The organism is Arcicella aurantiaca (genome assembly GCF_003148625.1).
Classification (GTDB): Bacteria; Bacteroidota; Bacteroidia; order Cytophagales; family Spirosomataceae; genus Arcicella; species Arcicella aurantiaca.
Genome location: NZ_QGGO01000014.1, coordinates 1 through 57671, shown reverse-complemented (window position 1 = coordinate 57671; position 57671 = coordinate 1). Strand labels below are relative to the sequence as shown.

46 protein-coding genes are annotated in these 57671 nt (G+C 34.0%); 25 read left to right on the top strand and 21 right to left on the bottom strand.

Annotated elements, in window-relative coordinates; translation table 11 throughout:
* Window positions 1-272: 272 nt before the first annotated feature.
* The 5 genes from LV89_RS13925 (at window position 273) to LV89_RS13905 (ending at window position 4062) form a co-directional block, all read left to right on the top strand.
* On the top strand, window positions 273-1895 hold the full coding sequence (locus LV89_RS13925) for a S8 family peptidase (protein ID WP_109743518.1): 1623 nt from the start codon (window positions 273-275) through the stop codon (window positions 1893-1895).
* 297 nt (window positions 1896-2192) lie between these two features.
* Window positions 2193-2537, top strand: coding sequence for a response regulator (locus tag LV89_RS13920; protein WP_109743517.1), 345 nt, complete (start codon window positions 2193-2195; stop codon window positions 2535-2537).
* Window positions 2538-2850: 313 nt separating this feature from the next.
* The gene (locus LV89_RS13915; RefSeq protein ID WP_109743516.1) at window positions 2851-3138 is read left to right on the top strand and encodes a YtxH domain-containing protein; all 288 of its coding nucleotides are present in this window, start codon (window positions 2851-2853) and stop codon (window positions 3136-3138) included.
* Between the two features lie 113 nt (window positions 3139-3251).
* On the top strand, window positions 3252-3608 hold the full coding sequence (locus LV89_RS13910; RefSeq protein WP_109743515.1) for a phage holin family protein: 357 nt from the start codon (window positions 3252-3254) through the stop codon (window positions 3606-3608).
* Window positions 3598-4062, top strand: coding sequence for a hypothetical protein (locus LV89_RS13905; RefSeq protein ID WP_109743514.1), 465 nt, complete (start codon window positions 3598-3600; stop codon window positions 4060-4062). Before LV89_RS13910 ends, LV89_RS13905 begins: the two co-directional genes overlap by 11 nt.
* Window positions 4063-4087: 25 nt before the next feature.
* Here LV89_RS13905 and LV89_RS13900 read toward each other — a convergent pair whose 3' ends face one another.
* Together LV89_RS13900 and LV89_RS13895 are read right to left on the bottom strand one after the other, a co-directional pair.
* Window positions 4088-4519 (bottom strand): response regulator, encoded by a 432-nt coding sequence (locus LV89_RS13900; protein ID WP_109743513.1) that lies wholly within the window; start codon window positions 4517-4519, stop codon window positions 4088-4090.
* A 14-nt stretch (window positions 4520-4533) separates the two neighbouring features.
* Window positions 4534-5928, bottom strand: a complete 1395-nt coding sequence (locus LV89_RS13895) for a sensor histidine kinase (RefSeq protein ID WP_109743512.1) — start codon at window positions 5926-5928, stop codon at window positions 4534-4536.
* 314 nt (window positions 5929-6242) lie between these two features.
* On the opposite strand from LV89_RS13895, the gene rpoN reads away from it, so the two are divergent.
* From rpoN to LV89_RS13870, 5 genes are all read left to right on the top strand, one after another.
* Complete coding sequence (gene rpoN / locus LV89_RS13890) at window positions 6243-7712, top strand: RNA polymerase factor sigma-54 (protein WP_109743511.1); 1470 nt, start codon at window positions 6243-6245, stop codon at window positions 7710-7712.
* A gap of 114 nt (window positions 7713-7826) precedes the next feature.
* Window positions 7827-9299: a sigma-54-dependent transcriptional regulator gene (locus tag LV89_RS13885; protein ID WP_109743510.1), complete on the top strand. Its 1473-nt coding sequence runs from the start codon at window positions 7827-7829 to the stop codon at window positions 9297-9299.
* A 79-nt stretch (window positions 9300-9378) separates the two neighbouring features.
* The gene (locus LV89_RS13880; RefSeq protein WP_158279585.1) at window positions 9379-11358 is read left to right on the top strand and encodes a PAS domain-containing sensor histidine kinase; all 1980 of its coding nucleotides are present in this window, start codon (window positions 9379-9381) and stop codon (window positions 11356-11358) included.
* A gap of 6 nt (window positions 11359-11364) precedes the next feature.
* Complete coding sequence (locus LV89_RS13875; protein ID WP_109743508.1) at window positions 11365-11805, top strand: response regulator; 441 nt, start codon at window positions 11365-11367, stop codon at window positions 11803-11805.
* A gap of 7 nt (window positions 11806-11812) precedes the next feature.
* Window positions 11813-13252, top strand: coding sequence for a hybrid sensor histidine kinase/response regulator (locus LV89_RS13870; RefSeq protein WP_109743594.1), 1440 nt, complete (start codon window positions 11813-11815; stop codon window positions 13250-13252).
* A gap of 172 nt (window positions 13253-13424) precedes the next feature.
* On the opposite strand, the gene LV89_RS13865 is transcribed toward LV89_RS13870, so the two are convergent.
* On the bottom strand, window positions 13425-14267 hold the full coding sequence (locus LV89_RS13865; protein ID WP_109743507.1) for a TspO-related membrane protein: 843 nt from the start codon (window positions 14265-14267) through the stop codon (window positions 13425-13427).
* A gap of 441 nt (window positions 14268-14708) precedes the next feature.
* Between LV89_RS13865 and LV89_RS13860 the strand changes: the two genes are divergently transcribed.
* The 7 genes from LV89_RS13860 (at window position 14709) to LV89_RS13835 (ending at window position 19575) form a co-directional block, all read left to right on the top strand.
* Entirely contained in the window at window positions 14709-14858 is a 150-nt protein-coding gene (locus LV89_RS13860) for a lmo0937 family membrane protein (RefSeq protein WP_109743506.1), read from the top strand.
* Between the two features lie 40 nt (window positions 14859-14898).
* Window positions 14899-15075 (top strand): hypothetical protein, encoded by a 177-nt coding sequence (locus tag LV89_RS25190; RefSeq protein WP_158279584.1) that lies wholly within the window; start codon window positions 14899-14901, stop codon window positions 15073-15075.
* Window positions 15076-15245: 170 nt separating this feature from the next.
* Window positions 15246-16430: an AI-2E family transporter gene (locus LV89_RS13855; RefSeq protein ID WP_229201519.1), complete on the top strand. Its 1185-nt coding sequence runs from the start codon at window positions 15246-15248 to the stop codon at window positions 16428-16430.
* Between the two features lie 213 nt (window positions 16431-16643).
* Complete coding sequence (locus LV89_RS13850) at window positions 16644-17300, top strand: porin family protein (protein WP_109743504.1); 657 nt, start codon at window positions 16644-16646, stop codon at window positions 17298-17300.
* 261 nt (window positions 17301-17561) lie between these two features.
* Window positions 17562-18017 carry a hypothetical protein gene (locus LV89_RS13845; protein WP_109743503.1) on the top strand — a complete coding sequence of 152 codons (456 nt, stop codon included), beginning with the start codon at window positions 17562-17564 and terminating at the stop codon, window positions 18015-18017.
* Between the two features lie 632 nt (window positions 18018-18649).
* The gene (locus tag LV89_RS13840) at window positions 18650-18973 is read left to right on the top strand and encodes a YtxH domain-containing protein (RefSeq protein WP_109743502.1); all 324 of its coding nucleotides are present in this window, start codon (window positions 18650-18652) and stop codon (window positions 18971-18973) included.
* A gap of 149 nt (window positions 18974-19122) precedes the next feature.
* The gene (locus LV89_RS13835; RefSeq protein WP_109743501.1) at window positions 19123-19575 is read left to right on the top strand and encodes a hypothetical protein; all 453 of its coding nucleotides are present in this window, start codon (window positions 19123-19125) and stop codon (window positions 19573-19575) included.
* 86 nt (window positions 19576-19661) lie between these two features.
* On the opposite strand, the gene tamL is transcribed toward LV89_RS13835, so the two are convergent.
* The 5 genes from tamL to LV89_RS13810 all read right to left on the bottom strand — a co-directional run bounded on the left by tamL (window position 19662) and on the right by LV89_RS13810 (window position 32258).
* Window positions 19662-22103: a translocation and assembly module lipoprotein TamL gene (tamL, locus tag LV89_RS13830; RefSeq protein WP_445422191.1), complete on the bottom strand. Its 2442-nt coding sequence runs from the start codon at window positions 22101-22103 to the stop codon at window positions 19662-19664.
* Between the two features lie 93 nt (window positions 22104-22196).
* Window positions 22197-27155: a translocation/assembly module TamB domain-containing protein gene (locus LV89_RS13825; RefSeq protein WP_109743499.1), complete on the bottom strand. Its 4959-nt coding sequence runs from the start codon at window positions 27153-27155 to the stop codon at window positions 22197-22199.
* Window positions 27156-27471: 316 nt separating this feature from the next.
* The gene (locus LV89_RS13820; RefSeq protein WP_109743498.1) at window positions 27472-28197 is read right to left on the bottom strand and encodes a hypothetical protein; all 726 of its coding nucleotides are present in this window, start codon (window positions 28195-28197) and stop codon (window positions 27472-27474) included.
* Between the two features lie 347 nt (window positions 28198-28544).
* Window positions 28545-30362, bottom strand: coding sequence for an alpha-amylase family glycosyl hydrolase (locus LV89_RS13815; protein ID WP_109743497.1), 1818 nt, complete (start codon window positions 30360-30362; stop codon window positions 28545-28547).
* Window positions 30363-30836: 474 nt separating this feature from the next.
* Window positions 30837-32258: an aldehyde dehydrogenase family protein gene (locus tag LV89_RS13810; RefSeq protein WP_109743496.1), complete on the bottom strand. Its 1422-nt coding sequence runs from the start codon at window positions 32256-32258 to the stop codon at window positions 30837-30839.
* Window positions 32259-32460: 202 nt separating this feature from the next.
* On the opposite strand from LV89_RS13810, the gene LV89_RS13805 reads away from it, so the two are divergent.
* Window positions 32461-33459 (top strand): helix-turn-helix domain-containing protein, encoded by a 999-nt coding sequence (locus LV89_RS13805; RefSeq protein WP_109743495.1) that lies wholly within the window; start codon window positions 32461-32463, stop codon window positions 33457-33459.
* 59 nt (window positions 33460-33518) lie between these two features.
* Here the strand turns inward: LV89_RS13805 and mog are convergent, their stop codons facing one another.
* Both mog and LV89_RS13795 read right to left on the bottom strand, forming a co-directional pair.
* Entirely contained in the window at window positions 33519-34046 is a 528-nt protein-coding gene (gene mog, locus LV89_RS13800) for a molybdopterin adenylyltransferase (RefSeq protein WP_109743494.1), read from the bottom strand.
* A 333-nt stretch (window positions 34047-34379) separates the two neighbouring features.
* The gene (locus LV89_RS13795) at window positions 34380-34958 is read right to left on the bottom strand and encodes a TetR/AcrR family transcriptional regulator (protein ID WP_146199162.1); all 579 of its coding nucleotides are present in this window, start codon (window positions 34956-34958) and stop codon (window positions 34380-34382) included.
* 673 nt (window positions 34959-35631) lie between these two features.
* On the opposite strand from LV89_RS13795, the gene LV89_RS13790 reads away from it, so the two are divergent.
* Window positions 35632-36987, top strand: coding sequence for an aldehyde dehydrogenase family protein (locus LV89_RS13790; RefSeq protein WP_109743492.1), 1356 nt, complete (start codon window positions 35632-35634; stop codon window positions 36985-36987).
* Between the two features lie 71 nt (window positions 36988-37058).
* On the opposite strand, the gene LV89_RS13785 is transcribed toward LV89_RS13790, so the two are convergent.
* Window positions 37059-37346, bottom strand: coding sequence for a hypothetical protein (locus tag LV89_RS13785; protein ID WP_109743491.1), 288 nt, complete (start codon window positions 37344-37346; stop codon window positions 37059-37061).
* A gap of 357 nt (window positions 37347-37703) precedes the next feature.
* Between LV89_RS13785 and LV89_RS13780 the strand changes: the two genes are divergently transcribed.
* Window positions 37704-38714 carry a fatty acid desaturase gene (locus LV89_RS13780; protein ID WP_109743490.1) on the top strand — a complete coding sequence of 337 codons (1011 nt, stop codon included), beginning with the start codon at window positions 37704-37706 and terminating at the stop codon, window positions 38712-38714.
* Between the two features lie 308 nt (window positions 38715-39022).
* Here LV89_RS13780 and LV89_RS13775 read toward each other — a convergent pair whose 3' ends face one another.
* The 3 genes from LV89_RS13775 to LV89_RS13765 form a co-directional block, all read right to left on the bottom strand.
* Window positions 39023-41350: a glycoside hydrolase family 65 protein gene (locus LV89_RS13775; RefSeq protein ID WP_109743489.1), complete on the bottom strand. Its 2328-nt coding sequence runs from the start codon at window positions 41348-41350 to the stop codon at window positions 39023-39025.
* Between the two features lie 201 nt (window positions 41351-41551).
* On the bottom strand, window positions 41552-42196 hold the full coding sequence (gene pgmB, locus LV89_RS13770) for a beta-phosphoglucomutase (RefSeq protein ID WP_109743593.1): 645 nt from the start codon (window positions 42194-42196) through the stop codon (window positions 41552-41554).
* Window positions 42197-42200: 4 nt separating this feature from the next.
* The gene (locus LV89_RS13765) at window positions 42201-44114 is read right to left on the bottom strand and encodes an alpha-amylase family glycosyl hydrolase (RefSeq protein ID WP_109743488.1); all 1914 of its coding nucleotides are present in this window, start codon (window positions 44112-44114) and stop codon (window positions 42201-42203) included.
* Window positions 44115-44343: 229 nt separating this feature from the next.
* On the opposite strand from LV89_RS13765, the gene LV89_RS13760 reads away from it, so the two are divergent.
* The 3 genes from LV89_RS13760 to LV89_RS13750 are packed head-to-tail and all read left to right on the top strand — an operon-like array spanning window position 44344 to window position 48606.
* Window positions 44344-46350 (top strand): alpha-amylase family glycosyl hydrolase, encoded by a 2007-nt coding sequence (locus tag LV89_RS13760; protein WP_229201518.1) that lies wholly within the window; start codon window positions 44344-44346, stop codon window positions 46348-46350.
* A gap of 32 nt (window positions 46351-46382) precedes the next feature.
* Window positions 46383-47717 (top strand): MFS transporter, encoded by a 1335-nt coding sequence (locus tag LV89_RS13755; protein WP_109743487.1) that lies wholly within the window; start codon window positions 46383-46385, stop codon window positions 47715-47717.
* Complete coding sequence (locus tag LV89_RS13750) at window positions 47710-48606, top strand: N-acetylmuramoyl-L-alanine amidase-like domain-containing protein (RefSeq protein ID WP_109743486.1); 897 nt, start codon at window positions 47710-47712, stop codon at window positions 48604-48606. The genes LV89_RS13755 and LV89_RS13750 overlap by 8 nt, the downstream gene beginning before the upstream one ends.
* Here the strand turns inward: LV89_RS13750 and LV89_RS13745 are convergent, their stop codons facing one another.
* Together LV89_RS13745 and LV89_RS13740 are read right to left on the bottom strand one after the other, a co-directional pair.
* Complete coding sequence (locus LV89_RS13745) at window positions 48607-49305, bottom strand: hypothetical protein (protein ID WP_109743485.1); 699 nt, start codon at window positions 49303-49305, stop codon at window positions 48607-48609.
* Window positions 49306-49599: 294 nt separating this feature from the next.
* Window positions 49600-50121, bottom strand: a complete 522-nt coding sequence (locus tag LV89_RS13740) for a YMGG-like glycine zipper-containing protein (RefSeq protein WP_109743484.1) — start codon at window positions 50119-50121, stop codon at window positions 49600-49602.
* A 375-nt stretch (window positions 50122-50496) separates the two neighbouring features.
* On the opposite strand from LV89_RS13740, the gene LV89_RS13735 reads away from it, so the two are divergent.
* Complete coding sequence (locus tag LV89_RS13735; RefSeq protein ID WP_109743483.1) at window positions 50497-51354, top strand: glycosyltransferase family 2 protein; 858 nt, start codon at window positions 50497-50499, stop codon at window positions 51352-51354.
* 167 nt (window positions 51355-51521) lie between these two features.
* Here the strand turns inward: LV89_RS13735 and LV89_RS13730 are convergent, their stop codons facing one another.
* The 4 genes from LV89_RS13730 to dnaK all read right to left on the bottom strand — a co-directional run bounded on the left by LV89_RS13730 (window position 51522) and on the right by dnaK (window position 55907).
* Window positions 51522-51953 carry a VOC family protein gene (locus tag LV89_RS13730; protein ID WP_109743482.1) on the bottom strand — a complete coding sequence of 144 codons (432 nt, stop codon included), beginning with the start codon at window positions 51951-51953 and terminating at the stop codon, window positions 51522-51524.
* Window positions 51954-52040: 87 nt separating this feature from the next.
* Window positions 52041-52313: a hypothetical protein gene (locus LV89_RS13725; RefSeq protein ID WP_109743481.1), complete on the bottom strand. Its 273-nt coding sequence runs from the start codon at window positions 52311-52313 to the stop codon at window positions 52041-52043.
* A gap of 682 nt (window positions 52314-52995) precedes the next feature.
* Window positions 52996-53922 carry a hypothetical protein gene (locus LV89_RS13720; protein ID WP_109743480.1) on the bottom strand — a complete coding sequence of 309 codons (927 nt, stop codon included), beginning with the start codon at window positions 53920-53922 and terminating at the stop codon, window positions 52996-52998.
* 83 nt (window positions 53923-54005) lie between these two features.
* Entirely contained in the window at window positions 54006-55907 is a 1902-nt protein-coding gene (gene dnaK, locus LV89_RS13715) for a molecular chaperone DnaK (protein WP_109743479.1), read from the bottom strand.
* Between the two features lie 430 nt (window positions 55908-56337).
* On the opposite strand from dnaK, the gene LV89_RS13710 reads away from it, so the two are divergent.
* Complete coding sequence (locus LV89_RS13710; RefSeq protein WP_109743478.1) at window positions 56338-57255, top strand: D-2-hydroxyacid dehydrogenase; 918 nt, start codon at window positions 56338-56340, stop codon at window positions 57253-57255.
* A gap of 91 nt (window positions 57256-57346) precedes the next feature.
* On the opposite strand, the gene LV89_RS13705 is transcribed toward LV89_RS13710, so the two are convergent.
* A partial coding sequence (locus LV89_RS13705) for a transposase (RefSeq protein ID WP_310588786.1) occupies window positions 57347-57671 on the bottom strand: 325 nt, incomplete at its 5' end.

Sequence of the window (57671 nt, the reverse complement as noted above, 5' to 3'; positions counted from 1 at the left end):
CTAAGGGTTATAAAAAGTTTTTTTTGAAAAGTCTTCACACTGAAAGTTTACGTAAGATTTGAAAGAATTTAAGTAGTAATTTTTTTTATGTATTCATCTTGAAGGATTTTTAATAAAAGCGAATCTCAAATCGTAATTTTTTATTAGATTTGTAGAATATCATATTTTTACTCAGAAAAAATAACCATTATATTAGAAATGGATAATTTTGATGTAGAAAACAAGATAATTCCGCCACTAAGTAATCCTTATACTTTATAATAACTCAATCCATGAAATTGAAGAAATTTCTCCTCCTTTTCTTTTTATGTACTTCTTTTAGGGTTTCAAATGCTCAGTATTTGGAATTATCCCCTGAGAAAGCACCATTAAATTGGTTCAATCTTGATTATTTGGAAAATGGTGTTAGGGGAATAAGTACCGAAAGAGCTTATCGTGATTTCTTGAATGGGAAAACTTCAAAATCTGTATTGGTGGCAATTATCGACTCTGGAGTTGACATCAATCATGAGGATTTAAAAGACAATATTTGGGTAAATACCAAAGAAATTCCAAATAATGGAGTAGATGATGACAATAATGGTTACATCGATGATATTAATGGTTGGGATTTTTTAGGTGGAAAAGACGGAACAGACGTTTCAAGAGAAACAATGGAAGTTACTCGTGAATATGCTCGATTGAAGAAAATTTACCAATATATTCAAGATATTTCAAGCCTTTCGCCTGCCATGAAGGTTGAGTATGAACTATATAAAAAGTATAAAGCTCGTTATGAAGCCAAAGTTCAAGAGTTGCAAGAACAAGGTCCATTTGTCATTAAATTGTATGAAAAGTATATTGACTCTAAATTAATTCTTTCTACTTTCTTAAAAGTAAAGGACATTTCCAAAGAAGACCTTGCCAAAATCACTACAAAAGAGCCAGAGGAAATTAGAAAAGCTAAAAGAGTTTTTGAATTATTAGAGCAAATTGGTCAAGATGAAGAAAAGCTGAAAGAAGCCTACGAATACTATGACGCACAATTTAAATTTGGTATAAATCTTTCGTTTAATCCTCGCACAATCGTTGGTGATGATGTTGATAATATTAATGATAGAGATTACGGAAATAATGAAGTAAAAGGTCCAGACGCCCGTCATGGCACACACGTAGCTGGGATTGTTGCGGCAAATAGAAATAATTCTTTGGGAATTGCAGGGGTTGCCAGTAACGTTAAAATTATGGCAATTAGAGCTGTTCCAGAAGGGGACGAACGTGATAAAGATGTATCAAATGCAATAAGATATGCAGTTGATAATGGTGCTAAAATTATCAACATGAGTTTCGGGAAATCTGTTTCTCCACAAAAACAAGCAGTTGATGATGCTGTAAGATATGCACAGTCGAAAGGAGTATTGTTGATTCATGCGGCAGGCAACGAAAACGAAAATATTGACATTAGCGATAACTACCCATCAAAGAAATTTGATGATGGAAAACAAGCAGATAATTGGCTTGAAGTAGGAGCAACGTCTTGGATGCAACCACCAAGTGCAGTTGCTGAATTTTCTAATTATGGACATAAAACTGTGGATGTTTTTGCTCCAGGTGTAGATTTAAAGTCAACAGTTGTGGGGTCGCAGTATGAAGATTTAAGCGGAACGAGTATGGCAGCACCTGTTGTAACAGGCTTAGCAGCATTGTTGATGTCATATTATCCAGATTTTGATTTCAGAAAAATTAAACAAATTATTCTTAATTCATCTATTAAGTTGAATAAACTAAAGGTAAGCCAACCCGGTACAGGTGAATTAGTTGATTTTAGCTTATTATCGTCAAGTGGAGGCATTGTAAATGCTTATGAAGCCGTAAAAATGGCAGAAGAAGAGCTAAAGTTTTGGACTAAAAAATAAAATGTTTATCAATAAAATTGAAAAAATACGATTCTCTAAGATTTAGGGAGTCGTATTTTTTTTAATTTTATGTTGCTTCAATTCCGCAGTTTTTACTGATTAAAAAAGACATTGGGTATCTGAGTCTCAACAGAAGTCGTCGTTATGAACGACGACTTCCGTAAAGTACGCATCAAATCTTAAAAATGGGTATTGTAATTTGCTGGTATGATTTTTTTATCAACAAAAATATATGTAGTAACATTGAAATATTGAAACATACCAATTCAATACTTTTTACTTAAAATATCTTGTATCATGCACGAAGTAGCGTTAATAATTGATGATGAAAGAGACACTTGTTTACTTTTAAAACATTTTCTCAAGAGAAAGGGGATAACTTCTTACTATGCACATACGCTTCAAGACGGTATCGGAAAAGCTTCTGAGGTGAAACCTAATTGGTTATTTTTAGACAATAACTTACCTGATGGCTATGGCATTGATAGAGTGCAAGAATTAAAACTTTTATCTCCTAATTCAAAAATTATTATGATTAGTGCTATGGGGAATTTTTTTGAAATAGCCGTGAGTACTGGTGCGGATACTTTTATAGAAAAACCGCTTGATTTTATGAAAATCGAGCAGTCTTTATTGCTTTAGTTTATCATTCAGATATAGCCAGAATTTACACTTATCTTATTGGTTGATAATATTTTCTTTACTGCACTTGAGAACTCTACGTTTTTATTTTCCCAATTTCCTTTCTTGATTAAATTTCTCTAAAATATTTCGGCACTATACCTACTTAAAGGCTAAATAAGTGTTTGAATTTATGATTCGTAGCCTCCCCAAAGGTCATTTTTTATGCTCAATTTGAGGTATTTTTACCCCAAAAAACACTAAAAAAGTATCGGCACAGTTATTTTTCAACTTTGAGTAATTACATAATGTTTCACAATAAATATTAAAAATTATGTCAAATAACTCAAAAATTGTAATCGGAATTGCTACGGCTGCTGCAGTTGGTGCAGCAATAGGTTTAATGTTTGCTCCAGAAAAAGGCTCAGATTTGAGAAAAAAAGTGAAGCAAAATGCAAACTCTTGGGCTGATGATTTGCTAACAGCTATTCAGAATGGAAAAGATAATGCTAAAAACTTGGCAGATGATGCTCAGTCAAAAGCAAAATCATGGAAGAATAAAGCTAAAGAAGAGATTGAAGATGCGGTGGAAGTTGCTGATAGACAATTAAAAACAGCGTAAATTTTTGACTTGTTTAACCTAAAACCTTCAAATTTCAGGAAGTTTTAATCTTGAAACTGTTTGATTTCAGTATTAAAACTTCCTGTTTTAAAGCATTTGAAAATACCTGAATTATGGAATCAATTGAGCATATAAAAGACAAGGTCGAAAATATCTTTGAAGAAGCTTCGACTTATGCAGAGGCAAGATGGAATTTAGGGGTTTTAAATATGTCTTCTAAATTAGCAGATACGGTTTCAACAATGGCTACTACTTTGTTACTGGCTATGGTAGGGCTTACGGTTTTATTATTTATGAGTTTGGCAGTTGCATGGTTAATTGGCGAAAAACTGAATAGTTTACCTTTAGGACTATTTTTAGTAGGGCTGTTTTACGTCATAATAGGGGGTGTTATTTATTCCATAAAAGATAAATACATTAAACTTCCTGTTATTAATTTATTCATCAAAAAGTTTTACCATGAAGACTAAAATTGAAAATATAGACGATTTACGGGCAGAAAGAGCAAGGCTGAAAAACCAAATTACGATTTCTGGTATGAGATTAAAACAAGAATTTAATCTGGTGAAAGAAGAATTACAACCTGCACGACAAGCCTTAAATTTCACGAAGAGTTTACTTGTAAATAATCGTAAAAGTGATAGTATTGTTGGAATGGGGCTGCGTTTTGGTGTTAATACTTTACTTAGAAATACCGTATTAGCCCGTGCATCATGGTTGACTCGCTTAGTTGTTCCTTATGTTGCCAATAACTTTGTTTCTAAATATGTAGCCAATAATGACGACGCAATTATTGAAAAGACGGTCAGATGGGTGAAAGATAAAACTGAGGAAGAAAAACCTGTTTTGAAACATAAAACGGGCTTCGTGGAGAAAGGGTTGATGTGGATAAAAAAAATCACCAATGATGATGAAAAAAAATAATATTTTCGGGCATCATTGGTGGTTTTTATAGCGGAGGTAGCGTTACTACATCGAGCCAAAACTTCGTTAAAATTTTTAAAGTATTTGCTAATTCGCTAAAACTATTTGGTTTTACAATATAACCATTTGCTCCCAAACCATAGCACAAATTAACGTCTTCTGTCGCCTTAGATGTGGTAAGAATGATGACTGGAATTGACCTTAATTCTGGATTGTTTTTAATTTCTCTGAGTGCTTCTCTTCCGTCTTTTTTGGGCATATTCAAATCTAACAATATTAAAGACGGTTTATGGATTTCAGTACCACCCTCACCATTTTCTAAGTAATTTATCACTTCAACGCCATTTTCAACGTATTTTACGGAACAAGTAATTTGGCAATCTTCAAGGGCTGATTTTACTAAAAATCTGTCATCTTCATCATCATCTGCAATTAGTATAGTACGTCGTCTATTCATTGATTTTTATAATTTTAAGTAGTTGTTGCTGGGAAATATATATCAAATGTAGCCCCTTCGTAGGGCTTCGATTTTGCAAAAATAAAGCCATGATGGTTAGCCATTACTCTTTTGCAAATAGCTAAACCAATACCATTACCTTGAAATTCTCCTCGGTTATGCAAACGTTGAAAAATGATAAAAATTTTCTCTACGTATTGACTTTCAAATCCGATTCCATTGTCGATAATTGAAATTTTGTGGAACAAAATATTGTCTTTGCTCTGAGCAATGTTAGGTATATGTTTGGCATTTACTTCAGAATATTTTATCGAAATTTCAGGTTTTACACCTTGAAGAGCATATTTTAAGGAATTACTAATAAGATTTAAAAATAATTGCCTTATCTGAAAACCATATCCTTTTAAATACGGTAGGTTTTCGACTTCAATATTAGCATTTTTTTGATGAATTTCAACGGATAATTCTTCTAAAACATCATTAACTAACACATTCAGGCTGACTTCTTCAATTTGTTGAGATTTATGATTTACCATTCTTGAAAAATTCAGTAAGTCGTCAATTAATGTTTGCATTCGAGCGGCAGAACTGGCAATTTTTGAAAGTGTTTCTTGACCATCGTTTGTCAGTAATTCTTTTTGCTTTAACTGTAATTTATCGCTAAATGCCCTAATTTTCCTTAATGGTTCTTGTAAATCGTGCGATGCCACATAAGCAAATTGTTCTAATTCTGCATTTGAACGATTCAATTCTTCTACCTTTTTTTCGAGAGTCTTCTCTGTCAAAAATCTACGTTTTAGTTCTGTATTTACAAAATAATAGGAAATTCCTAAAAGTACCAAAGACGCAAATGATAACAATACCTGATAAATTGGCATAAGCGATAGTCCATAATTCTTTGAATTAGTTCGGATACTTAACAAATCTCTTTCGTTTTTTTGAAAAGTGATAACTCTTGTTCTGAGGCTATCCATTGTTTTTTTTCCGTATTCTAAAGTGGACATATCAATGGTCTTTCCTTTCTCAATCAGTGAAATATTATCTGTCAAGGCTTTTATTTTATTAATACTTAACTCTTTAATTTTCACAAGGCATCTTTTCTGAACAGCGTTATCTTTCACCAATACATCAAGCGAATCTAAATTTGCTAAAGCGTCTTTTTGTCCTGTGTTTAGAGGTTCAAGAAAAACTCGATTTTTAGTCAATAAAAATCCTCTTTGCCCTGTTTCAATATCTTTCATATTAGAAATAAACTCTTCGCTTATTAATAATACTTTTTGAGTATGCTCAACTGCATTTGTATTTGTCTGATTTACATACACTTGCTGAAATGACACCCACGATAATCCTAACAAGAGTAGTGCAAAGCCAAGAAAAGACAGTTTTATATATTTTGAAGTTTGTTGCATTATAAATATTATGAAAGAGTAGGTTTAAGTTTTTTGATGAATGATATACAATTTACGATAAATATGTAGAAAACGATTTCTACAAGGTGTGGAATTATCTCTACAATTTGTAGAAACTATTCCAAATTGTGGAATTGTGTATTTCCCAATTTATCTGCTTTATGAAAAAAAAGTAAATATATTTTTATTGTCAAGTGGTTGTAATTCAGAAGGTTATGTTTGTTTTGTTTGGTTTTTTATAAAAAGTAGAAAGAGATAAAATTTGTAGGCTCATTAATTGAATATACCTCTGTACACTCCAAAACTATGCAACCATGATGAATCTATCTCAAAATCAAAGACAAACGTTTAAAATAACGCCTCTGCAAATACAGATGCTTAATTTTCTTCAACTTTCTACACTGGAGTTGGAAGACCGTATAAAAAATGAGTTAGAGGAAAATCCGTTGTTGGAGGAAGGAAGTTTGAGTTCAGATGAAACAGAACGGGAGGATTATGACGATTTTGAGGAAGGTGTGAACAATGACGATTTTTCGGATTCATTAAAACCAGACAATGATTATGCAGATTGGGAAGAATACGCCCATGATGACATTCCTGATTATAAAACCAAAACTAATAATCAAAGTGCTGACGATGAATTGTACTCGATGCCCATTGTTCAAGAAAATGATTGGCGTACAGAATTGAAAGCACAAACTCATTGCTTGCCTTTTGATGAGCGACAAATGCTTTTGATGGATTTTATCATTGATTCTTTGACAGATAATGGTTTTCTTTCGTCTTCTGCTGAAACTATTGCGGATGATGTGTCTTTTACAAACAATATTTTTGTAAATGTAGAAGAGGTAGAACATTTATTGAAGGTTTTGCGAATGATGGACCCGCCAGGCATTGGGGCGGCTGATTTACAGGAGTGCTTGATGATGCAGTTGCAGAGAAAGAAAGAAAAAGGATTCGACGTTGACAATGCCATTGATATTGTAGCCTTTAATATTGACGAATTGGCGGTTCGCAATTTTGAGAAAATCATGCGTTTGCGTAATCTCACTTCAGATGAATTGAAATTGGCAATAGAGCAAATTACATCGCTAAATGCCAAACCTGTTATGGATGGAGGGGCGTCGCCGTTGGCAGTAAAAGATAATATTATTCCTGAGTATGTGATAAACTATGAAACTAACCTTCACGGTGATTCTACCATTGATATTTCCTTGAATAATAGTCGAATTCCATCAATAAAAATTAACAAAGATTTTGCCCAGACTATCAATTTAGCGAAAGACAAAGCTGCCAATCAGTACGTTAATACGAAATTGTCTGCAGCCAATTGGTTAATCGAAGCCATTCAGCAAAGAGAAACAACCATGTTGAAAACCATGAGAGCGATTGTGATTTTTCAAAAAGAATTCTTTAAAACTGGCGATATTCGTAATTTAAAACCGATGATTTTGAAAGATATTGCCGACCAAATTGGTATGGACATTTCTACTATTTCAAGGGTTACCAGTGGAAAATATGCTTTGACACCTTTCGGGACGATAAACTTAAAAGATTTGTTTTCAGAAGGAATAAAGGTAAATTCTGGCGAGGAAGTTTCAAACCGTGAAATTCAGCAAACAATTGCTAATTTAGTAGCAAGCGAAAATAAACAAGCTCCACTAAACGATTTTCAACTGATGGAATTATTATCGGAAAAAGGCTATAACATCGCCCGAAGAACCGTAGCTAAATATCGTGAAAATTTGAATATTGCTTCCGCCCAAATGAGAAGGGTTTTATAAGATAAAGTTGTGTTATTATTTGATTTTTAATCAAAGCCTAAAACAGATTCGTAAGGTAATAGACCAACCAAAAACTCAATCTATTGATAAATGTTAAGATAACTTAACCAAATTATGCAAAGAATATTAGTTATAGATGATGATACAGACATCTGCTTATTGCTACGTAGATTTCTGACAAAAAACAACTACGAAGTAGCCATAGCACATGATGGAAATACAGGTTTGATACTTCTTCAGGAGTTTCGTCCCGACTTAGTGATGACTGATTTTCGATTGGGAGATATGGACGGGGGGACTATTTTGTCAAAAATTAAAGAGAAATTTCCTTTCATTCCTGTTTTGATAATTACGGGTTATTCTGATATAAAAATTGCCGTAAATGTCATGAAATTAGGAGCTTACGATTATATCACAAAGCCTCTTTTTCCTGATGAAATTTTGCTGACCATCAAGAAAGCCCTCGAAAGCACTGAGTCTGAACAAGGCAGTATGCAAGAAAGTTTAAGTGGAAAATCTGGAGGAAATGAAGTATCTACTGAAACAAAAAAGAAATCATCTAAAGCGGTAAAATATATTTTTGGCGACGGCGAAGAGTCTAATTATTTATTAAAGCAAATTCAGTTAGTTGGACCAACCAATTACAGCGTTTTAATTTACGGAGAAAGTGGGTCAGGAAAAGAATCAGTTGCCCAAGAAATCCATTTGCACAGTAAAAGAGCCAATCAACCATTTGTAGCAATGGACTGTGGGGCTATTTCTAAGGATTTAGCTGGTTCTGAACTATTTGGACACGAAAAAGGAGCATTCACAGGGGCATTAACTCAGAAAATTGGACACTTTGAATTGGCAAATGGTGGAACAATTTTTTTGGATGAAGTAGCAAATCTTCCTTATGAAGTACAAGTATTACTTTTGAGAGTGGTACAAGAACGCACCATGAAAAGAATTGGAGGAACAAAAGAAATTCCTTTGGATGTGAGAATTGTAGTGGCTTCCAACGAAAAACTTCATGAAGCCTCAAAAAGAGGGAAATTTAGAGAAGATTTATTCCACCGTTTCAACGAATTTAGTATTGATGTGCCTCCTCTACGTGATAGAAAAGCCGATATTATGGTATTTGCTAAATTCTTTTTAGACCAAACAAATGCAGAATTAGGGAAGCACGTAAAAGGTTTTTCTCCAGATGTTATCGAAAATTTTATGACGTATGCTTGGTACGGAAATCTTCGAGAAATGAGAAATGTCATTAAACGGGCTACACTTTTGACAGACGGAGACTTTATTGAAGCAAAAACGTTACCATTTGAAATTTCTAATTATGCTAAACTATTATTTACCGATACCATTAATACGCCAACTGTTCAACCAAATATTAGTCATTATACCACCACACCGACCGAATCCACGCCAATCGTGGAGGTGGTGACTAAAAAACCTTCATTAAAAAGTGCAGCCGTTGAAGCAGAATATGAAATGATATTGAAGGTACTCAAAGATGTTAATTTTAATAAAAGTAAAGCAGCTCGTTTATTAAATATCGACAGAAAAACCCTCTACAACAAAATGAAAATGTTTGAATTATAATTAACACATACCAAAATTACCACTTATTGCTATTCTGAACAATATGGATTTATCGGATTATATACTTAAATCGCTCAACTTGTCGAACAAGAATGACCTGACTGAAAACCTTTTAAAGGCAATTCCTGACTTTGTTTATGTTATTGATTTCATATCAAATGAAATAGTGTATTTGAATCACAAAACAGAAGTTTTTGCCAATTATAAAGCAGACGAATTTTTAAAATTAGATATAAAAATAGGTACTACTAATAAGACAGTTAGTGGTGTTACTTTAATTGAACAAATTGCAGATTTATACAATGATGCTAATATAGGTGATACTCGTAATTTTCATCTTGAATTTACCAATCAAGACAATAAATTATCAATTGTTCGAAATAGAGGTACATTGTTGAAAAGTGAAACGGCTGAAAATGCCTTTAAAGTGATAGTTTTTGCTGAAGATATTACAGCTTATATCGAAAATTTAAGAAAGGATTTGCTACATCAAAAACAATTGAATGACGCAGAACAGTTATTTAATTATGGTAGTTGGGAGTGGGTTTTAAAGAATGATTATGTCACTTGGTCGAATGGGCTATTTGATATTTTTGGCTATAACTGTAATGATTATCCAGAGTCGAAAATGATTTACGGTGTTTATAATCAGCACATTGTACCCGAAGACAGACGGCATTCAAAAGAGTTGTCGTTGCAAGCAATTGCAGATAAATCTTCATTTTATGAATTTGAACATGAAATAATTGACACCTTCGGAAATAGAAAATTACTTCATGTAAGAGGAAAGTGTTTTTTGGATGAAAATGGAGAAGTAAATCGTGTTTTAGGAACGTCTGAAGATATTACAGAGCTTAAAAAACTAAAAAATACACTCAAATACAAAATTGATGAATTGTCGGTGGCTTATGAAGAGTTAAAAAAAACAAAGGATTTGTTTAAAGAAGCTGAGTCGATGATGAGTTATGGAAGTTTTGATTGGGACGTAGAAAAAGACGAAATACAATGGTCTGACGGTTTGAAGAGAGTTTATGGAGGCATAAATTTTGAAAATTTACCGCAAAAATTAGACTACAATTTTTATAAAAGTTGCCTTCACGAAGACGATTTATCCCGTGTTACAGACATCGTAAATCAGGCAATTATTGACAAATGCTCTTATGCTTTTGAACATAGATTATTTGATTTGGACGGCGTTGAAAAAACCGTCAATACTCGTGGTTGGGTGGTTACCAATGAAGAAGGAAAAGTGATTCGTTTCATCGGAAACACCGTTGACATTACAGAGTTGAAAATCTATGAAAAGGAATTAGAAAATAAAATAGAAGAACTCAACAAGTCGAACGAGCAATTAGAACAGTTTGCTTATATCGCTTCCCATGATTTGCAAGAGCCTTTGCGGAAAATTATGGCTTTTGGAGAACGTTTGAGTAGCAAATTTGCAGGGCAACTTCCCGACGATGGTCAATTTTATGTAAACAGAATGTTAGATGCAGCCAATAGAATGAAAATTCTGATGGAAAATCTTTTATCTTATTCAAGAGCGTCTCGAAAAATTGAACCCGTAGAAAACGTTGCTTTGAATGAAGTAATAGAAATGGTTTTGAGTGATTTTGAGGTTAAAATACAAGAAACTGAAGCACAAATTGAGATTTTACCTCTGCCAACCATCAAAGGGTTACCAACTCAAATGCAACAATTGTTTCTAAACTTAATCAGTAATGCCTTAAAGTTTGTTCAACCCAATCAAAAACCTCACATTAAAATTGAGTCATTTGAAGCCACCAAACAAGAATTAAAAGGGCTGAATTTTCCGCTGAAAGCGAAAAAATATCATAAAATTGTGGTGTCCGACAAAGGAATTGGCTTTGATGCTGAATATGCCGAAAAGATTTTCATTATTTTTCAACGTTTGCACGGTAGAGCTGAATTTGAAGGAACAGGATTAGGTTTGGCAATATGTAAGAAAATTATTGATAATCACGATGGTTATATTAAGGCAGAAAGTGTTTTGAACGAAGGAGCAAAATTTATCGTGTATTTGCCCAATAATAATTAAAAAAATATGGAAAAGAAAAGTGTTACCATTTTAATAGCCGATGACGACCCCGACGACCGTTTGATGACGAAGGAGGCTTTGGAGGAAAGTTTTTTAGTAAATGAATTGAAATTTGTGGTAGATGGTGTTGAGTTATTAGAATATCTCAGAAGACAAGGGAAATTTGTAGAAGTCAAAGATAGCCCACGTCCCGGAATTATTTTATTAGACCTCAATATGCCAAAAATTGATGGGAGAGAGGCTTTAAAATTAATAAAAACTGACCCCGATTTGAAAAGTATTCCCATTGTGGTTCTTACTACTTCAAAAGCAGATGAAGACATTGTGAAAACTTATGATTTAGGTGTTAATTGTTTCATCTCTAAGCCTGTAAGTTTTTCTGATTTTGTGGAAGTAACCAGAGCTTTAGGTAATTATTGGTTTGATATTGTTCAATTACCAAAATAAAAAAACGATGTTTAAAGGCAGAACTATTAAAATTCTTTTGGTGGATGATGATGAGGATGATTTTTTTTTAACGAGTGAGTACATCAAGGAAATTAAAGGTCAAAAATTTGAAATAGATTGGGCATATTCTTTCGATAATGCTCTTCAAAAAATCAAAGAAAAACAGTATGACCTGTGTTTCTTTGATTTTTTGTTAGGAGCAAAAACGGGTTTAGACTTACTGAAAACAGGTACTGAAAACGGACTTCAAGCTCCTGTAATACTTTTAACTGGCAAGGGCGATAAAAATATAGACATGGAGGCTATGATTTTGGGGGCTTTTGATTATTTGGTAAAAAGTGAATTGGATGCTGAGAAGTTAGAACGTTGTATCCGTTATTCTCTCGACCGTGCCAATACGCTGGCGACGCTTCGAGAAAGTGAAAGAAAGTATAGAAATATTTTTGCACAGACCAAAGAGGCAATTTTTGCTACCCAATTAGATGGTACTTTTCGGTATTTTACACCTGCTACTGCCGAGCTTTTAGGTTATACCGAAGAGGAGTTAATTCGTAAAAAAAGCTATACAACCTTTGTTCGTTCAGATGAAAGATTGAGATTTATCATGATGCTTGAAAAACAAGGTGAAATCAGTAATTATGAGGTAGAATTGGTGACCAAATTTGGAGAAAGAAAACAGTGTTCAATCCATTGTAATCGTCAACTTGATAGCGAAGGAGTACCCTATTATTTAGGGATTATTCATGATATAACTTCCAGAAAAAAAGATGAAAGAGATTCTTTACTCTTTGAAAAAATGGCAGCAACAGGTCGTTTAGTCAGAACTTTAGCTCATGAAGTTCGTAATCCTTTGACCAATATCAATCTGTCGTTAGACCAAATGGGAGAAGATTTTGAGGACGAAGATGCCCAATTTTTCATGGATATTATTCGCAGAAACAGTCAACGGATTAATGATTTGATTACAGAGTTATTGAATACTTCTAAACCTTCAGAAGTAATTTTTAGTCGCCATGATTTAACAGAAGTTTTAGAGACTACCATTGAACAAGCCATTGATAGAATTAATCTGAAGGGAATACATTTAAAGAAAAACTTTACGCCTGATATTTGGCTTGATTTAGACAAATCAAAAATTCAAATTGCTTTTCTTAATATTATCATCAATGCCGTGGAGGCTATGAAAGAAGGGGAAGGCGTATTAGAAATTTCAACCTCATTCAATAACAAAAGCGTTATTATAACAATAAAAGATAATGGAATAGGCATTAGTCAAGAACACGTAGGAAGGCTTTTTGAACCATATTTCACTTCTAAAAATAATGGAATTGGTTTAGGATTAGCCGCAACGCTCAACATTATTCAATCGCACAAAGCAAGAGTAGAAGTTGATTCTGAATTGAATAAAGGAACAGTTTTTACGATTACTTTTTCAAGAGTAGTTTAATTTAGACCCATTTTAAAGATTTGATGCGTACTTTACGGAAGTTTGTTAGCATTAGATTAGACAACTTTTTTGAAAGTTGTCTAATCTGTGGTCTATCCATTGCGGGTAAATAACTTTCGAGAAGTTCTTTCGGATAATTAAGCTTCCCCCAAAAACTTATTAAACACTATACTTAATGTACCTCCACTAATTCTTTCCTTTTGGTAAATAATAATAAGGTAGAAGACATCAAAATTGCTATCACCATAACAACTATCCCTAAACCTGCACTATAAACAATGTATTTATAGTAAATCGAATCCTGAGTTCTGGCAATAATAATGCCTGTCAAAGCCCAAATTACTGCCAGTGCCAAATAACTATTTCTTAATTTAATGGTAAGTAAAAGAGCAATAAAAGCACCTGTCAAAATCATGATACTTGCCCACGATTGACCCGAAATTCCATCTAAAAGTATTCCATTCGCAACTAATAGAGCCGTTACATTGGCAATGGTTGCAATGCAAATCCAGCCTAAATATGCCCCAAAAGATGCTTTTACAAAAAATCTGACCCAACCCGTCAAATATGGCTGAACTTCACGGAGATTCAAATTGATTTTAACTAAAGTCACCAAAATACCAAGCATTATTAAGAGCGATAATGGTAAAATTTCATAATGCCAAGCCACAATCCAAAGAGCATTAAAAGTAGCGTTGATGATAAATAGAAAACCAATGGCGTTGAGAATCATAGCTAAATGTGGTTCTGGCTTTTTACTTAAAAAAGATTTAAACTGATAGATGCAAAAGCATAAAAGCAGAAAGTAAATCACTCCCCAAATTGAAAAGGTTATCCCCGCAGGAACAAACAAGTTAGGGTATTGATTGGATAATTCTCCTGTTGTTTTTCCATTAATGGGTAAACCATTTGCCAAACCATTCATGATAACCATGATGATAAAAAATACAAAATTCAGTACCTGAAGTAATTTTATTCGGGCTGATGTGATAAAGGTTTTTTGAATATTTTCCATAGCATTATTATTAATATTTAGTTTTTAGTCTATTCCGAAATAGAAAGTTTAAACAGGTTCAGCCTCAAGAATTTGCTTTCTTTTGACTTCCATTTCCTGTTTTACAATAAACACCGCCTGTCTATTTGGTTTTTCGTATCGTTTCGTGTAAACCTTTTTAAATTTTGCTTCTAAAAATAAAATCGTTGAAGAATAATAAACTGCTTGATTATCAAATTTGTTTCTTCGTTTTTGAAAGATTTTACACGAAAGGACACCACTTTAATGCCACCTTTCCTTTACTCACAAAATCTGAATTGTTGGGGTTAAATTTCCACAGTTTACCCATTTTTCAACCCATTCTATATTGTATTTCTACATAATGGACTGTTTTTCAGAATGGTATAAGAATTTAATGATGATTGTTGAATCAAAAATTATAACATTTAAACACTAAAAATTATGAGAAATCTATTGTATATCGTTGCCGTAATATTAGTTATTGGATGGTTGTTAGGCGTTTTTGCTTACAGTGCGGGAGGTATTATTCATATCTTACTTGTGTTAGCTATTGTATCCATAATCTTGTCGCTTATTCGTAGAGGAGTATAGTTTTGGATTTAATAATCATGAACCTTTAACTTTTACTATCATGGAACAAATCACTTTCGTATTATCATCGTTCGGTATTGTTGTTTTGGCTGTATTATTTGGATTGACCTTCTCGAAAATTGAAAAAGATTATCTTAATTCTGACCCTTTCGCCAGCAAAGATTTTGATTCGTTCCTGAAGAAAGTTAAAGGTAATTCTTCAAGAATTCGTTATTGATTATGAGGCTAATTGCCTAAGTAACTTTAAAATATTTTGTATTGCTTCTTGCTAAATTTAAAACTTATTAAACACGCTTCGTTCTTATTTAGGATGAAATATAATTGAGAATATTGTGTGGAGAGGAGTGATTTCATTCCTCTCTTTTTTTGACCATGATTGAAAAGCCCATGAAATCTAACTATCCGTATATCATCAAACTGGCATTTTCGCTGATTTGTGTGACAATTTTGGTGTATTGGCTCAAAGTATTAGAAGATATTTTAGTGCCGCTATTTGTTGCTATTATTTTGGCAATGGCACTTTATCCAATTGATAAATGGCTTGAGAAAAAAGGAATGGGTAGGGTTTATGCCATTACTATTTCTCTGATTTTATTCATGGTTGTTACTGCTTGCTTAATTTGGTTAGCTTCAAATCAAATTGTGAGTTTTGGTGAAATGTTACCACAGTTACAACAAAAATTCACCACGCTTTTTGCCGATTGTCAGAAATTGGCAGAACGTTATTTACACGTTGGCAGAAATACCCAGATTGCAAAATTAAAGCAGTACGGTCAGGGAATTATTGGTGGAGGCGGAGGTTCTTTTTTCTCTTCGGCACTTTCAACGACTGGCAATATGCTTGGAAATTTATCGCTGATTCCCATTTATATGTTCTTTTTGCTTTATTACAGAGATTTCTTTAAAATGTTTTTCTACAAAGTTTTTCCCAATGTCAGGCGTTATACTATTGATACAGTCCTCACAAAAATCTATGAAGTTGTGCATAGTTATCTTACAGGATTGATAACAGTGACCGTTATTGTTGGAACATTGAACACGATGGGCTTACTAATTTTAGGAATTGACTATGCTGTGTTCTTCGGTTTTTTGGCAGCAGCATTACTGATTATTCCCTTTATTGGAATATTAATCGGGTCAATTTTACCCATAATTGTTGCTTTAATTACCAAAGATTCACCGATGTATGCAGTTGGCGTAGCAGGCGTTTTCATCTTTGTTCAGTTTTTAGAAGGCAATTTTATTACGCCCCAAGTGGTTGGTTCAAAAATTAGTATCAACGGATTAGTTGCTATCATTGCCTTATTATTAGGGTCGGCACTTTGGGGAATTGCAGGTATGGCTTTGTCATTACCCACAACGGCAATCTTAAAAGTCATCTTCGATTCTGTGCATGAATTAAAACCCTATGGTTATCTTTTGGGTGAACCAGACCATAATAGGATATTGCAAGAAAAGAAAAAACGAATGAGTGAATTTATGCCTGATTTAGTAGAAACCATTACCGAAACCACCGAAGATGTGAAGTCATTGGTGAAAAGAAGAAAAAAAGCTACCAAATCATCAGAATAAAAACTTCGTAGATTGTTGTCATGAGAGTACCTTTCGAGGTACTCTTTTTTTGTACATAATTATCCATGAACGAGTAAATTATCCGCATTTTTCCTAAAAATGGGGTACTTTTTACCCATATTTTATCAAATTATTCATATTGTCTCAATGGTATAATCATTTTATATATTCAAGTGTAAATCAATCAACGAATTAGAAATCAAATAGATAATTATGAAAAAGGTAATGTTAGTAGCCATTTTGGCAATATCGACATTAAGTACGTTTGCTCAAGAGAAATCATTTACGGCAGGTCTTCGATTAGGAGCAAATTTGTCTCAGGTAAGCGGTAACGATTTGTCATTTTCGTCGGGTGGAAAAGTTTTCAATTTTAGTCCCAACGATACCCGAGCTTATGGTTTTGTAGGAGGCGTTTTTTTAAGATTTGGGAAAACAATTTTCATTCAGCCCGAAATTTTGCTTTCTCAAAAAGGAGGAAAATTCAATGTTTTTGAAGACGGAAAAGCCAGTGGAAAAACCATTGATTTGAAATTGACCAATTTAGATTTACCCATTTTGGTTGGAGTGAAAATTGGGAATGTCCTCAGAGTGAATGCAGGTCCTGTTGCCACTTTTAAATTATCCGATAGCGGAAATTTAGGAGATAGCATTGAACAATACCAAGGACAAAAGGCAAGTGAAATTTTTAATAATGTAACGCTTGGGTATCAGGCAGGAGTGGGCTTTGATATTGGAATGTTGAATTTGGATTTCAGATATGAAGGAAATGTGAATGATGTGGTGAATGTGAAATTTAGTAATCCGAATACCGCCGCAAAATTTGCTTCAAAAGGAAACTCTTTACAAGCGACTGTCGGAATTCATTTTTAAGTAGGGGTTGGGTGAACTGGTTTATTAAGTTATCCCCAAGATTATTGACTATTGATTCGATTTACGATTGACGAACTGGGGTTTTAATCGTAAATCGAATTATTCGTCAATCGTAATTACTTATATGAAATTCCTAAAAAATGGAATTGAATAGAAAATTCCCCAAAAGTGGACAATGTTGGGGTGTTTTCTCTACAAAATTCTACGAAAAATGTTTTTTTAGTAACTGGAACGAATTTTTAACTTAAATTTTAAATAACAATGAAAAAGAATGTATTGGTTTTTGCAAGTCTCTTGATATTAGGTTCTTTCACCATTTCTTCATGCTCAAGAAGCGAAAAAAAGGAAATTGCTGAAAAAACGCAAGATGCACAAGACAAAGTTTCCAAAGAAGTTGATGATGTTGCTTCGGATGTAAAAGAAAAAGCCGCCGAAACTGCTGATGATTTAAAAGCAGAAAGATTGGAAATGGCTAATAAAATTGAGCAAAAACGAAGCGAATTGAAAACAGAAATTTCTGAAATGGATGCTAAAATGAATAAAGCAACCGATAAAGAAAAAGCACGTTGGAAAACAAGAAAAGCTAAAATTCAATCTAAAATCGACGACTTAGAAAATTCCTTATCTGAAGTAAAATCAGATACCAAACAAGGTTGGAAAGAATTTAAAGCAGATTTGAACAAAAAAATTGACCATATTCAAGAAGATATTAAGTAGTTTTTAAACCTCTTTTTTGAATACACATTTCATCAAAAAGCATTAGTAAGTTTAATTCATAGTGGTTAGATTGTGAGAAATAGGGAGCATTTTTTGCTCCTATATTCTTCTTCTTTCATCACCATAATGAATAAATTATAAGTGGTTAGGTTGTAGTTAAACAGGGAAATTTATTGATTTCCCTGTTTCTTATTAAAATTGCAATCGACTCGATATAAAAAGATTTTAATTGGAAAAAGACTGGTTAGATTGTGGAAGTGGTTCTTCCACATTTCTTTTGCATAAAGAAATTTTCACATAGGTGATAATTTTCAAGTTGTTGAACCGCCATTCACAATTTGAGATGGCAATTCTGACCTCAGATATTTTCAAAGATTTTATAATTTAAGCAGTTAGGGTTTTGGTTAAAGGAATGGCTTGATGGGCTATTCCTTTTTTGTTTTATTTTGCCTAAGATGAAGGTTGATAAGCCTGTTAAGTTACTGAGCGTTTTGTATTACTCAATTTGGTACACTTTCTACAATTTGGGGAGCATCTTTCTCAAAAAAAGAAGATTTTAGGCTTGAAATGTAATGGAATGAGATTTTTAAGATTAATCGTGAAATAATTAATTTTTAACTCAAACTATTATCATGGAAACTACAAAAGAACAACTTGTCAAAGAAGCTGCACAACACAAAGCAGAAACATTGGATAAAAAAGTAGAAGTTTTGAAAGCAGAGGCAACTGAGAAAATCGATGATGTAAAAATCGGAGCGGTGAATTTGGCAGAAAATGCCTCTGAAAAAGCGGAAGATTTAAAAGAACAAGCAACGGATATTTGGGAGGAAATAAAGGACAAAGCATCTGAAACGTATGAAGAGACAAAAGATAAAGCCGAAGAAATAAGTGACAAAATCGCTGATAAATACGAACAATTGAAAGAAAATGTGAAGGCTGTTTCTGCAAAATTTTAAAATTTAGGCTTAAAATAATTCTCTAAAAATTTTCTAAATAAAAATCAAGCACGGTTTTTGCTTGATTTTTATTAGATTTTCTGCAAATATCCGTTTTGTATTAACCTCACAAGTTCAATCATAAGAATGTACTACCGAAAATTAAGACTATGAAAATACAAAGTGAAGAAACCTTGAAATGTTTGATAAATATTTTCAAGATTAATGGTTATCGTATTGAAGTTTATAAGAAACTTGTTAATACGATTTATAGCCCCGAATTAAAACGCTCTTTTCAAAACCAAGCAGATGAATCGGCTTCAATCGTTGAAAAATTAAATCATATTCTTGATGAATCTTTTGAAAATTCTGATAGCCCTGTTTTATTTGAAGATGCTCAAATTGACCAATCTCAATTTTATTTTGGGATGGCTCAAGCATCTAAAAACGTTAGAACGATATTGGTTTCCTGCCAGTTTGGAGATGAATTTTTGATAAAATCATATCAAAAAATTTTAGCAATTTTTGAATTTGAGGCATTTAATCCTTTAAAAGAATGTTTAACCACTCATTTATCAAGTTTAAAAAAAATGTCGTTTGATTATGATAATTATGCTTTCTGAATAAAATCTCAAATAGTCCCTAAATCCTAACCCCTTGTAGCATTTGTGATGTATTGCCAAAACTCGCAAATCACAACTCACAATTATTAGAAGGGATAACCAACGGCAATATTTAATACTAAATTCTCGCTTCTCCATTGAGAATCCTTTAAATCAAAATTTTTCAAAACCCAACGTTCTCCTTCGGGTAAATACGGCTTGTGTACAGGCGTAGCCAAGTCGAATCTAAGTACCAAATAACTAAAATCTAAACGTACCCCAACGCCTGTTCCAATGGCAATTTGTTTATAGAAGTTTGAGCCAAAAACAGCATCTTGTCCATAACTATCTGCATCTTTTTGCATCCAAACATTCCCTGCATCAATAAAAAAAGCACCATTGATATAATTGGTAAATTTTGCTCTCAATTCTGTATTTAATTCTAATTTAATATCCCCTTGTTGACTTCCTAAAAGTTGACTACCAATTGTTCCATTTGAAAAATAGGCACCTGGACCAATAGCACGTGCTGCAAAGGCTCTAATACTGTTATTTCCACCAGCAGAATATTGCTTACTTGGTGGTAAATAGAGCGAATTTCCGTAAGGTAAGCCATAGCTAAAAAGAAATCTGTTTGCTAATTTTAGTGATTGAGTCAGTGAATAACTATATTTAAAGTCAGTATCAAAGCGGGCATATTGAGCGTAACTAACACCAACCAAAGTTTCTGCTGAACCTTGTTGGGGACCGATTCTGGATAATAAACTTGCTAAATTTCCTGCTACTTCAATTCCTCCCGAAAATGAAAATAAATGCCTACTTCCGATTTTGGCAATTGGAGTATAATTAACTGTATAACTTGAACTCATTATTAGTTTATTATCCAATAAAGCAAGGATAGCAATCGGGTTATCGCTACGAAAAATATCATCCAAAAACGCTTCTGACATATTGCTTGATTTAACCAAACTTATAGAAATTGGCGTTAGTGAGTGTTCAACAGTATTGTTCTGTTTCCAAGCATAACTCATCGTAGTATTCAAAGATGTTAAATCATACAATCCACTTCTATTTTGAAGTTCATAGCCAATGCTAATATTTGTTTTTGGTAAGGCTTGATTTCTTACAGGATTTATTTTTACGAATGGAATAATAAATCTTGGAATAGACATACTACTTACAATCGAATAACGACTACTATTCACTGCACCAAGTGTAGAACTTATGCCACCTACTTGAAAGTCTAAACCCGCAGTGGCGGTTATTTTGAATAATTCTGCTCCTTTAAAAGTGTTTTTATTCAACCACGAAAGACTCAAATTTGTACCTGTAAAGTTGTTTGATTTCGTAACACCGTTAATATCCGCTTGAAATGATTTAGCTTTTAGAGGCGTTAAATAATAGAACACATCCAACAGGGCGGAGTCGGAGCGAGGTACTAATTCAAAGGTATTTTTTACAAATTTGAAATTACCATTTAGGTTAATTAACCTCGAAAGTGAAATATCTTGAATATTACTGCTATATCGCCCACCTCTACGAAATGCAATGGCTTGTGAAAATATTTTTGGATTATAAGACTGGGTTTTATCGTTGATTCTGATACCGTTAAAAATAATCTCTTGGTCTTTTTTTGCACTATCGGCAAAGATTTTCTCCCCATAATCTGCCAATACGTGAACGTCTCTAATTCTGTAATTTTTTCGGGCAACTTGCGAAGTCGTAGGCTTGATTTCTACCGATAAATTGACCTTATGATTTCCAACGGATGAATCTGCTTTTACGATGATAAAATCAGGCTGAAAATAATAAAATCCTCTCTTTTTGAGAATGTTGTCAATACGATTTCTTTCTCCCGAAATTAGCTCAAAACGATAAGGAGAGCCTTTTTGTAGCAAAGAGTTTTGTTTTGCGTTTGTAAATGCTTTGCCTAAAAGACTTGTATCTTGTGGTGAAAATGAAACACTGTCTAAGTAATATCTTTGGTGAATGGTGGCAGTATAAACTGCCGTTGATTTACGGTTTTTCTCGATTAAATCCCCTTTGGCAAATGAACGAAAATAACCTTCATTATTCAGTAATAAATTGATTTGTTTGACATTGGCAGCCGTGACACTTTTGCTTGCTAAAATAGGTGGTTCGCCAAAGCGTTTTCTGAAAAAACTCTTAAATCCCTTGTCATTTTTGGGTTCACCAAATAGATAATAAAACCAAACTTTATATGGAAAACCAAACAAATTGGCGTTGGGTTTGGGCTTTACAAATTCAGTAAGTTGTGTCTGAATATTTTTAATTTCCGATTTATTAATGGCAGAATCAGCTACCATTTTTACGCTTGCTCCTGTATATAAACTTTCACCTGCGGGAAGTTTTTTTGTCACCGAACAACTGCTCAATAGCACAACTAAAAGGATGAGCAGAAGACTGTGTTTTACAGAAGTTTTATATATGTTTTCGGATGTATATACTATTTGACGCAAGTCAAATTTGAGACGCAAAAACCTCACCCCCAACCCCTCTCCGATGGAGAGGGGAGCATTCGACCCCATTTTTCTCCCCTCTCCATCGGAGAGGGGTCGGGGGTGAAGTTGTGCGTCAATAAGTATATAAGTCCGTATGTTTTTTATCACTGATGGCATAAATTAGTTCGTTTTCTGTTTTTTCTGGAAAACTTCATTAAACTTTCCGTATTCCATTGTTATCGTAAAACCAATACCCGTTTCTACAATAAATCCTTCTAAAACCGACTGAAATTGATTTTTACGGAAGGCTTTGAATAAATACCTTCCATCGTTGGTTAGTTTATAATTTACGTTGATATTATCGAAAACCTCCGCAGGATTTCTACTGATTTTTGAGGTATTTTCTAATTCAAAATTTCGCCCAACTTTTACCTCAATTTTATCGTTAAAGAATGCTTTTGAAAGTCCTAAACTAAGGTCGGTACGACTGCTGGATACCCCGTTGAAAAAGTCTTGGGTTGATGATAAATTAACATCAAGATTAACTCCTTTTATCAAATCAGAAGCAAATCTGTCTAATTGGTCAGACAATAATTTACTAACACTTTGTCTTGCAAAAGCCTCCGCATTTACTCCGCCACTATTAGTAGAAAAGAAATCTGAAGACTTTTCTGAGAAAAAACGATTGAGAATTAGCAGTGCAAAAACCTGTTTGTTAGTTTCATTCATTTCCAATTTTGCTAATCTGTCTTTAACATTGGTAATCACATCTGTGGAAACCAATCTTTGCGTTTCAGAAGCCTTTATTTGGAAAGAAACATCTGGTTTTGATAATTTTCCTGCCATTGTTAGAAACACATCAAAATTCATCTTCTGACGGTACAAAGCGGTATTTTCAGTAACAGAATTTTCCATTAAATCCAACGGAGCGGTATTGGCGGTATAAATTGCCGTAATATTTACATCGGCATTCATAGGGTCGCCCGTCCATACAATATTGCTACCTTTTTGTATAGAAAATTGCTTTTTAATAACCTCGAAAGTCAAGCCATATTTTCCTTCTGTTAAATCATAAGAACCCAAAATATAAGGTTGTCCGTCGGCAGTGAGTCCTGCATTTAAGCGAGCATTGCCTCTAACTACAAGATTATCACCATTTATTTCATCAACAACAATCGTAAATTCCGATTTTTCATCAGCTTCAATATTCAATGAAATTTCCGATAACAAATCGTTGGTAAACCTTTGAAGTTGTGTTGAATCAATTTTTACATTGCTACTATCTTTATGCTTATTATTTACAAAAACCACAACCCCTTCGCTTTCACTCAATTCGTCAAAGCTATCAGGCACAATTACTGAAATTTTACTATTTTCACGAACTTTAATATCTCCTTCAATTTTTGCTTTTTCCGAAACTCCCTGCAAACTTAAATTAGCATCTACAAATCCTTTTCCGTAGAAAAAACCATTGTCTTTTCGGGTAGAATTTAGCACCATAAAGTTTTTGGTATCAATTGTTAAGTCGTATTTTACCGACGGAATATTGCTCAAAACAACTGTACCATCAACTTTTAAAGGTTGATTGAGCGTATCACTTACCGTAAATTGTTTCAAGCGAATGGTCTGTCCGTCAAAAATCAGATTTTGTTCATCAATCAAATATCGGCTTCCTAATTGCGAAACATCAAAGGCAACTTTGCTAAAGTTTAGATTACCTTTCAACAGTGGATTGTCCGTAGAACCTTTAATACTTGCTTGTCCGTTCAGATTTCCTTTGGCACGTCTCAATTGTCCAAAACTAAACGCCTCCACCGTTTCAGCAGCCAACTTATTGATTATCAAGTTGAGGTCGAGCGAGTTTTTCGTATTCAAATAATAATTTCCTGCTAATTGAATATCATTATATTGATTTAAAATACTTGCTTTGGCGGTTATTTTATTGGCAGTTTCATTAAAAACATTCACCTTCAAATTGCCAATGGGCGTTTTTTGAAAACGGAAATTAGTCACAAGCACATCGCCTGTAAATGACGGAGATTCCATATAATTACTCAATAGAATTTTTCCATCAATTTTGCCACCCGCCAAGGTAGAATCTGGCACAAATAGCGTTACAAAATTTTGAATATCTAAGCTATCCGCAGAAATATCAATTGGACCATTTGGGGTAGAAGTGGTGCTATTCACGCTAAGTTTTTGAATTCCCCTTTCAATATGGAAATGATTGACCAATAATCCCGATTTTCCGTATTGAATATAGCCCGTAGAATCAACGTTCCAAGAAGCATAATTTAGCAATAAACCGCCTTTCTTAAATTTGATTTGATACTGATTATCAATGTTTTGCACCAAACCAATAACTTGATGGCGGTCTTTTTCAAGAGAATCCTTAAACGTTGCTTTGAAGTTTGCTGTATTGTTATTTACGTCACCTGTTAAACTCGTTTTACGTATTTTAAATCCTGTTAAATTGACACCGTCCAATCCTCCATTATAGGTTAAATTATTGGCATCACCTGTCACGGTAAATTTTACTTTTGATACTTGAATGGTATCATATTCAAGATAAGTCAAGGTTAAATTTGCTCTTAAAATAGTATCTGCCTGACTGTTGATATTTGCCGTAAATCTTGAAGTATCCAATCGGGTAAGTGCAGGGACAAATGCTTGTAAAAGTGGATGTTTTACAAATTTGGCATCAATGAGTAAATTATAAGGCGTAGTAATTGGTTTGTAAGCAACGTCAGGAATGACAAAATATCTGTTAATTGTTCCAACAATAATATCCGAAATTTGTAAGTAATTGAAATTTCCTTTCAGGTTTGCTTTTACAAAAGGAGCATCAATCGTGATTTTTTTGCCTTCAAGATTATTACTTGCGGTCAAGGTAGTGTTTTCAATTTTGATGGGCTTCCCATCTTGCAATAAAGTCCCCTGATTAATCGTGATTGTTCCACTCGGGTTATCAGGGTTTGTATTTTGCATATCAACATCTATATCGCCTCTAATACCAATATTGTCAGCATACAATCCGAGGGCTTTTAAATTCAGTTCGGCAACTTTTACATTTCCTTTTATACTTGGAAATGGCTGAGAAATATCAAATTTTGAATCAATAGCTACGCTAATATTTGGGTCTTTGATATTGCCTTTTAATTCAGCAATTTGATTCGCCAAACTTGCCTGTAATATTACATTCTTGTAGTTATAGCCTTGTAATTCAGCTTGTTGTATAGTGCCGTTTACGCTTGCTTTCATCGTTTTGGGGGCAAGTCCTGTACCTTTAACATCGGCTGAAAGCGAGATTTTTCCAATTTTTTCAGTTTGCTTCAAGAATTTACCCATTTCGAAATTCTCAAAAGCTATTTTTCCATCATATTGTTGATTTTTATCTGTCGTGATGTTGATTAATTTCCCATTGAATGACGCATTGCCTAAGTCAGATTTGAGCGTGGTATTCAATGCTAAATTATCCAATTTGCCATTTATTTTTCCGAGAATTACTACTTTTTGAGGTAATTCAAGGCTATCAGGAATTGAACCTTTTGGAGCAATTTTTAATAAATCTTTTTTGGTAATTGATAATTCTTGAACGTTTAGATTTAAAACCGTTTTATTGACATCAGGCAAACCCGTAATTTGCCCTTGTAAATTGAGTTTTGCGTGTTCAAATCCTGTCATGCTAAACTGCGAAACTTTCATGTTATTGATTGTTCCTGTAATGCCGCCATTGAATTTCAACACTTCTTTTTCATTCCCTTTAAATGGTGGCGTTTCTGACAAATTTGGAGCTAACAGTAAAATATCTTTAAATGCCAATTGGCTATTTTTGATGTTAGTTTTTATCTTAACTTTTCCAATATTATTAGTTAACTCATTGAAAGAGTTATAATTCAATACAAATTCATCTCTTAAAATTGACTGAGGAGTTTTGAATAAAAGCTTTTTAAGAAAAGTCTGTTTGTTGGTGTAGGCAAAATCTGTTTGGAGATTTTGTAATTCAAATCCAGATTTTTCTTTAAAAGAACCACTATAAATCCAACCAGAAATTTTATTTTCTGAATAATACAGACGTTCTGAATTGAGTTTTAAATTGTTTATTTTTAGGTTATTATAATCAATCCCTTTTTTCTGTAAAGGCTGGTTTTGGTCTTGATACGCAATATTGTTTTTATCAAAAATGACTTTATCAACTAATACTTTCCAATGGTTAGGTTGAGTTGATGTGGTTGGATTTTGAGGTTTTTGAATGCTTTTTTTTCTTAAAAAAGTAACCGAAGCATCTGTATTGTATAAATCAACGGATTTTAAATGGATTTTTTCACCAGATAAATAAACTTGATTTGCTTTGGTATTTAGCCGACCTAATTTAACGGAATTGACCAATCCTGAAGTTTCTTCGAGTATTTTCCAATTTATATTTTTGGCGTCAAATTCTGTGAATGAAAAATCTAAAGTATCAGTTGAAGCAATTTCAATTTTTTTAACGCTTGGAATAGAAGCATATAACCGAAGATTCATATTGCCACCATCTAAAGCTAATTTGTCTAAATGGTATTTTGAGATGGCAGGGTCAAAACCAGAAAAAGACGTTTTGGCATCGTTCAAGTAAACTTTTGCATCAACTCCTGTTACATCATCTAAATATTTTACACTCACTTTATTGAGCCTGATATTGGCAATTTTATATTGTAAAGCAACGCCTTTTGTGGTATCAACTTTAGTTTTTGAATTGGGAGATTCAAACGATTTTAAGATATAGGCAAAATTAAATGCAGTGTCAGGTAGCGTTCTTTTGATGTTTACGTGGATGTTTTCGAGGTTTACTTCATTAATAGTTACTTGATTTTTTAACAAACCAAGCATATCCATATTTACATAAAGTTTTTGTCCCGCAAGGAGCGTATCTCCTTGATTGTCGCTAAAATATACCCCTTCCAAAGCTATCCAATCTGGGATTTTATAGCTGATTTTTTTAATGCTAAATGGCTTATCAATTTTTGATTTTAAATAAGATGTAACTCTATGAGTCAAGAAATCTTGTCCAGCGGAAGTCTGTAAATAAAAAAATAATCCTACAATGAGTAAGACTAAAGCTAAAAGAATGATACCTGTTATTTTAAAAAATTGCCGCATTTAGGATTGGATAAGTGGGAGGGAGGTTTTTTTGAGTATATGAGTGTTTGAGGATTTGAGGATTTGAATTGTGAGGATTTGAATGTTTGAATTGTGAGTATTTGAGTATTTGAATATTTGAGGATTTGAGTATATGAGGATGTGAGAAGTTGAATATTTGAGGATTTTAAATTTTTGTTTAATGTTTTGGTATTCAATTAGTTAGGTATTGCGAGCTGTAAATGTATGACTCTCAACTCACATCCTCAACTACTCAAATCCTCGCATCCTCAAACATTCAAATCCTCAAATCTTCACATCCTCAAATCAACCCTAATTATCTTTTAAAAGTAGTAGCGTCAAAAGTTGGATTGAAAACGATTGTTGAAGCGATTTTTACGTTTCGTTTATCAATACTACTATAATATGTTCCTGCTGATGGATAAATTATACCAAAATCTGACGTTACGTAAGTGTTATATTCCTTCGTGATTTCTTCGCCAGTTGATAATTTCTCCTTTTGTTTTGTCAATAAATTAGTAATATTATCAAAATACAAATCATACTTAATGTCTTTGCCAGCAAGTTCAATATGATGAACTCGTTGAGCTCCCACCACTTCTAAACCAACATAAGTTGCAATATAACCTTTTGATTGATAGTCATAAAATGGTGCAAACATATCCATCACTTCACGTTTCATATTTGCTTTTTCCTTGTCGCTAAGGTCTTTTACATCATAAACAATTGCTTTGTCACGGCTACCCGTTGGAATTTTATAAAATGCGTCTGTTGGATTGACTGCATAAATAAAACCACGTTTCATGATTGTTTTTGTTTTTATCATCGAAAGGTCAGGAATAGAAGCCTTCACCTCCATTTCATAGTCGCTCGGAGCATTCGATACAAAAGATTGCTTTAAAGAATACGTTTTTACTTTGTCCCAAAGTTCTTGTCCGCCCGCAGCTTTAATGTGATTTTGGAAAACTTCATCAGCAGTTTGAGAATAGGTATTGACCACAAAAATTGTCATCAATAGGGCAATCATGCTTAATTTTTTCATGCTATTTTTAGTTTACTAAATATGATAATGAACCTGTTTAAACTTTCTGTTTTGAAATACAAATTAATGTATTTTTGAAGTCTTTGAACTAAAATTTTTGAAACATAGCAGAGCTACGTTGATAAAATTTTGGTTTGAAGGGTTCTAAAAGACATGGTTTTAGTCGAAACAGAAAGTTTAAACAGGTTCAATTGCTAAAATACAAATTTAAGACGTATGAAGTCCGTTAAGTTTCTGATTCAGCTAAATTTTTAACGTTGTTTACTCAAAATAAGTATTTATCCTTTAAATCTAAAAAAGGGATACCGTAGTATTCCCTTTTTCTGTATATGCCCTCAGTCTCTCACTCAGTCTCTATCCTGCGAAAAAATTAATGCCGTGTAAGGGGCAATTGAAAATTGTGTATTGAAATGAAAACCATCATATTCACCTTGATTTGACGTAACATTAGTTGACATAAAATTGGCAAATTCTTTATCGTACCCTTCCCAATCACTGTTAAAACGTAATTTCCATTCACCTTCTGTGGGCATTCCTATTACGTAATCATCATAAGCGTTGGTCGAAAAATTTAAAACAACAATAGTGCTATCTCCTTTTCCGCCTTTTTGCCAACGATGAAAAGCAATGATTTTTCGGTCATCATCTACTTTTAATAATTCAGTATTTTGTCCAGAAAGTCCTTCTGTATTGTTCTCAAAATTTCTTCTCAACTGAATTAAATCACGATGAAGATTGACAAATCCGTTAAATTTCTTTTGGCGTTTCCAGTCGATAGGGTCTGTGTCAGAAAACCATTTATCCTCTAAAAGTGCCTGCCCTTGAAATAACATCGGAATACCCGCCGCAGTCATGACCAAAGCCACACCAAGTGACGCACGTTTTTTAGAATACCAATTATTTACGTCTCCTGAGGCAATTTCTTCTGTTACTCGTGCTTTGCCATTCGCTACTTCATCGTGCGATTCTGTGTAAATTACTCGTTTGAAAGAATCTCCACTATATTTATTCAAAATGGCAAGACTTACCTTTTCCATACTTCTGTGGGCGTCGTCTTGCGTAATAATTGCTTCTCTCACAGGATGTACGAAATCGGCATCCCATTGGATTCCAAAACCCAAACCACATTCTTTGCCAAGTGCGTCAGTAATTGAACTTAGCCCGTGTAAATCTTCCGCAATCGTTAATTTCCAAGGGAATTTTTCTGCCACTTCTGAGTTTATCCAACGTAATAAACTTAATCCTTCTTGCAAAGTCGTGTTAGGGTCTTCATCAGCATTTACATTGCGGATGTATGGAATCATATCCATACGCAAGCCATCAACTCTAAATTCTTCCAACCACATCATGGCATTATCTCGAATGTATTGTCGTACCTCTGGGCGACCATAATCTGGACGTGTGTCTCCCCAAGGAGTTTTTGCTCGCCAATCATTATAAAAATAAATGCCACCCATTCCGTTTTCGTTCCAACCGTCAAACTGCCACAAATCCATATCTGTTGGACCAAAATGATTATAGACTACATCTAAAATAACGGCAATTCCTTTTTCATGAGCCGCTTTTATCAAAGCTTTGAACGCATCTGCACCACCGTATTCCGACTCAATGGCAAATGGATGTGCAGGATTATAGCCCCAAGAATATCCCCCAGGAAACTCAAAAGGAGGCATAACTTCAATGGCGTTAATTCCTAAATCTTTTAGGTAATCAAGTTTTTCAATAACGCTATAAAAATCTCCAACTTTCCCTTTTTCTTTTACATGAAAAGTCCCGACATGAAGTTCATAAATGACTAAGTTGTTCCAAGATGGCATTTGAAAATTATCATCTTGCCAATCGAATAAAGTTGAATTATAAATGATTGAGTTACCAATTGAGTTTGTCAACGCTTTTGCATAAGGGTCATTTCTTTGCAATTTTTCATCAGCCGTTTCAATGCAAAATTTGTATTCATCTCCTGCTTTGGCACTCTCTACATTGGCACCCCAATATCCATTTTCTTCATGTTCCAACACATCATTTGAGTCATTCCAATCATTGAAATCACCAATTACACTTACCGATTTTGCATTGGGAGCCCATACTCGGAAGAAAACACCATTTTCATGTATAATTGCCCCCATTCCATTAATCTTGATTTTTTCAATTGTAGTATTTTCCATGATGAGTTTAGGTTTGAATAATCTTTAAACGTTGCTACTAACATTCAAATTTGTATTCCAATACCTAAATCAATGTTTTGGGGGGTTAATTCTACATAATTCTGTATTAATTGGGGATTTTTTTCTACAAATAATTGGATATAAGTAGGGTTATTATTTAGTTTTTACATAAAAAAGCGATATTTTCTCATATTTGAAGAAATACCGCTTTTGGATAGAAAAACTAAGTATAGACAACGACCTGACGTATTGGAATTAGATTTGACAAATTTTTGAAAGTTGTCAAATCTAAACAACATTATTCCAAAATATATTCTGATACATTATGTCGTACTCTATAAAAGAACAAATTAATTGATAATATAAATATTGTCATCATGACGTAGGGGCGTATAGCATATGCCCAAAAGGTCGAGATGTGGGCGTATGCTATACGCCCCTACACAATATCAATTTATTTATTCCAAATACTTACTAAATATATTTTACAAAAAACTTTATCAATTTTGAAACAAACGGCGTGTAAGGTGGGTAAATCATTTTGAACGTTCCAAATTTTTGACGCATAACTGCTCTCTGATTTGAAAATTCTATAAATCCCCAAATACCTCCTGACTTTCCAATGCCCGAATTGTTGACTCCTCCAAATGGAATTTCTGTATGTCCGTAATGAATCACACAGTCGTTAATGACTGTGCCACCTGCGGAGGAATTATCCATAAAATATTTGATATTACTTTCTTTGTTAGAATTGATGTACATCGCCAAAGGTTTTTCACGACTTTTGATTTGTCCTATCGCTTCTTCGTTTGTGCTAAAACTTAAAATCGGTAGAATTGGACCAAAAATTTCTTCTTGCATAATTTTCATCGAATCGGTTAGTGAAGAAAGAATCGTTGGTGCAATATAATTATCGGAGTCGTCTGTTTGTCCACCAATTTCAAGAGTAGCTCCATTTTCAACAGCCTCTTTCAATAAGCCATTTAAACGATTAAAATGTCGATTATTTACGATTCTGCAATAATCGGGAGACAGTTTTGGTTCGTTGCCATACATGGTGGTAATGGCAGATTTTAAAGAAGAAATAAGTTCTTGTGCTATACTTTTATGAACTAAAACATAGTCAGGAGCAATGCAGGTTTGACCATTGTTGATGAATTTTCCCCAGGCAATTTTTTCGGCGGCTTTTTTAATATTGGCAGTTTCATCAACAATGCAGGGCGATTTTCCTCCTAATTCTAACGTAACAGAGGTTAGGTTTTTCGCCGCTGCCGACATGACAATTTTCCCAATGGCTGGACTTCCCGTGAAGAAAATATGATTAAAAGGTAAGTTTAGTAACGTTTGTGACACTTCAACATCTCCTTCAAAAACGGCAACTTCATTTTCTTCAAATAATTCTGAAAGCATTTTTTTGAGTAGGGCAGAAGTATTCGGAGTCAATTCAGAAGGCTTTAACATAACGGTATTGCCCGCCGCAATGGCTTGTGCCAAAGGTTTTATGGAAAGATTAAAAGGATAATTCCAAGGCGAAATAATTAAGCAAACACCTTTGGGTTCAAATCTCACGTGTGCCGAAGTCCCAATCATGTTCATTGGCGTGGGAACAGACTGTGGTTTCATCCAAGAATTTAGATGTTTTAGTAGATGTTTAATTTCACCAACTACGCCCAAAATCTCACCTAAATTGGTTTCTGCAGGGTTTTTCTTAAAATCATTGAATAAGGCTTTCCCAATTTGCTCTTCATGGGCAATTGTCCAATCTAAGAGTTTTCGTAATTTATCTTTCCGAATTTTTGCATTGGTATTAGCAAGGCTTTGAGCGTTGTTTTTTTGGGCATTAAAAACGCTTAAAATATCTTGTTCAATGTCAATATTTTGTGTTGCGAGAGTCATAAAAATTTAGCTTGAAGATTGTATTTGAATATTCATAAAAATACGAAAAAAAAGGCTAAAATTGGCTTTTTCAATATTTTATGGTTATTTTACAATATGATTAGTATTTAAACGTATTTTTTTAGTAAAAAGAAATTCTTACTAAGTAGTTTTTGTAAAGTCGCCATACCGCCAAATTCTTCTTAGCTTAAACAAACTACCTATGTCCATCGTCAGCAATAATATCAAATACCTCCGTCGGTTAAATGGTTTGACGCAAGAACAATTCGCCAGAAGAATCGGAATAAAACGCTCATTATTAGGTGCTTATGAGGAAGCAAGAGCCAACCCTAATTTAGAAAATTTAAAGACCATTGCTCAAGTATTTGGTACTTCTGTTGATTCGCTTATCAAAACTGATATACGTAAAATCAGAGAAACACCCGGTATTAGTTTAGCTCAAAGTACAACGGGCATTATGCCACAGGTAGCTTCTCAAAGTCGTATGCAAGCTGAGCCAACGCCCATAGAAAGACCCTTTGCTAATACTCCAGAACCACAACCTGTTGCTAAAATTGTAGAAGATTTTTTTCAAGAAAAGGTAGAAGTTCAAGTTGCTCCACAACGTCCAATTCCACAACGGAGTTATTTAGCAGACAACGAAACTTCTTTTCAGCAATTTGTTGATAATCATCTACATACCTTTAGTAATTCTGCTAAAGTTGAAGTAGAGACACCACAAAAAAATGGTGCAAAAACGATTCCTTACATTAAGAATTCGGTAGTTAAAGAATACTTAGCAAATTGCCAACGCCCTGAATATTTGCGTGGATTACCTACCTTGTCACTGCCATTTATTTCTTCGGATAAAAATAGAGCATTTGAAATGGGGAGTGATTTCCCGATGCAAAATTCAATTGTGGTAGGGAGTGGAATTGCTGATTGGTCGGATATTCATGATGGAAAGTTTTATGTTTTGGTTACTACTCAGCAAGGCGTAATTTATCGAAGAGTTTATAATCAGGTAAAAATAAAAGGGGCTTTGTTATTAAGTTCTGATAATTCGAATATTCCAAGTTTTGAAATTTCAATCAAAGATGTTGTAGAAATTTGGGAAGTAAATTCATTTATTAGTCAACAATTGCCAGAACCACACATTTCATTAGAAAGAGTAAAAAGTTTAGTGGACGATTTGACCATTGAACTCGATAGACTAAGATAAGTTGTGAGGTTTAAGGTATGAGGTAGTAATTGATGGAAAAAATACCTCATACCTCATACCTAACTCTTCGGTCTAAATTCTTTTATAACTTCCTGATTACATACCAAATAAGGGCCTTCAATCAAGTCTATACAGTAAGGAACAGCAGGAAAAACAGCGTCTAAACATTGACGAATAGCTTTTGGTTTTCCAGGTAAATTTATGATTAACGAATTGCCACGGATACCTGCCGTTTGTCTTGATAAAATGGCAGTAGGCACATATTTTAAACTTTCTTGACGCATTAATTCTCCAAATCCGGGCATCATTTTCTCGCAAATAGCTTCCGTTGCTTCTGGCGTTACGTCTCTTTTTGCAGGGCCAGTTCCACCAGTTGTCACAATAAGGCAACATTTATGAATATCCGCCATTTCTTTTAAAGCTTCCGAAATTAAATCTTGCTCGTCAGGAATTACTCTATAAACGGTTTCAAATTCCGAAATCAAATATTCTTTCAACGTTTCTACGACTGCTTTGCCGGGAATGTCCTCATAAATACCCGCACTGGCACGGTCAGAGACATTAATTACACCAATTTTAATGTTCATTTTAATTTTTTATTAACTGATAGATAGCCAACATTTAGGATATAAAGTCAAAAATACATTCTTTTATTTTGTTCTTCTATCCGTGATGCTTTATTTTGTTTAAAAGACACATTAAACAATTTCATTAATGATTATTTTACAGTCACAACTACCAGCAGGAGCAGAGAAATTGTTCTCACTTGGTTTTTTTATATTATTATTGGTAGGCTTATACTTTGCATTCAAGATTTTTAATAAATCTAAGAAGTAGGGTGAAAAGGAAAAAGTCTTTAAGTGATAAGATAGATTTTATGACTTACCACTTAAAGACTTTTAGACACGCTCATTTTGTCATTATGCTTTTTTTATGCCGTCCCAACAGGTAAAAAATGCTAATTCCAAATCTGAAGAAGTCATTTGAAATTCACCAGATAGTTGTAATTTGATGATTGAAGAGGCACTTCCAGTAACAAATGCAACTAATATTTTAGGGGGAATATCTCTTAAAACTTGCGTAAAAACTGCTTTGCGTAAAAAATCATAAATTGGCGAATCAAGCACCGATAACTCAGCTTTCGGAATGGTTGATAAATATGGAGAATTAGCAAATTGTTCCAAAAAATAAAACTCTTTTGGGTTTTTTATTGCCTCATTAATCATTTGAAGATAAAAACTTCTAAATCTGTCTTTGAAAGGCTTTGCAGTATCGTCATTTTTAAAAAGATTTTCGATGTTTTTTTGTTTCAATTTTACGTATAATGCACAAATCAATTCATCTTTACTTTTGAAATAATGATAAATTGTACCTGCCGCCACATCTGCTTGTTTTGCAACCTCCGACATGGGAGAACTATGAAAGCCATGTTTAGAAATGAGTTCTAACATCGCTTTAAAAATAGCATCTTTTTTATCGAAATCTTTATTGTTTTTCATCGGTTTTGTACTCAAAATGATACTTTTGGTATAATATAAAGTGGAATTTCTAAATTTGTGGTCTAATGTACTCAATTCTAATAATTTAACCGCTATTAAAAAGAATATACTTTGCTAATGGCAGATAATTAAATGTATTCGTAGAATTATTGGTATTTGTTAGTAAAATGAATGTTAATTGATGGAGTTACATCAAAATAAAACTGCGTAGAATCTTCTTTAGCACTTTTTAAATCTATAATGGTTGTGCTTAATAATCTTTTGACTTTTGGGTTTTCCTTCATTGACAACCGAATTTACCATTGCGAAGGGTCAAATTTCTGAATCAGCATCATTGATGTTAATTTTTGTCTTTTTATTTTCTTCTCTTTTTGATATTGATTAGACAAATGGAATGCCAAAATGATAATTGACCTTCGTAGGAAGTGTTTTAATGTTGTAAAACAATATCTTTTCGGCTGCAAATAGCGGATTTTTTCAACGGTAACTCTGCTATGTTTTCAAAATACCCATTACTCAGGATATTTTTGATAAATATATGGTTGGAAACAATAATATTGCTTTGTGTAGTAACTTTAATCATAACTTTGTTTATCGGAAGAATGGTTATGAAATAATAAACAATAAAATAAAGATGTTTTGACATCCAGTTTATATCTAAAATTATTAGTAGATGAATGTACGAAATCCACGAACTGGAGAGTTCGATTATGAAATTTTTCCACTTAGTCTTGAAGAATTAGAAAGTAAAATTTATGAGTTGAGACAAGCTCAAGACGAATGGCAAAATCAAACTTTAGACTTTAGAATTGAAACACTTAGAGCTTGGAAGAACACGCTTGAAGAACAAAAGGAGTTGTTAATAGAAGCTCTTACGATTGATACAGGCAGAAATTTAGAAACCCAGATTGAAGTTGATTTTTTGTTAAATTCAATTGACCAATGGTGTGATTTAGCAAAGATTTTTTTTGAAAAACCAGTTTTGGGCGTATCATCTATTACGTCGCTCAACAAAGAGGTTCAATTTGTGCCTTATCGAGTAATAGGAATTGTTTCTCCATCTACGTTTCCTTTATTTTATGCTGTTTTGGATACAATACCTGCATTATTAAGCGGATGTAGTGTGATTGTAAAACCGTCTGAATTAACACCCAGATTTACCGAAGTTTTGATTAATTCATTCGCAGAATTACCTCAAATGATAGAGGTCTTATCTTTTACGCATGGAGATGCAGAAACAGTTATCGGACTGACTAAATTGTGTGATAAAATCTGTTTTACAGGGGCAAAAAATTCGGCTAAGGATATTTTAAATGTTGCCAATGAATCTTTGAATCCTGTGGATTTAGAACTTGGTGGAAAAAATATTGCTATTGTAACTGAGTCTGCTGAGATTGAACGTGCAACCTCTGCCATAGTGTGGGGATGTGCTTTTAATGCAGGACAATCATGCAATTCTATCGAAAGTATTTATGTACATCGAAATATTTATCATCAATTTCTCTCTCGATTGGTTGGTAAAGCTAACTTGTTAGAATATACTTTTCCAAATGTAGAGAATGGACAAATAGGACCAATCATTGCCGAAAAGCAAGTAGAAAAAATCAACGAATTATTAGCTGATGCCATCAATAAAGGAGCGATTATCAAAGCAGGAGGCAGAGAATGTGAAATATTAGGTGGAGGAAATTATTGTCGCCCAACAGTTTTAATTAATGTTACGCCGTCGATGAAACTGCTAAAAGAAGAACATTTAGCACCTTTACTACCTGTTATTACGTTTTTTAATGCCGATGAAATTGCTCAAGTAAATGAATTGAGTTTTGAAGACAGTGTGGCAATTTTTGCTGGAAGCAACGATGAAGCATTGCAGATTTCGGAAAAAATAAACGTCAAAAGATTGACAATTAATGACATCGCAATTAATTCTTTATTGCCCGAAGTAAATGCAGAAAGATTTAATAAATTTTTGAAGCAAAAAACCTTACTCATTAATAATCAACAAGAAAAGAGTAATTGGTGGTATTAAGTATTTGGTTCAACCAATACTGATAAAGAGGTAAGTTGTAGGGAAATTTCTTCAACTTACCTCTTTGGTATTTATTGACATTTAGTGGCTGCAATTTGTGCTTTGTAATCTGCTCTTTGTGCGGTTGTTAATCCGGGGCAACTGTCAAGGTATGTGTTTACTGATGCTAAATAAGCCTCACAGTTGGCTTTTGTAGGTGAATTTGAAAAAGTAGTGGCAGCTTTACTTACTAATTCTGCGTTAGCCGCACAGGCATCAACTGAAGGTGTAACAGAATTGGACTTACAACCATAGTTTAAAATAAAAGCAGTTGTAGCTAAAAGTAGCGTTAATTTGGGAAACTTGAATTGTGTTTTCATGATTACTGGGTTTATTAAGTTTAAGGTAATTTTTGTAATAAATTGAAAAATATTGGAGCAAAACGTATGATTATTATCAATAAAAAAACTAATTAGACCTAAATTGAAAAAAACTGTTTATGTCTTAAATTTGTAAATAATAGTACGTTTTATTCATTACAAAATTCTGAATTTCAAAGCATTAGTTAGTAACCACTTAATAAACAAAACCGACCAGTTACTAAATAGTCAAATCATTTTCAAAAATTGTATTATTTGTTAAACAAATTGATAAAACGCTCTGTTCGATGTATATTTGTGGGATTTTTTTAAGATGACCATTAAATCCTTATTCATAAACATTTAACCAAATTGTCAATGGCATATCAACAAGACTTTACCTACGTTGAAGGTGTAGAACCACACCGTATTCGTACAAGAGAAATTTTAAAAGCTCACCCAGAAGTAAAAAAACTTATCACTAAAAACCCTATGACTATGGTTTGGATTCTTGCCTGTGTAGCAATCCAACTTGTTATGGCATATTTAGTGAAAGACCAAGCTTGGTATATTATCTTAGCTGCAGCATGGTTTATTGGAGCTTTTCCAGTTCATACTTTGTTCATTTGTATTCACGAAGCAGCCCATAACTTAATTTTCAAAAAGCCATCTTGGAATATTTATGCGGGAATTGTAGCAAATTTTCCTTCGTTAGCACCAACGGCAATTTCTTTCAAAAACTTCCACTTGAAACACCATGCTTTTCAAGGAGTTCATGAATTAGACGCTGACCTTCCAGACCAATGGGAAGCAAAATTGATTAATAATTATTTTATTGGTAAGGCTCTTTGGTTATTATTTTTCCCAATTTTTCAAGCAATTCGTACTCTTCGTTGTTTAGAGTTAGCCATTTTTGATAAATGGGTTGTTATGAATATTATTGCTCAAATTGCTTTTGATGCCGTTATTGTTTATTTCTGGGGATGGTCTGCATTGGGTTATATGGGAGCAAGTTTTATGTTCTCAGTAGGTTTGCACCCGCTTGGAGCAAGATGGATTCAGGAGCATTATTTAGTGTTGGATAAAAATCAAGAAACTTATAGCTATTATGGCGGATTGAACGGAATTAACATGAATGTTGGATACCACAACGAACACCACGATATGCCGTCAGTACCTTGGAATAATTTGCCAAAATTGAAAGCAGCAGCACCAGAATTTTATGACAACTTATTGTATCATACTTCTTTTGTGAAATTGCTTTTCACTTTCTTATTTAGCCAAGAAGTTGGTTTATATTCACGAATTGTAAGAAAAGAAAGAGGACGTGTTAGTTTGGACGATACCTCGATTCCAGATATTCAATTAGCTCAAGGTGAGAAAGTATAATTCTTGATTCTGAAAACTAAAAAAGCCCCAATTTGGGGCTTTTTTAGTTTTTGGAAATTGTAGATTTAAGTAGTCGAGCAAAAATTTTCGAGTGTTTCAATGGTAATTAGTGCAATCAATGCCCCAATAAGCGATATTTGATAAACACGATAACTTTTGCTCAATCACTTAAAATTCCAGTTATTTATTGTCTAACTTCCCGAAAGTTTAAAACTTTCGGGAAGTTAATCCAACACAAATATGGTTCGTTATTTTAACAAGTATTCTTAGTAACGGAATTATTTATAAAACCAATTTCTATTAACCACTTACACAGCTACTGCATCTTTTTGTTCAACGGTAAGTGTTGATTTTTCTGCTAAAACTTGTTCTTCGCCGTATAAGAAAATGCTTGTATCACCACCTGCTAAATTTTCAATAATTACTTCGTCAGACGTAGTTTTGATATTCAACAGATTTCCGCCAAAACGTACTTTAAATGAAAATGAAGCCCAATTTTCTGGAACGAAAGGAGAGAAGTATGCTTTTTCGTCTCTAACTCGCATTCCGCCAAATCCTTTTACAAGTGACATCCAAGTTCCTGCCATTGAGGTAATATGACATCCGTCTTCTGTATCGTTGTTATAATCGTCCAAATCCAAACGAGCCGCACGATTATAGAATTCATAAGAACGAGCTTTATCGCCTAATTTTGCTGCCAAAATGGAGTGAACGCAAGGACTTAAAGATGATTCATGAACAGTCATTGGTTCGTAGAAATCATAATTACGCTTGATAGTCGCCAAATCAAAATCATCTTCAAAGAAATACATTCCTTGTAAAACGTCAGCTTGTTTGATAAAACATGAACGCAAAATTCTATCCCACGACCATTTTTGGTTAATTGGTCTTTCAGCAGCTGGCAAATCTTTTACTTGGATAAGTTCTTTGTCTAAGAAGCCATCTTGTTGTAAATAAACGCCTAATTCTTCGCTTGCAGGGAAATACATATTTTCAATAATATGCTGAAACTTCCCAAATTCGTTGGTTTCATCAAAATTAGTGATGGTCGCTAATTCATTAAAACGAGCTTCATCTGTTGATTTGATGTATTCTGTTGCTTCAATAACATATTTCAAACACCAAACGGCAAAATAGTTGGTATAGAAGTTATTGTTTACGTTATTTTCGTATTCGTTTGGACCTGTTACGCCTAACATTACGTACTGTTTCTTCGCTTCCGACCAATTGACACGTTGAGCCCAGAATCTGGCAATGCCTAAAAGTACCTCAAAACCGTATTCTGCTAAATATTTCTTATCGCCTGTATAATTTACATAATCATAAATTGCATAAGCGATTGCTCCATTTCGGTGGATTTCCTCAAAAGTGATTTCCCATTCGTTGTGACATTCCTCACCATTCATGGTAACCATTGGATATAACGCCGCACCGTCTTTGAAACCTAATTTTTGAGCATTTTCAATAGCTTTTCCTAATTGTTTCCATCTGTAAACCAATAAATTACGAGAAACTTGTTGGTCGGCAGTTGCCAAATAGAACGGAATACAATAAGCTTCTGTATCCCAATAAGTTGAGCCTCCGTATTTTTCACCCGTAAATCCTTTTGGACCAATATTCAAACGAGCATCTTCACCTGTGTAGGTTTGGTTCATTTGGAAAATATTGAAACGAATTCCTTGTTGAGCAGCAACGTCGCCCTCAATCATGATGTCGTTCATTTCCCATTTAGAAGCCCATTTTTCAGCTTGTTCGGCTACCATTTTGTCAAAACCTTTCGCAGCGATTCTCTTTAAATACGCTTTAGATTTCAACAATAAATCATCTACATGATGGTTTTCAGAAGATAAATTACAAGCATATTTTACCAAAACTGTTTCTTCGTTGGCAGTAACGTTTAAGGTAACTTGACTCGCCACAAATTTCTCTGCTTTGATTGGAAATCCTTGAAAATCAACTGATTTCCCATTTTGAAAAATCTCAAAACGCTGACCTGTCAATACATGAAATCCAGTTTTTTTAGTTTTTAGCTCAATATAACCTTCTGCAAAAGCCGTTTCTTTTTGAATTTCCTCCCAAAATTTCTCGTCGTAATTGGCATCTTTGTTTTTAATGTCTCCGTCGATAAAAGGAGTTAAAACAATTTTACCATCAAAATTTATGGGAGTTATCGAGTAGCGAATTACACCAGATTCGTCATCAACAATAGAATTGATTCTCTTTGAATTAACTCTAACTTGCTTTCCTGACTTTAATGTAGCTGTAAAAGAACGTTCTAAATAACCGTCCTTCATATTCAAAACACGTGTAAAATCATTGACTTCGCAAGTGTTTAAATCTAAAATTTCGTCTTCAATTTCTACTTTTATTCCAATCCAATTGGCTGCATTTAGCACTTTTGCGAAGTATTCAGGATACCCGTTTTTCCACCAGCCTACACGAGTTTTATCTGGATAATAAACGCCTGCTACATAGTTACCTTGCAAAGTTTTTCCTGTGAAAGTCTCTTCAAAATTACCACGTTGTCCCATTCGTCCATTGCCTAAGGAGCAAACGGACTCCGTAATTTCGTTGTATTCACGATGGAAGCCTTCTTCGATGATGCACCATTCATCGTGTTTTAGATAGTTTTTCATTGTATTATCATAAAATGGTTAATGGCAAAGTAAACAAAACTCTTAGATTAACAATAAGAATAATCCATATTTCGCACGAAAATATTGGAAAAATTCTATTTCTTATTTGTAGTTTTTCATTTCCTGCGAAATTAAATTAAATTACCATAAGATATTTTGCTGTGCTAAGGTGTTTTTTGTATTATTTTCAGATAGCTAATTTTAAAACAATCTGTCAATAGTCATTTCTTCAAATCCTGCAATCACAAAATCTGCTTCGTTAAGAATATCTGCTGAACCAACGCCAATCACTTTCATGCCACCTGCTTTTCCTGCTTGTACACCTGCGACGGCATCTTCAAAAACCACACATTCTTCTGGTTTACAGTCTGTTGCTTCTGCACCCATTAAAAATACCTGTGGGTCGGGTTTTCCTTTGGTGATATTATTACCGTCGATGATGGCATCGAAATAGTCTAACATATTAATTCTTTCAAGAATCAATTTTGAATTTTTACTTGCCGAACCCAAAGCTATTTTGATGTTATCGGCTCTCAAACTGGTCAAAAACTCAGGAACACCTTTTAGCACTTCATCGGGAGTCATTTGCATTACTAAGTCTAAGTACCAAGCATTTTTGCGAGTTGCCCATGCTACTTTTTCCTCTTCCGAAAGTGTAACATTGCCCCAACCGAGGATTAATTCTAAGGATTCCATTCTTGAAATGCCTTTTAATTGTTCATTTTGGTGTTCTGTAAAATCAAAACCTAATTCATTTGCCAATCGTCTCCATGCTTGGAAGTGATAAACTGCGGTATCGACAATAACACCATCCAAGTCGAAAAGACACGCTTTTGTATTTCTCATTATTTTATTTTTGAAGTTCAAGTAAAGTGAATGACATCGCTGGAATTTTCAGAGATTTTAAATCTGAAATAGTAGCATCTGTCATGATATTTTTTGCGGAAGAAAAACCTCCGATATTTTCTGCAAATCGTTTCGTATCAAGTGTTTTTTCTTCTTTACTCTGACTCATAATTACCATGACGGTTTTGTCAGTAGTATGTCTGAAATATACATAAATACCGTCTTGTGGTAAATATTGGGTTAATTTTCCTGTGGTAATTGCTTCACTGTTTTTACGATAATTAGCGATTTTCTTAACAAATTCAAAGGCTTCATTCTCTTTTTCAGTTCTTCCAGAAGCTACAAATTTATTTACTTTATCGTCAGCCCAACCGCCTTCAAAATCTTTACGGACTTCAGCATCTGAAGGATTTTTGAAGTTTTTTGTCAAATTTTCTGTTCCGTAGTATAAATGTGGAACGCCCCGAGTTGTCAATAAAAAGCCAAGTCCTAATTTATACTTATTCAAATCTTCACCAATAACAGAAAAATATCTGTCTTGGTCGTGATTATCAACAAAAGTCATATTCAAATTTGAGTCCTGATAAAGTGCATCAGCCGCTAAAGTTGAATAAAGACGATTGAAACCTTTTCCCCAATTGAAATCTTCCTTCAAAGCATCATTAATAGCATTGGCAAGCACAAAGTCATTTGGCGAAGGCAAATTACTTTTGAAAGGCAGATTAATGTTATTTTTTACATAAAATGCCTGAGAATAAATACTTTGTACGGCATTCTCACCTGTAATAAATATTTTAGGATATTCTGCTTCAAGGGCATCATTCACACGATTCATGAAAGGCAAATCATTGTATTGGTAAGTATCAACTCTCCAACCATCAATACCAAAATTTTCAACCGTCCAAAGTGCGTGTTGAAGTAAATAATTAGCTACAAATTCGTTTTTTTGATTCAAATCTGGCAAAAAAGGCACAAACCAACCGTTTTGCATCACATTAAAATCTGCCTTATTGCCGTGTGTAATATCTACAACAGGTTCATCTCGGTAAGAAGTATTGGTGTATGTATCCCATTGATTTAACCAATTTTTCATCGGTAAATCCTTCAAAATCCAATGATTAATTCCAACGTGATTGTAAACGGCATCTTGAATGACTTTTAAACCTTTGGCATGAGCAGCGTCAATCAATTTTTTGTAGGCTTCATTTCCTCCCAAACGTCGGTCAACATTATATTGGTCAGTAAAACCATAACCATGATACGCCGAACGCATGGCATCGCCTTCTTTGGTTTGTGGTTGGTCATTTTCAATGACAGGGTTTAACCAAAGTGTAGTAACGCCCAATTCTTTGAAATAATCTAAATGATTTTGAATACCCAAAAGGTCGCCTCCATGACGTAAATACGGATTTGAGCGGTCGGCTTGCGTATCTGCCATATCTGCAAATTTATCATTTGAAGGGTCGCCATTTGAAAAACGGTCAGGAAGAATAAGATAAATAAAGTCTTTTGAATCAATTACTTGAGGTTTTTTTGTTCTGTTTTGTAATTGAAAAGGTTGAGTAATTTTAACAATTTGGTCAATAAATTTCTTTTTCCCTTTTTGAATTTTTATCGTTTTTGACAACTCAATATCCATTTGTCCAGCCTTAGTTTCAGGGGAAATGGTAAGGTCTAAGAATAAATAATTGGGATTTTCAACCTTGTTGACCTTGTCTAAAGAAACCCCTTGATAATTGATTTTTACATCACAATCAGCAATATTTTTGCCGTAAACTAACAATTGAAGTTTCGGATTTTTCATGCCAACGTACCAATTTGTTGGATTAACCCTTTGAACAGAAGGCGTTTGCCCAAATTGAGTAAAAGGAAAGGAAATTGCCCAGACAATTATCCAGAAGAGGAGATTTTTTTTCATTGTTTTTAAAAATGGATGGTTAATGGATATTATGTAGGATTTAGAAAACCATTCAATTGAAGGATTAACCACAAAGGTTTTAGTAAGCCCTAAACCCTAAATACTAATTCCTAACTTCAAAATAAAGCATAAGCAGTATTTTATCATAGAAAAATGATGCTTACTTTTGAAGATAAATTTAAAATTAAGGTGGAAGGTAACTCTATTTAACCCTAAAAAACTCTTAATAATGATTCACAAATACCTACCCTCGATGGTGTTTTTTGTGATTTTGAATGCTCCTGCAATGATTTTTGCTCAAACCACAAATCCAAAATCAGTTCAAAAAACTAATCCAACCCAGTCAGTAAAAACAAGCGTAAAGGTTGCATCGACCACTAAAAAAAATGTAAAATCAAGCATTGATTCATCAAAAAAAACAAATCCTAAGGTATCCATGGCTAAAACCACTGTAAAACAAACAACTGTAAAGGACTCTTTAACTGCGAAAAGCACCAAGCCTTCCAGCAAGAAAACGACTGCAATCAAGAACGATAAATTGGTTGTTTATCAGATGCTTTTTCATTTGTGGGGTAATAAAAATACTACCAACAAAATGAATGGTTCTGCTGAGGAAAATGGTGTAACTAAATTTAAAGATGTTAACGATTTAGCCCTCAAAAAGTTGAAAGACTTTGGTTATTCGCACTTGTATATGACAGGTTTGATTGAACACGCAACCATGGAAGATTTAACGGCTTTAGGGATTCCCAAAGACCACCCAGACGTTGTAAAAGGTCGTTGTGGTTCGCCATTTGCCATTAAAGATTATTATGATGTCAATCCATTTTTTGCTACAAATCCAAAGAAAAGAATGGATGAATTTGAGGCGATGTTGGATAGAGTGCATAAAAATGGTTTGAAAATGGTCATGGATTGTGTACCTAACCATTTGGCTCGTGTTTATCATTCAGATATGAAGCCTGAAAGTATTAAAGATTTTGGAGAGGACGATGATAAATCAAAAGCATTTGCACCATACAATAGCTTTTATTATTTACCGAATACACAATTTCAAATTCCAGAAGGTGTGGTTTCGCCTGTGAAAGCAGATGCTCCTTATGTTGAAAAACCTGCAAAAGTTTCTGGAAATGATGTTTTTACTCCAAAACCAACGATTGACGATTGGTTTGAAACAGTAAAATTGAATTATGGCGTTGATATTTTACACGGAAGACAAACTCATTTTTCACCAATTCCAACTACTTGGATTAAAATGGTAGGTGTTCTAAAATATTGGGCTGCGAAAGGCGTTGATGGTTTCCGTTGTGATATGGCTGAAATGGTGCCTGTTGAGTTTTGGAAGTATGCAACAACTGAAGTTAAAAAGGATTTCCCGAATACTATTTTTATCGCTGAAATCTACAATCCGAGAGAATATCACAATTATATTAAAGTGGGTGGCTTTGATTATTTATACGATAAAGTTGGTTTATATGATGCTCTGAGACGTTTAGTTGAGCAAAAACCAGAAGCAACTGTTGAAGATATTACTCGTGTTTGGCAAAATGAATCAGGGGATATTTCTCAAAATATGCTTCGTTTCTTGGAAAATCACGATGAACAACGCATTAATTCTCCTGCCTTTGCGAAAGGCGACCCATTTGCTGTTATTCCTGCCATGGTGGTAACGGCAACTTTACATTCGGGACCTTTGATGATTTATTTTGGTCAGGAAGTAGGAGAGAGTGCCGACGATAGAGAAGGATTTAATCAAGCAGACGATAGAACGACAATGTTTGATTTTTGGGGAGTTAAAGCACATCAAGCATGGATGAATAATGGTAAATTCGATGGAGGACAATTAACGCCAAATCAAAAATATTTGAGAGAGTTTTATGGTGATTTATTAAAATTTGTCAATACTTCAGATGCCGTGAAATCGGGAGAATTTTATGATTTGCAATACGTTCAAGGTGAAGGCTACGACCGTAGAAAAGTATATAGTTATTTGAGATATTCTGGCAAACAGAAATTGTTGTTTGTTTGTAATTTCAATCATACACAGGAGCAAAATATCAATCTTAATATTCCTGAAGGTGCTTGGAATGCGATGGGATTAGACATCAAAACGCCAAAGACACTCAAAGGTAAATTTAATCAAAAAGCTCAGTTAACGATTGACCCCGATAAAGCGGTTTCTTTAAAAATATCGCCAAATTCGGTAGTGGTTTATGAGATTTCGGAGAAAAAATAGTAATTTTCATGCCAATCCATTAACCAAATTTTATGACAACAATTAATAAGCCACAATTAAGTTTAGTTCAAATACTAAATATGAGTATGGGATTTTTGGGAATCCAATTCGGTTTTGCTTTGCAAAACGGAAATGCTTCTCGAATCCTACAAACCTTTGGAGCTGACGTTGAGCATCTTTCCTATTTTTGGTTGGCTGCACCGCTAACGGGTATGATTGTGCAACCTATCATTGGTCATTATTCAGATAATACTTGGGGACGATTTGGCAGAAGAAAACCATTCTTTTTGATTGGAGCATTATTAGCGAGTATCGCCTTGATTTTTATGCCTAATTCTTCAATTTTAGCAGGTGTTTTGCCTGCCGTTTTTGTTGGAGCAGGTATTTTAATGATTATGGATGCTTCTTTTAATGTGGCAATGGAGCCTTTTAGGGCTTTGGTAGCAGACAATCTTTCTGAAAAACAGAATACTTTAGGGTTTTCCGTTCAAACTTTTTTGATTGGTATTGGGGCAGTTGTAGGCTCGGCTTTACCGAAATATTTGGCAGAATGGGGCGTTGATTCAACTGCGGCAGAAGGTCAAGTGCCTGATAATGTGGTGTATAGTTTTTATGTGGGAGCATTGATTTTTGTAGCCGCTATTTTGTGGACGGTTCTAACAACAAAAGAATATTCTCCAGAAGAACGAAAAGCGATGGGTTTTGAAGAAGATACAGCAACTCATTCGCTTTCTGATATTTTCAAGGATTTTTCATCAATGCCTGTGGCGATGAAACAGTTAGGCGTGGTACAATTCTGCTCTTGGATTGCCCTTTTTTCTATGTGGGTATATTCTACGCCAGCCATTGCTCATCATATTTACGGAACTGCTATCGACGACCACTCTTCAAAAGCATATCAAGATGCAGGAAATCAGGTTGGGTACATTTTTAGTATTTATAATGGTGTTTCAGCCATTTATGCCTTGATGTTGCCAACAATTGCTGCTAAAATCGGGAAAAAATTAACGCACGCCGTTTCATTGATTTGTGGAGGTTTAGGCTTGATTTCTATTTACTTTATTCAAAATCCAGACTTATTGCCATACTGTATGATTGGCGTGGGAATGGCTTGGGCGAGTATTTTAGCAATGCCTTATGCACTTTTAGCAGGGGCAATTCCGTTAAAGAAAATGGGGGTGTATATGGGAATTTTCAACTTCTTTATCACTTTCCCTCAAATCATCAATGGCGTATTTGGCGGATTAATCGTAAAGTATGTTTATGGCTCAAATACCATTTATGCACTGGTTTTTGCGGGAATTTTTATGGTTATCGGAGCTTTTTCCGTTATGTTTGTAAAAGAACAAAAATCAATTCATGTCTAAAAAATATTTTATTTCATACTCAAAAAGCCTTGCAAGTCAGATTTCGACTCGCAAGGCTTTTTATTTCACCATGTTAGGTGTTTTTCTATGCTTTGGAATTACTTCAAGAACCTACGATTTTCAAGAATTGAATGATGAAGAAATTTATAACAAGAAGATAAGCAATGCCAACGGGGCTTCATTGGATGATTTTACGCTTAATATCGCTAAAAGTTTTTTAAATCGTCCCTATAAAGCTCATACATTAGATGCTAATTCAAATGAAAAATTGATTGTAAATCTTCGTGAATTTGATTGCTCAACTTTCGTTGAAAGTTGCATTGCTATGGGTTTGACTTATCGGAAAAATGAAATTTCTTTCGATAAATTTAAGTATTATTTAAAACGTCTTCGCTATTACAATAAAGGCTTAATCAAAGGTTATGAATCTCGAATTCATTATTTCTCCGATTGGCTTTATACACATTCGCAAGATGGTTTATTAGAAGATGTTACCCCAAAAATGGGAGGGATACCTTGGTCGAAGAATATTAATTTTATGAGTACGCATTGGAATAAATATCCGTTTGCTACGAATACTGCTCTTCAAGAAAAAATACAAAAAATAGAAGAGAAAATCAGCAGTCAAAGCTTTACTTATATCCCCAAAACGCAAATAAAAAAGATTGAAAATCAGTTTTTGAATGGTGATATTATCGGTATTACCACCAATATTGATGGTTTAGATATTTCTCACGAAGGTTTTGCTATCCGTTTGCAAGACAAAAGGGTTTATCTGCTTCATGCTTCGTCTGATTTTAAACGAGTGATGGTAACAGATAAACCCTTGATTGAATATATGGCAAAAAATAAGACGCAAACAGGTATTATGGTGGCAAGATTGAAGTAATTATTTTCGCTTAATCGTGAAAAGCTCTTTGCCTTTTTTACCAATCATTCCTTCTTCTTCCCAAATAAAGTCAAAGAAAGTAATCCCATTTTCTTTGACTTTATATCCGTAAGTTTTTGAAATTTCTTTCTTCGATTTTAGGTCAATTAAATCAATGTCGGTTTGTGTGGTAACATAATCAATCCAAACATAATAACTTGATAATGAGTCTATTCCTTTCACTGAACCATCTGACAAGAATTCTATAAATCCTTTTTTATTTTTGAATTTGCCAAGCCAATATTTTTTCTCAATAAAACCAATTGTATCTACTTTTGAGAAAGAAGAAGTTCCGATTTTCAACTTTCCGTCTTCAAATTTTGCTTCCATTTCAGAGGTGTTTTTCGTTTCATAAGTATTAAAAAACAAAATTTTCTTATCTCGCTGAATACGATATTGTGAACCTTCGTGGAAATTCCAAGTTACAGAAGCAGTATCAGCTTTTTCATTAAAACCAATGAGTACGGTATCCGCAAAAGCACTTGCTTGCAAGGGGGATTTCGTTTTTTCTAAAGTTTGAAGGTATTTCGTATTGACCCAAACCGAATTTTCCAAAGTGGTGTCTATAATAACAGTTGAAGTTTTCTCTGTTTTTGTTTCTTTCTGACAAGAAATAATCACCAATGAAATTATTGAGCAAAAATAAAATAGTTTCTTCATGTGTGTTGGTTAAAGTTTTTCTTAAAATTGCTTCAAATAACTGATTTTTGCAATAACATGATTTTACTCTTTCTACATACAGACTTATACTAATTTAAAAAAGTTATTGCGTATCTGAGTCTCAACGGAAGTCGTCGTTCAAAACGATGACTTCCGTAAAGTACGCATCAAATTATTAAAATTGGTATTAAAAGCTTGATGATTGAAAATCTGATAAATGTACTATTTAAGTAATCGTGAAAACTTAGATTATACTTCCGAAACCATATTTTAAACTCCAACACCTATTTATCCTTAATTCCCTTTTTGTTTTTTATCAAGAACAGCCCCTGCTCCAGCACCAACACCAGCTCCGATAACACCACCAATGATTGCTCCTTTACCCGGTTGGTTATTTCTTGAAATGACTGCTCCTGATAAGGCTCCAACACCTGCCCCGATGATTGCTCCTTTAGCAACATTACTCATTTTCTTCTTTTTCTTTTTGGCTCTCACAACGGTTGTTGTTTGTTCTTCTGTGCTATTCGGACTTGATGAATAAGCGTTTGGTTTCGATATTTCAGCTTTTGTACTTGCCGAATTTGTTGAACTGTGTTTGAGAGCTTTAATGGAATCAAGGGTATTTTGTTTCGCTTTTTCAATGTTGGCAACTTGTGTCATCGAATCTATCACAACTTGTTTCGCTTCCTTGATTTGAGCTTGTTGTTGCATCGAATCAATGGTCATTTGCTTTGCTTCTTGTATCTCTTTTTTTGAGTTATCGTTACAAGCAAATAAAAAATAAGAAGCGGTCAGAATTATTGTTACTTTTTTCATGGCATTAAATTTTAGATGAATCTACACTTTTCTTTTTGAGAAGGTAGATGAAAAATTACATTATGCAAGTCCTGTATCGTCAGTACTTGGATGTGTTATACTGTTTTGATAAAAATACTGTACCAGTGTTGTGGTATTTTCTTACTAAACTTTCAATCCTAAATCTTATTGTTTAGAAAATTGTGCAATGAGTAAGTGGTCAAAATAAATTTTAGAATTTTTTTTGTCTCAAAATAAGCATTCGGTGGAACAATTTTTTTACATATTTTTTGAATTAAAGCAATACCCATTTTCTCATGTGTGTATATACGTGTATGATACATTAATATTTATTTTTCTAAACCAGTATTCCCGAAGTAAACCCCTTAAAAGCTTATGCAGACCGAAAAATTTTCTATTCTTATTCCGACATGGAATAACTTTCCTTATTTAAAACTCTGCATTGAAAGTATCTGGAAGTATTCCGACTATAAACATCAAATATTGGTATATGTAAATGAAGGAACTGAGGAGGTAGTAGATTGGCTCAATAAAAATCATATTGAATTCAAGCAATCGAGTGTGAATATGGGCATTTGTTCTGCTTTAAATGAATTAGCGACGTTGGTAAAAACGCCCTATATCGTTTATATGAACGATGATATGGTTGCTTTACCCCATTGGGATACGGCTTTCATGACAAAAATCAAAAAGATGCCTGATAATCTGTTTTATTTGTCTTCAACTTTAATAGAACCTCACCAATCTTCAACCCAAAATTCGCCGTTTATTATTGCTGATTATGGCGATGATTTAGAGCATTTTAGAGAAAAAGAATTGATTGCCGATATGGATAAATTCAAACGTAGTAACTGGTCGGGAGCGTCTTGGCCTGTGAGTTTGGTGAGTGCTGATGTTTGGAATCGGATAGGAGGGTATAGTATTGAGTTTTCACCTGGAATGTATTCAGACCCAGATTTTTCTATGAAATTATGGTTTATCGGTGTCAGAAATTTTATCGGAATTGGTGATTGTCTTTTTTATCATTTTGGCTCAAAAACAACCAAAAAAGTAAAGCAAAAACACGGTTCACTTAGATTTTTAAATAAATGGGGAATTTCTGCCAATACTTTTTATACACACTATTTACAAATGAGCCAGCCGTGGAGAGGGAAATTGTCTGAACCACATTTGTCTTTTACCGAAATTTGGCGAAATAATTTCAAAAAATCTTTTTCTGCTTTTAGGAGATAGGTGTTAGGATTTAGTACACTGTTTAATAAGTTTTTTGAGAAAGATTAATTATCCAAAAGAACTTATTAAACAGTGTATTTAGTGTTGAATGGAATAAATTTCAAAACTAAGCCTAACAATGTTGACAATTTTAATATCTTCTTGATTTGTCCTTAAACATTGTCGCTTTACTTCGTTAATCTTGAATCAAAATCAATCATCCATTCAATTCCATATTTGTCTCTGAACATTCCAAAATATGAACCCCACGGACTATCAGTCATGGGCATTTCTATTTGCCCATCTACTGAAAGCCCATTAAATAAATTATCGGCTTCCTCTTTACTTTCTGCACCAATAGCTATTTTAGACCTGTTTTCGTTTTCATTGGTTTTACCCATAAATTCTGGGACATCATTTGCCATTAAGATATTGTTGCCAATTGGTAAAGCAATGTGCATGATTTTATTGGCTTCATTTTCTGATACAGGAAATACAGGACTTGCCAAATCTTTAAAACGCATAATCTTTACGAACTCTCCACCAAATACCGATTTATAAAAATTGAAAGCTTCTTCGGCATTTCCGTTGAAGTTAATGTGAGGATTGATTTGTGCCATTGTTCTAATGTTTAGATTTTAATGATACAAATGTAGTTTTAATGATTTGATAATCAGAATTATAGTTGCCTCAATAAAAGGTGGTGATTACGACAATGAGGTGATTTCCGAAAGAGCCATCAGTTCCACTTGTTCAAGCGTCCTTGCCTCCACTTGTTCAAGCGTCTTCGCCTCTACTGGTTCAAGCGTCTTCGCTTGAACCAGAGAAGGATTGTCTGAACTATGATTATTTCGATTGAAGGATTTTATGATTTTAAAATTTATCCTAAAATCCTTCAATCTTAAAAATCCCAATTCAGAGAATTTGTTTATTCTCCACTGGTTCAAGCGTCTTCGCTTGAACCACTCTTTAGTAAGCATTTGAACTGGGTAATGATTGTAAGCAATAAGAGTTCAAGCGAAGACGCTTGTTGCCGTTGTCTGTGTCTCCACAGACGATACGACTATTTCTTACATTTTTTGTTTTAATTAACTATAATGGTCGTCTGTGAAGACACAGACAACGGCAATAAACCAGAGAAGGATTGTCTGAACTATGATTATTTCGATTGAAGGATTTTATGATTTTAAAATTTATCCTAAAATCCTTCAATCTTAAAAATCCCAATTCAGAGAATTTGTTTATTCTCCACTGGTTCAAGCGTCTTCGCTTGAACCACTCTTTAGTAATCATTAGAACTGGGCAATGATTGTAAACAATAAGAGTTCAAGCGAGGACGCTTGAACCAGTGGGTAGTTCAGACAAAATACCTCAAACGCCTATAAATGCGTATAGACAAAGCATTGCCTTGTCTATACAAAATGTGATTAGGTTTAATTGAACTTTATTTTACTTCGGATTGGAAGTTCTTGTTGCCGTTGTCTGTGTCTCCACAGACGATACGACTATTTCTTACATTTTTTTGTTTTAACTAACTATAATGGTCGTCTGTGAAGACACAGACAACGGCAATAGACACAGACAACGGCAATAGACAACGGCAATAGGATTGTCCTTCGGAACATCTCGAACAGCATGGATGGCTAAACTCGAACAGCGGGGCTACTGAGTAGTTAATCTGGATAGAATATACTGATTATTAGTTCTAATAAGAGTCAAATTAGCATTTTGGTCAAATACATTAGTAAAGTAACCACCTGCAATTTCTTTACTAATTATCAAATCTCCAGATAAAATTGATTCTACATTTATATCTATTTTGATTAAGTTTACAATTATATTTAGACCTTGTGGCAATGCTATTTCTCCTCTAAGTTCAATAGTATTTTCTAAATTTCCATATACGTCATTTGGAATAGTTAAAATTGTTTTGCCAATAATTGCATTTTCATTTTTAAAAGTTCTGTTATGCATAAGAATGAGAATTGTCAATAAAATTAAGTCAGAGTATTTATAAATATTAATCCGATCAATTTTAAATTCATTACTTTCCAAAACTTGAATAAAACTATCCATAATCTCACTACCATTGAACAACTCTTGGATTTTTATAAATCCGAATGCTTGTCGAAAAATTGGCATTATTTTTTTTATCTCAGAAACTTGAACTTCATATTTGCCATTTTTTTTTATTATACATCGTTTAATTAGACTATTGGCTTGTATTTTGTCTAAATTGATTTCAGATTTTAATTTAGTAGAATCACAAATTGCAATCTGATTTATTATAAAATCATATTCCCATTTTTCTAAAGGTTTACTTATGTCTAATTGTGCTTTATTATGTTGATATTTCATATACGCACACATCCTACAATATACATTATACAAAGAATCAAATGTTTTTCCACTATCTCTATTAGGATGTGCAATAAAATGTGCTATTTCTCTAAAAATACTGTCTTTAGGCGAGTGTTCTCTTAGTCTTATTAAAATTAACTCTATATCATCTTCCTCAATTTTACCATTTTGAATTTTATCGATTATTTTGAGTAATTTAATTCTTATACCATCGTGTAAATTTTCCATATTTATATTACTTTAAGTGTATTTTATAGTAAAAACGCCCTCAGAACCGAATCTAAGGGCGTTTTACTCTAAAACTCTAAATCTTACTTCACTTCCTCAAAAGGCACATCTTCCGCTTGTGAAGAAGAACCTGAGTCGGCAGTTTGTCCAGCGTCGCCAGTTGGTTGTCCTTCTTGTCCACCTTGTGCGTACATCTCTTGTGATGCTGCTGCCCAAGCGTTGTTCAAGGCTTCTAAAGCTGAGTCGATTGCCGCTACATCACGTGAACCGTGTGCTGAACGTAAACCTTCTAAAGCTCCTTCGATAGCTGTTTTATTACCTTCTGAAAGTTTCTCACCAAATTCTTTTAATTGTTTTTCTGTTTGGAAAATCAATGAATCAGCTTGGTTGATTTTTTCAATTTTTTCTTTCTCTGCTTTATCCGCTGTCTCGTTAGCTTTCGCTTCTTGACGCATTCTTTCGATTTCTTCGTCAGTCAAACCGCTTGACGCTTCGATACGGATATTGCTTTCTTTTCCTGTTCCTTTGTCTTTTGCCGAAACGTGTAAGATACCGTTTGCGTCAATGTCAAAAGTAACTTCTACTTGAGGAACGCCACGTGGTGCTGGTGGAATACCGTCTAAGTGGAAACGTCCTAATGAACGGTTGTTGGCTGCCATTGGGCGTTCACCTTGCAATACGTTCAATTCTACTGATGGTTGGTTATCAGAAGCAGTTGAGAATGTTTCTGATTTCTTCGTAGGAATAGTTGTATTCGCTTCGATTAATTTCGTGAAAACACCACCCATTGTTTCGATACCTAATGACAAAGGAATAACGTCTAATAATAATACGTCTTTCACTTCACCCGTCAATACACCACCTTGTACGGCTGCACCGATTGCTACGGCTTCGTCAGGGTTTACACCTTTAGATGCTTTTTTACCCCAGAATTTCTCTACTTCTTCAACAACACGTGGAATACGAGTTGAACCACCCACTAAGATAACTTCGTCGATGTCGGCGTTTGAATAACCAGAGTTTTTCATTGCTCTACGGCAAGGCTCTAACATTCTTTGGATTAAAGAATCAGCCAATTGCTCAAATTTAGCACGAGTCAATGTACGTACTAAGTGCTTAGGCATACCGTCCACAGGGAAGATATATGGCAAATTGATTTCAGTAGAAGCACTTGAAGATAATTCTACTTTTGCTTTTTCTGCTGCTTCTTTCAAACGTTGAAGAGCCATGGCATCTTTACGCAAATCAACACCTTCGTCGTTTTTAAATTCGTTTGCTAACCATTCGATGATAACTTGGTCGAAGTCGTCACCACCTAAGTGCGTATCACCGTCAGTAGATTTTACTTCGAATACGCCATCACCTAATTCCAATACTGAAATATCGAAAGTACCACCACCTAAGTCGAATACTGCGATTTTCATATCTTTACCACCTTTGTCTAAACCGTAAGCTAAAGCAGCCGCAGTTGGTTCGTTGATGATACGTTTTACGTCTAAACCTGCAATTTGTCCTGCTTCTTTCGTAGCCTGACGTTCTGCATCGTTAAAATAAGCAGGAACAGTAATAACTGCTTCTGTAACAGTTTGTCCTAAATAATCTTCAGCAGTTTGCTTCATTTTCGTAAGAATCTGAGCTGAGATTTCTTGAGGAGTATAAAGACGGTCGCCAATGCGAACACGTGGAGTATCGTTTGAACCTTGCTCAATAGTGTAAGCAATCGTTTTTAGTTCGCTTCCTACCTCTGAGTAACGTTTACCCATGAAACGCTTTATAGAAGAGATAGTGTTTTTAGGATTAGTGATTGCCTGACGTTTGGCTGAATCTCCGACTTTACGTTCACCGTTACCATTATCTAAGAATGCAACGATTGAAGGTGTAGTACGACGACCTTCTGAGTTAGCGATTACGACTGGCTCATTACCTTCCATTACGGCTACGCAAGAGTTGGTTGTTCCTAAGTCAATACCGATAATTTTTCCCATTTTATTTATTAATTTATTATTTGAATAAGTTTTTTATCTAAGTTTTCCTTAATTTCAACAATCTTAATGCCAGTAGAATTTTTTATGACAGATTGGCAGAAAACATAGAAATCAATGCCATGCTTACAGAAAAATAGAATTTGTGACTGACAAAATATATTTGAATGTCAGAATTAATTGTCTGAACTTGGATTTGTAGGATTAAAAATGGTATCATCCTCAAATCTTAAAAATCATAGTTCAAATACTAATTGCCGAACTTGGATTTGTAGGATTAACTGATTTTCGGATTCAAAAATCTTATCATCTTTAAATCTTAAAAATCATAGTTCAAACAATCAAAAAATCTGTATAAATCTGCGTTGCTTGCATCTGCGTAATCTGCGTTCTAAATCAACGTCCAAAATCCCCAAATCAGTAATATATTTTTATGAAAATTTACATTCACACAAAATTTCAAGAATCTATTTATCAACAATTTAGAGATGGACTCGAACCCAAATACGAAGTAATATTTGGCGATGGAGAAGTATCCGAATCACTTAAAGAACAATTTTTAACTTGTGATATTTGTTATGGAAATGTGCCATTAGATTGGTTAAACACCAGTTCTCAATTGAAATGGTTACAATTAAACTCAACGGGACTCGACCCATACCAACAATTAACCGAATACCAATTTCAACTCACCAATTTAAAAGGCTTTTTCGGACAATCTGTTGCTGAAACCACTTTGGCAGGCATTTTAGCAGTTTATCGTAGAATTGATGAATTGACCCGACTACAAACAAAAAATGAATGGGTAGGTACACCCATCAGAGAAACGCTCCATTTATTGCACAAAGCAAAAGTTGTGATTTTAGGAAGTGGAGCAATTGGACTGAAAACCAAACAATTATTGAGTGGCTTTGAGTGTAAAACTACTGTTTTGAACTCAAAAACTATCAGTCAATTAGCTGATTATCTTCCTACTACGGATATTTTAATTGCTACCCTTCCAGAAACAAAAGAAACGATTGGATTGATAAATAAAACGTATTTAGATATGCTAAAACCGTCTGCATTATTCGTTAATGTGGGGAGAGGGTCGGCAGTTGATGAAAGTGCTTTAATTGAAATTTTAAAAGAAGAAAAAATATTGGGAGCCGTTTTAGACGTCACAGAAATAGAACCTTTACCAACGGAAAGCCCTCTTTGGAATCTGCCAAATGTACTTTTAACCCAACATTCATCGGGTGGTTGGGCAGAAGAAAGTGCTGAAAAAGTTGTATTCTTTTTGAATAATTTAGCACACTTTGAAAAAGGGGAGGAGTTGGTCAATAATGTTGATTTGGTGAAAGGGTATTAGGTGGTTATCGGTTATTAGAAAATTGGTAAATGGTGTATCCTCAATTCATAAATATGCCCGCTACATAATATTAACGTGAACTTTTCAGATTTCAAGCGGCTATCAATCCATTATATTGCTTCAAAGCTTTATGAGTCTGAATAGAAACTTTTGGTTTTCTTTGATAAAAAGAGTAGGCACACATAGCCGCCAACATATGAGTAAAAGCATTTAAAGCCGACCTATGGCGAGTATGTTCTAAGTCTAAAACACCCTTTTGAAGTCCAATAACCGTTTCAATAATGGGTCTTTTTTTTGCCATTTTTTTAGCCTCATCAGGCATAAATTTTTGGTTTGACTTTTGGGTATTATTACGAGGTTTAGCAAAGAAATCTAATGTTCCATCATACTCAATAAAGTCCATTTTTGCTTGGCTC

What these genes read in the sequence shown, in the direction of transcription:
- LV89_RS13925 (WP_109743518.1), top strand. Translation starts at nt 273, where the DNA reads ATGAAATTGAAGAAATTTCTCCTCCTTTTCTTTTTATGTACTTCTTTT.
- LV89_RS13920 (WP_109743517.1), top strand. Translation starts at nt 2,193, where the DNA reads ATGCACGAAGTAGCGTTAATAATTGATGATGAAAGAGACACTTGTTTA.
- LV89_RS13915 (WP_109743516.1), top strand. Translation starts at nt 2,851, where the DNA reads ATGTCAAATAACTCAAAAATTGTAATCGGAATTGCTACGGCTGCTGCA.
- LV89_RS13910 (WP_109743515.1), top strand. Translation starts at nt 3,252, where the DNA reads ATGGAATCAATTGAGCATATAAAAGACAAGGTCGAAAATATCTTTGAA.
- LV89_RS13905 (WP_109743514.1), top strand. Translation starts at nt 3,598, where the DNA reads ATGAAGACTAAAATTGAAAATATAGACGATTTACGGGCAGAAAGAGCA.
- LV89_RS13900 (WP_109743513.1), bottom strand. Translation starts at nt 4,519, where the DNA reads ATGAATAGACGACGTACTATACTAATTGCAGATGATGATGAAGATGAC.
- LV89_RS13895 (WP_109743512.1), bottom strand. Translation starts at nt 5,928, where the DNA reads ATGCAACAAACTTCAAAATATATAAAACTGTCTTTTCTTGGCTTTGCA.
- rpoN (WP_109743511.1), top strand. Translation starts at nt 6,243, where the DNA reads ATGATGAATCTATCTCAAAATCAAAGACAAACGTTTAAAATAACGCCT.
- LV89_RS13885 (WP_109743510.1), top strand. Translation starts at nt 7,827, where the DNA reads ATGCAAAGAATATTAGTTATAGATGATGATACAGACATCTGCTTATTG.
- LV89_RS13875 (WP_109743508.1), top strand. Translation starts at nt 11,365, where the DNA reads ATGGAAAAGAAAAGTGTTACCATTTTAATAGCCGATGACGACCCCGAC.
- LV89_RS13870 (WP_109743594.1), top strand. Translation starts at nt 11,813, where the DNA reads ATGTTTAAAGGCAGAACTATTAAAATTCTTTTGGTGGATGATGATGAG.
- LV89_RS13865 (WP_109743507.1), bottom strand. Translation starts at nt 14,267, where the DNA reads ATGGAAAATATTCAAAAAACCTTTATCACATCAGCCCGAATAAAATTA.
- LV89_RS13860 (WP_109743506.1), top strand. Translation starts at nt 14,709, where the DNA reads ATGAGAAATCTATTGTATATCGTTGCCGTAATATTAGTTATTGGATGG.
- LV89_RS25190 (WP_158279584.1), top strand. Translation starts at nt 14,899, where the DNA reads ATGGAACAAATCACTTTCGTATTATCATCGTTCGGTATTGTTGTTTTG.
- LV89_RS13855 (WP_229201519.1), top strand. Translation starts at nt 15,246, where the DNA reads ATGAAATCTAACTATCCGTATATCATCAAACTGGCATTTTCGCTGATT.
- LV89_RS13850 (WP_109743504.1), top strand. Translation starts at nt 16,644, where the DNA reads ATGAAAAAGGTAATGTTAGTAGCCATTTTGGCAATATCGACATTAAGT.
- LV89_RS13845 (WP_109743503.1), top strand. Translation starts at nt 17,562, where the DNA reads ATGAAAAAGAATGTATTGGTTTTTGCAAGTCTCTTGATATTAGGTTCT.
- LV89_RS13840 (WP_109743502.1), top strand. Translation starts at nt 18,650, where the DNA reads ATGGAAACTACAAAAGAACAACTTGTCAAAGAAGCTGCACAACACAAA.
- LV89_RS13835 (WP_109743501.1), top strand. Translation starts at nt 19,123, where the DNA reads ATGAAAATACAAAGTGAAGAAACCTTGAAATGTTTGATAAATATTTTC.
- tamL (WP_445422191.1), bottom strand. Translation starts at nt 22,103, where the DNA reads ATGGGGTCGAATGCTCCCCTCTCCATCGGAGAGGGGTTGGGGGTGAGG.
- LV89_RS13825 (WP_109743499.1), bottom strand. Translation starts at nt 27,155, where the DNA reads ATGCGGCAATTTTTTAAAATAACAGGTATCATTCTTTTAGCTTTAGTC.
- LV89_RS13820 (WP_109743498.1), bottom strand. Translation starts at nt 28,197, where the DNA reads ATGAAAAAATTAAGCATGATTGCCCTATTGATGACAATTTTTGTGGTC.
- LV89_RS13815 (WP_109743497.1), bottom strand. Translation starts at nt 30,362, where the DNA reads ATGGAAAATACTACAATTGAAAAAATCAAGATTAATGGAATGGGGGCA.
- LV89_RS13810 (WP_109743496.1), bottom strand. Translation starts at nt 32,258, where the DNA reads ATGACTCTCGCAACACAAAATATTGACATTGAACAAGATATTTTAAGC.
- LV89_RS13805 (WP_109743495.1), top strand. Translation starts at nt 32,461, where the DNA reads ATGTCCATCGTCAGCAATAATATCAAATACCTCCGTCGGTTAAATGGT.
- mog (WP_109743494.1), bottom strand. Translation starts at nt 34,046, where the DNA reads ATGAACATTAAAATTGGTGTAATTAATGTCTCTGACCGTGCCAGTGCG.
- LV89_RS13795 (WP_146199162.1), bottom strand. Translation starts at nt 34,958, where the DNA reads ATGAAAAACAATAAAGATTTCGATAAAAAAGATGCTATTTTTAAAGCG.
- LV89_RS13790 (WP_109743492.1), top strand. Translation starts at nt 35,632, where the DNA reads ATGAATGTACGAAATCCACGAACTGGAGAGTTCGATTATGAAATTTTT.
- LV89_RS13785 (WP_109743491.1), bottom strand. Translation starts at nt 37,346, where the DNA reads ATGAAAACACAATTCAAGTTTCCCAAATTAACGCTACTTTTAGCTACA.
- LV89_RS13780 (WP_109743490.1), top strand. Translation starts at nt 37,704, where the DNA reads ATGGCATATCAACAAGACTTTACCTACGTTGAAGGTGTAGAACCACAC.
- LV89_RS13775 (WP_109743489.1), bottom strand. Translation starts at nt 41,350, where the DNA reads ATGAAAAACTATCTAAAACACGATGAATGGTGCATCATCGAAGAAGGC.
- pgmB (WP_109743593.1), bottom strand. Translation starts at nt 42,196, where the DNA reads ATGAGAAATACAAAAGCGTGTCTTTTCGACTTGGATGGTGTTATTGTC.
- LV89_RS13765 (WP_109743488.1), bottom strand. Translation starts at nt 44,114, where the DNA reads ATGAAAAAAAATCTCCTCTTCTGGATAATTGTCTGGGCAATTTCCTTT.
- LV89_RS13760 (WP_229201518.1), top strand. Translation starts at nt 44,344, where the DNA reads ATGATTCACAAATACCTACCCTCGATGGTGTTTTTTGTGATTTTGAAT.
- LV89_RS13755 (WP_109743487.1), top strand. Translation starts at nt 46,383, where the DNA reads ATGACAACAATTAATAAGCCACAATTAAGTTTAGTTCAAATACTAAAT.
- LV89_RS13750 (WP_109743486.1), top strand. Translation starts at nt 47,710, where the DNA reads ATGTCTAAAAAATATTTTATTTCATACTCAAAAAGCCTTGCAAGTCAG.
- LV89_RS13745 (WP_109743485.1), bottom strand. Translation starts at nt 49,305, where the DNA reads ATGAAGAAACTATTTTATTTTTGCTCAATAATTTCATTGGTGATTATT.
- LV89_RS13740 (WP_109743484.1), bottom strand. Translation starts at nt 50,121, where the DNA reads ATGAAAAAAGTAACAATAATTCTGACCGCTTCTTATTTTTTATTTGCT.
- LV89_RS13735 (WP_109743483.1), top strand. Translation starts at nt 50,497, where the DNA reads ATGCAGACCGAAAAATTTTCTATTCTTATTCCGACATGGAATAACTTT.
- LV89_RS13730 (WP_109743482.1), bottom strand. Translation starts at nt 51,953, where the DNA reads ATGGCACAAATCAATCCTCACATTAACTTCAACGGAAATGCCGAAGAA.
- LV89_RS13725 (WP_109743481.1), bottom strand. Translation starts at nt 52,313, where the DNA reads ATGCTTACTAAAGAGTGGTTCAAGCGAAGACGCTTGAACCAGTGGAGA.
- LV89_RS13720 (WP_109743480.1), bottom strand. Translation starts at nt 53,922, where the DNA reads ATGGAAAATTTACACGATGGTATAAGAATTAAATTACTCAAAATAATC.
- dnaK (WP_109743479.1), bottom strand. Translation starts at nt 55,907, where the DNA reads ATGGGAAAAATTATCGGTATTGACTTAGGAACAACCAACTCTTGCGTA.
- LV89_RS13710 (WP_109743478.1), top strand. Translation starts at nt 56,338, where the DNA reads ATGAAAATTTACATTCACACAAAATTTCAAGAATCTATTTATCAACAA.